This is a genomic window from Bacteroides sp. 519, assembly GCF_010500955.1.
In the GTDB taxonomy this organism is placed as follows: domain Bacteria; phylum Bacteroidota; class Bacteroidia; order Bacteroidales; family Bacteroidaceae; genus Bacteroides.
Map to the genome: position 1 here is coordinate 1 of NZ_QVMJ01000013.1, position 57,671 is coordinate 57,671.

40 protein-coding genes, 1 pseudogene and 1 riboswitch (1 of these 42 running past the window's edge) are annotated in these 57,671 nt (G+C 40.8%); of the genes and pseudogenes, 15 read left to right on the plus strand and 26 right to left on the minus strand.

Going from position 1 to position 57,671, the window contains the following annotated elements; genetic code table 11:
* Window positions 1-392: 392 nt before the first annotated feature.
* The 5 genes from tnpA to D0T85_RS12155 form a co-directional block, all read right to left on the minus strand.
* Window positions 393-848, minus strand: a complete 456-nt coding sequence (gene tnpA, locus D0T85_RS12135) for an IS200/IS605 family transposase (protein WP_163213563.1) — start codon at window positions 846-848, stop codon at window positions 393-395.
* A 115-nt stretch (window positions 849-963) separates the two neighbouring features.
* Window positions 964-2,076: an AAA family ATPase gene (locus D0T85_RS12140; RefSeq protein WP_239060707.1), complete on the minus strand. Its 1,113-nt coding sequence runs from the start codon at window positions 2,074-2,076 to the stop codon at window positions 964-966.
* Window positions 2,077-2,097: 21 nt separating this feature from the next.
* A complete protein-coding gene (locus D0T85_RS12145; protein WP_163213565.1) occupies window positions 2,098-2,934 on the minus strand; it encodes a hypothetical protein in 837 nt (278 codons plus the stop codon).
* Between the two features lie 11 nt (window positions 2,935-2,945).
* Window positions 2,946-4,361: a DUF4241 domain-containing protein gene (locus tag D0T85_RS12150; RefSeq protein WP_163213567.1), complete on the minus strand. Its 1,416-nt coding sequence runs from the start codon at window positions 4,359-4,361 to the stop codon at window positions 2,946-2,948.
* 4 nt (window positions 4,362-4,365) lie between these two features.
* Window positions 4,366-7,602, minus strand: coding sequence for a DUF4132 domain-containing protein (locus D0T85_RS12155; protein WP_163213570.1), 3,237 nt, complete (start codon window positions 7,600-7,602; stop codon window positions 4,366-4,368).
* Between the two features lie 101 nt (window positions 7,603-7,703).
* Here D0T85_RS12155 and D0T85_RS12160 point away from each other — a divergent pair, with 101 nt between their 5' ends.
* Window positions 7,704-8,867 (plus strand): metallophosphoesterase family protein, encoded by a 1,164-nt coding sequence (locus tag D0T85_RS12160; protein WP_163213572.1) that lies wholly within the window; start codon window positions 7,704-7,706, stop codon window positions 8,865-8,867.
* 88 nt (window positions 8,868-8,955) lie between these two features.
* On the opposite strand, the gene D0T85_RS12165 is transcribed toward D0T85_RS12160, so the two are convergent.
* Both D0T85_RS12165 and msrA read right to left on the minus strand, forming a co-directional pair.
* Complete coding sequence (locus tag D0T85_RS12165; RefSeq protein ID WP_163213574.1) at window positions 8,956-9,930, minus strand: site-specific integrase; 975 nt, start codon at window positions 9,928-9,930, stop codon at window positions 8,956-8,958.
* A 128-nt stretch (window positions 9,931-10,058) separates the two neighbouring features.
* Window positions 10,059-10,535 (minus strand): annotated as a pseudogene (gene msrA, locus D0T85_RS12170) (peptide-methionine (S)-S-oxide reductase MsrA); the annotation flags it as partial.
* Window positions 10,536-10,838: 303 nt separating this feature from the next.
* Window positions 10,839-10,934, plus strand: a riboswitch (TPP riboswitch).
* A gap of 31 nt (window positions 10,935-10,965) precedes the next feature.
* On the opposite strand from msrA, the gene D0T85_RS12175 reads away from it, so the two are divergent.
* Genes D0T85_RS12175 through D0T85_RS12185 form a run of 3 tightly spaced genes read left to right on the plus strand, consistent with a single transcriptional unit; the run spans window position 10,966 to window position 14,537 of the window.
* On the plus strand, window positions 10,966-13,215 hold the full coding sequence (locus tag D0T85_RS12175) for a TonB-dependent receptor (RefSeq protein WP_163213578.1): 2,250 nt from the start codon (window positions 10,966-10,968) through the stop codon (window positions 13,213-13,215).
* A gap of 3 nt (window positions 13,216-13,218) precedes the next feature.
* Entirely contained in the window at window positions 13,219-13,800 is a 582-nt protein-coding gene (gene pnuC, locus D0T85_RS12180; RefSeq protein WP_163213580.1) for a nicotinamide riboside transporter PnuC, read from the plus strand.
* The gene (locus D0T85_RS12185; RefSeq protein ID WP_163213582.1) at window positions 13,797-14,537 is read left to right on the plus strand and encodes a thiamine diphosphokinase; all 741 of its coding nucleotides are present in this window, start codon (window positions 13,797-13,799) and stop codon (window positions 14,535-14,537) included. The genes pnuC and D0T85_RS12185 overlap by 4 nt, the downstream gene beginning before the upstream one ends.
* A gap of 186 nt (window positions 14,538-14,723) precedes the next feature.
* On the opposite strand, the gene D0T85_RS12190 is transcribed toward D0T85_RS12185, so the two are convergent.
* A complete protein-coding gene (locus D0T85_RS12190) occupies window positions 14,724-16,808 on the minus strand; it encodes a pitrilysin family protein (protein WP_163213584.1) in 2,085 nt (694 codons plus the stop codon).
* Window positions 16,809-16,838: 30 nt separating this feature from the next.
* Entirely contained in the window at window positions 16,839-18,161 is a 1,323-nt protein-coding gene (locus D0T85_RS12195) for a pitrilysin family protein (RefSeq protein ID WP_163213587.1), read from the minus strand.
* Between the two features lie 101 nt (window positions 18,162-18,262).
* On the opposite strand from D0T85_RS12195, the gene D0T85_RS12200 reads away from it, so the two are divergent.
* A complete protein-coding gene (locus D0T85_RS12200) occupies window positions 18,263-19,906 on the plus strand; it encodes a fumarate hydratase (protein ID WP_163213589.1) in 1,644 nt (547 codons plus the stop codon).
* 98 nt (window positions 19,907-20,004) lie between these two features.
* Here D0T85_RS12200 and D0T85_RS12205 read toward each other — a convergent pair whose 3' ends face one another.
* Together D0T85_RS12205 and D0T85_RS12210 are read right to left on the minus strand one after the other, a co-directional pair.
* Entirely contained in the window at window positions 20,005-20,955 is a 951-nt protein-coding gene (locus tag D0T85_RS12205; protein ID WP_163213591.1) for a hypothetical protein, read from the minus strand.
* Between the two features lie 4 nt (window positions 20,956-20,959).
* Window positions 20,960-21,736 (minus strand): hypothetical protein, encoded by a 777-nt coding sequence (locus tag D0T85_RS12210; RefSeq protein WP_163213593.1) that lies wholly within the window; start codon window positions 21,734-21,736, stop codon window positions 20,960-20,962.
* 490 nt (window positions 21,737-22,226) lie between these two features.
* Between D0T85_RS12210 and D0T85_RS12215 the strand changes: the two genes are divergently transcribed.
* Entirely contained in the window at window positions 22,227-22,928 is a 702-nt protein-coding gene (locus tag D0T85_RS12215; RefSeq protein WP_163213595.1) for a response regulator transcription factor, read from the plus strand.
* On the opposite strand, the gene D0T85_RS12220 is transcribed toward D0T85_RS12215, so the two are convergent.
* A complete protein-coding gene (locus D0T85_RS12220) occupies window positions 22,909-25,089 on the minus strand; it encodes a tetratricopeptide repeat protein (RefSeq protein WP_163213597.1) in 2,181 nt (726 codons plus the stop codon). The genes D0T85_RS12215 and D0T85_RS12220 overlap by 20 nt on opposite strands.
* An 86-nt stretch (window positions 25,090-25,175) precedes the next feature.
* Between D0T85_RS12220 and D0T85_RS12225 the strand changes: the two genes are divergently transcribed.
* Complete coding sequence (locus tag D0T85_RS12225) at window positions 25,176-25,763, plus strand: hypothetical protein (protein ID WP_163213599.1); 588 nt, start codon at window positions 25,176-25,178, stop codon at window positions 25,761-25,763.
* Window positions 25,764-26,093: 330 nt separating this feature from the next.
* On the opposite strand, the gene D0T85_RS12230 is transcribed toward D0T85_RS12225, so the two are convergent.
* Genes D0T85_RS12230 through D0T85_RS12245 form a run of 4 tightly spaced genes read right to left on the minus strand, consistent with a single transcriptional unit; the run spans window position 26,094 to window position 29,851 of the window.
* Window positions 26,094-27,350: an MBL fold metallo-hydrolase gene (locus tag D0T85_RS12230; protein WP_163213601.1), complete on the minus strand. Its 1,257-nt coding sequence runs from the start codon at window positions 27,348-27,350 to the stop codon at window positions 26,094-26,096.
* The gene (locus tag D0T85_RS12235) at window positions 27,341-28,231 is read right to left on the minus strand and encodes a hypothetical protein (protein WP_163213603.1); all 891 of its coding nucleotides are present in this window, start codon (window positions 28,229-28,231) and stop codon (window positions 27,341-27,343) included. The genes D0T85_RS12230 and D0T85_RS12235 overlap by 10 nt, the downstream gene beginning before the upstream one ends.
* Window positions 28,232-28,240: 9 nt before the next feature.
* Window positions 28,241-28,954 carry a hypothetical protein gene (locus D0T85_RS12240; RefSeq protein ID WP_163213604.1) on the minus strand — a complete coding sequence of 238 codons (714 nt, stop codon included), beginning with the start codon at window positions 28,952-28,954 and terminating at the stop codon, window positions 28,241-28,243.
* Between the two features lie 3 nt (window positions 28,955-28,957).
* Complete coding sequence (locus D0T85_RS12245; protein ID WP_163213606.1) at window positions 28,958-29,851, minus strand: YafY family protein; 894 nt, start codon at window positions 29,849-29,851, stop codon at window positions 28,958-28,960.
* A 331-nt stretch (window positions 29,852-30,182) separates the two neighbouring features.
* On the opposite strand from D0T85_RS12245, the gene D0T85_RS12250 reads away from it, so the two are divergent.
* Entirely contained in the window at window positions 30,183-31,388 is a 1,206-nt protein-coding gene (locus D0T85_RS12250) for an MFS transporter (RefSeq protein ID WP_163213608.1), read from the plus strand.
* Window positions 31,389-31,403: 15 nt separating this feature from the next.
* Here the strand turns inward: D0T85_RS12250 and D0T85_RS22790 are convergent, their stop codons facing one another.
* The 7 genes from D0T85_RS22790 to D0T85_RS12285 form a co-directional block, all read right to left on the minus strand.
* Window positions 31,404-35,540: a glycoside hydrolase N-terminal domain-containing protein gene (locus D0T85_RS22790; RefSeq protein ID WP_239060708.1), complete on the minus strand. Its 4,137-nt coding sequence runs from the start codon at window positions 35,538-35,540 to the stop codon at window positions 31,404-31,406.
* A 26-nt stretch (window positions 35,541-35,566) separates the two neighbouring features.
* On the minus strand, window positions 35,567-36,643 hold the full coding sequence (locus tag D0T85_RS12260; RefSeq protein WP_163213610.1) for an acyltransferase family protein: 1,077 nt from the start codon (window positions 36,641-36,643) through the stop codon (window positions 35,567-35,569).
* Between the two features lie 81 nt (window positions 36,644-36,724).
* Window positions 36,725-37,201: a hypothetical protein gene (locus D0T85_RS12265; protein WP_163213612.1), complete on the minus strand. Its 477-nt coding sequence runs from the start codon at window positions 37,199-37,201 to the stop codon at window positions 36,725-36,727.
* 28 nt (window positions 37,202-37,229) lie between these two features.
* Entirely contained in the window at window positions 37,230-39,104 is a 1,875-nt protein-coding gene (locus tag D0T85_RS12270; RefSeq protein WP_163213614.1) for a RagB/SusD family nutrient uptake outer membrane protein, read from the minus strand.
* A 19-nt stretch (window positions 39,105-39,123) separates the two neighbouring features.
* Window positions 39,124-42,462 (minus strand): TonB-dependent receptor, encoded by a 3,339-nt coding sequence (locus D0T85_RS12275; RefSeq protein ID WP_239060709.1) that lies wholly within the window; start codon window positions 42,460-42,462, stop codon window positions 39,124-39,126.
* A 204-nt stretch (window positions 42,463-42,666) separates the two neighbouring features.
* Entirely contained in the window at window positions 42,667-43,668 is a 1,002-nt protein-coding gene (locus D0T85_RS12280) for a FecR family protein (protein WP_163213616.1), read from the minus strand.
* A 65-nt stretch (window positions 43,669-43,733) separates the two neighbouring features.
* Window positions 43,734-44,330 (minus strand): RNA polymerase sigma-70 factor, encoded by a 597-nt coding sequence (locus tag D0T85_RS12285; protein WP_163213618.1) that lies wholly within the window; start codon window positions 44,328-44,330, stop codon window positions 43,734-43,736.
* 321 nt (window positions 44,331-44,651) lie between these two features.
* Here D0T85_RS12285 and radA point away from each other — a divergent pair, with 321 nt between their 5' ends.
* From radA to D0T85_RS12315, 6 genes are all read left to right on the plus strand, one after another.
* Window positions 44,652-46,019, plus strand: a complete 1,368-nt coding sequence (radA, locus tag D0T85_RS12290) for a DNA repair protein RadA (RefSeq protein WP_163213620.1) — start codon at window positions 44,652-44,654, stop codon at window positions 46,017-46,019.
* A 60-nt stretch (window positions 46,020-46,079) separates the two neighbouring features.
* Complete coding sequence (locus D0T85_RS12295; RefSeq protein WP_163213622.1) at window positions 46,080-46,466, plus strand: GxxExxY protein; 387 nt, start codon at window positions 46,080-46,082, stop codon at window positions 46,464-46,466.
* Window positions 46,467-46,515: 49 nt separating this feature from the next.
* Entirely contained in the window at window positions 46,516-48,072 is a 1,557-nt protein-coding gene (locus D0T85_RS12300; protein WP_163213623.1) for an NAD(P)/FAD-dependent oxidoreductase, read from the plus strand.
* 111 nt (window positions 48,073-48,183) lie between these two features.
* Window positions 48,184-48,747 (plus strand): LuxR C-terminal-related transcriptional regulator, encoded by a 564-nt coding sequence (locus tag D0T85_RS12305; RefSeq protein ID WP_163213625.1) that lies wholly within the window; start codon window positions 48,184-48,186, stop codon window positions 48,745-48,747.
* Window positions 48,748-48,847: 100 nt separating this feature from the next.
* The gene (locus tag D0T85_RS12310) at window positions 48,848-50,041 is read left to right on the plus strand and encodes an ATP-binding protein (protein WP_163213627.1); all 1,194 of its coding nucleotides are present in this window, start codon (window positions 48,848-48,850) and stop codon (window positions 50,039-50,041) included.
* Between the two features lie 124 nt (window positions 50,042-50,165).
* Window positions 50,166-52,586, plus strand: a complete 2,421-nt coding sequence (locus D0T85_RS12315) for a TonB-dependent receptor (protein WP_163213629.1) — start codon at window positions 50,166-50,168, stop codon at window positions 52,584-52,586.
* A 73-nt stretch (window positions 52,587-52,659) separates the two neighbouring features.
* On the opposite strand, the gene D0T85_RS12320 is transcribed toward D0T85_RS12315, so the two are convergent.
* The 3 genes from D0T85_RS12320 to dnaE all read right to left on the minus strand — a co-directional run bounded on the left by D0T85_RS12320 (window position 52,660) and on the right by dnaE (window position 57,343).
* Complete coding sequence (locus tag D0T85_RS12320; RefSeq protein WP_163213631.1) at window positions 52,660-52,989, minus strand: hypothetical protein; 330 nt, start codon at window positions 52,987-52,989, stop codon at window positions 52,660-52,662.
* Window positions 52,990-53,090: 101 nt separating this feature from the next.
* Window positions 53,091-53,405, minus strand: coding sequence for a thioredoxin (trxA, locus tag D0T85_RS12325; RefSeq protein WP_163213633.1), 315 nt, complete (start codon window positions 53,403-53,405; stop codon window positions 53,091-53,093).
* Window positions 53,406-53,551: 146 nt separating this feature from the next.
* The gene (dnaE, locus tag D0T85_RS12330; protein WP_163213636.1) at window positions 53,552-57,343 is read right to left on the minus strand and encodes a DNA polymerase III subunit alpha; all 3,792 of its coding nucleotides are present in this window, start codon (window positions 57,341-57,343) and stop codon (window positions 53,552-53,554) included.
* Between the two features lie 249 nt (window positions 57,344-57,592).
* Here dnaE and D0T85_RS12335 point away from each other — a divergent pair, with 249 nt between their 5' ends.
* Window positions 57,593-57,671 carry the 5' portion of a phosphatidylserine decarboxylase family protein gene (locus D0T85_RS12335; protein ID WP_163213638.1) on the plus strand. The gene runs 611 nt beyond the window's last position, so only the first 79 of its 690 coding nucleotides appear in the window; the start codon lies at window positions 57,593-57,595; the stop codon falls past the right edge of the window.

Below are 57,671 nucleotides of genomic sequence, written 5' to 3' on the forward strand. Positions count from 1 at the left end.
CCATATCTTAACGAACCGCTGTATACGTGACCCGTACGTACAGTGGTGTGAGAGGCTCTCCCTGCCGGGCGACACCGGCAGGGCAGTCTACTCGATTGTGTAGAGGCCGTTGGCCTCGTTTACAAATACAATTCCTAAACTGGTAAAAACCAATAATGCAAGTAACTGACATTAGACCAAATTCGTTTTAATTTCTGTTTATTCATCTTTTCTGCATTAAGTAACAAACTTAACCTACATTATTCATACTATAGAATGGCAGGAGTTATCGCTTCGCTAGGAGTTAAAGGAGTTAAAGAGGCCAACGGCCTCTACACAATAGCGTAGGGCAAAGCCCTACGTAACATATACACAGACACTGTGACCCCAACGGGGTCAACGCAGCTATATTACTAATCCCAAACGTATTGTTCATCATATTTTACATTATATTTATGCAAAAACGCTCTATATTCATCTTGAAAAGTCCATTTGCGATGATGCTCTTTTTGATTTAAAATATAATTGATAACCTTATCTGTTTCCGTTGAGTTTACCGAAAAGGCTCCATAACCTTCTTGCCAATAGAATTTCTGATAGTTATTCCCAAAATCCTTTATCCAAAGTGATGAACGTTTTTTTAGATTTTCAACTAATTTTGCTATTGTTGTTTCTCGTCCCAAGAGACATAAGATATGAATATGATCTGTATGTCCGCCTATTTGTATGGGGTTACATTTCATCTCTTTACAGATTCCTCCAAGGAAATTGTAAAGAGATGCGTTTATTTCATCGTCTTTCAATAATGAAATACGATTTTTGGTGCTAAAGGTTATATGAACGTATATGCTTGATAATGATTGTGGCATTATTTTGATTTAATTGCGTTGACCCCATTGGGGTCACAGTGCTGTTTGTTCGTTACGTAGGGCTTTGCCCTACGCTATTGCGTAGAGGCCGTTGGCCTCATCTGTTTATGATAAATTACTTGATATAATTCCTGTTTTCATAAAACTCCTGCCACAATCCTCCGCTTCTTTCGGCTTTCAATTTGATAACTCCATTAAAATAATCCTTCAATTTGGGGAGATCATCTTTATTCTCTTTCATTACAGCGCCCAGCAGGTTTTGCACCAACGAACGCATACTTACATTGCCATCACCATAATAATACCCATCTAATGCCGATTGATAATAAACCGATACCGCCTCGGCGGTACTCATTACACCGGATAGTTTCTGGATTTTGGCTTTCTCGTAAGATGTTCCATTGCGGAGTTCGTTAAATGTTGATGCCAATACATCAATAACATCATCCTGAACCTCTATATCCAACCCATTGGCTGCAAACATGCCCGAACACTGTTCGCGTATAATTTTACTTTCAAGAGCTACACTACGCACCGGCTCAACTGTTTCGAAATTGAAACGGCGTTTAAGAGCGCTACTCATTTCGTTAATACCTTTATCGCGAGTATTGGCAGTGGCAATTACGTTAAATCCGCTTGAAGCAAAGAGAAAACCATCTTCACCCAATTCAGGGATATTCAATACCCGGTCGCTCATGATACTGATAAGACTATCCTGTATTTCAAGCGGACAACGGGTGATTTCCTCGAAACGGGTAATTATTCCTTTTTTCATTCCAATATAAACAGGAGAGGGAATCAATGCCTCTTTTACCGGACCTTTTGCCAGTAGTAATGCGTAATTCCAGGAATATTTAATATTATCTTCACTGGTTCCTGCTGTTCCCTGCACGGTGTTTGTACTGGTACCACAAATGGCTGCCGAAAGTAATTCGCTTAACATGGTTTTTGCCGTACCAGGTTCGCCAACCAACATTAAACCGCGATTCCCGGCAAGGGTAATGATAGAGCGTTCAACCAATGCATCATCGCCCAGGTATTTAGGAGTAATGGTAACTTCTTTTCCATCTAATTCCAAAGGATCTTTTTTACCCAGGATAAAATCGCGTACAGCACGTGGAGATAATTGCCAATTAGCCGGTTTGGCTCCGGTATCGTGTTTGCGGAGTGCAGCCAACTCGTTGGCGTAACGCATCTCCATTAATGGTTTTTGTACTTTGTTTTGCATGATTAAATTGTTGAATCTTATCTATTGTTTTTTCACTAGAACGCCATCTGTTTTTATATGTTTTGCTTTCGAGAACTCCATTTTAGCGATTAGGTCATCTACAAATTGCTTATCATTACTACCTAAAAAGATGTCAGAGCCAGCACATCCAGTACGAAACCATCCTAAAGTACAGTGCTCTTTATTGAAGAAAAGTGTATGGTCGTAATGCTCACAGTCTTTAAAACGTTCCATATAGCCTGCAAATTTCTGCTCGGCCTTTTCAGCAGCTTTATAACTATAAAGTCCTTTTACTTTAGTTGTAAATACATTCTGCATTTTAGAGATAACAATACAGGCAAGTGTTACAGGTAAATCCATGTAAAGTGGCATGTGATCTTTTTGCCAGTACCATTGTTTATAAAAGTACAGATACCAGTTCCTTTTTATATCAATTCCACCATACGCTTTCTTGCCATTCCGTGTGGTTGAGTAAATCAGAATATCTGTTTTATACCATTTCTCATCGCTATAATAATCGTGTATAACTACATCTTTTTCAATCTTCAACTGGTCAGGACTAACTAATTTATAGTCCATTTTATTCATTAATTCAGGAATAAACAGATCTGTGTTTTTCCCAATGTATGAATATAATAGCCGAAGTGTTGATGGCAAAGCTATTCCTAATGTGTTCTCTATTTGTTGCAATTCGGGGTCAGAGATGCCATAAACCATTTCCGGATATACAGATAGGATATTTTCCAACCATTGTTTCATTAATTCCAATTCATCGGGGGTGGCAGGATGGTTTAAGAAACTGTTAGGCGTTTTTTTGATTAAGTCCTCGTCTGTATTGTATTTTAGCTCTTCGTTCATATTTCCATGCACTAATTATTTAACCAGTCAATAACCTGAAAATCAGTTATTATACAGGTAATATTGTTTTCTTTGTCTCTACCAATATAACTTTGATAGAATCCATCTCCAAAGCCAGTAGAGAACATGGCTACGTTTTCATAAACAAGCCCGGTGTTACCGTTCTTGTCGAATTCGTCAACAATATAATCAGAAATATCTTCTGTTAGTTTCGTTTCGTATTCCTGGTATATCTCAAAATCGGCAAAGCAACCAGTACCAGTATCTACGCCATAGCCATAAATATGGTCTTTTTGAGGTTTTATATCCTCACACAAAGCAATATCCCAACTAACTACTTCATTATTGGCGAATAACAACTTAGCTAGTGCCACACGCTGATCGCCCGATTTCCGTGCAATGGCAATCTCTACAGGAAATTCACCTTTAGGAAAAGTTGTTATTAATGGCTGTGATGAGATAATTAAAGGATCGTCTAGTATAATCTTCCCCGATACAATTTTAATATTCCCCAATGTGCGTTTCTCAAAAATCCAACCCTCGCATACACATTGCTTGTCACCAAAAGCAGCCTCTAATAGTCCACTTATTTTAAAACCTTTATGGTTATTGCAAGGTTTCGATTTGGGCAAACGGGTATCTGCCGGCCCATCTTCGGGTAATCGTACATATCGGGCTTTCTGGAATATTTTAAATTGTTTTGCCATGTGGGCATCGTCACCAATTCCATAGAATTCGTGTAATACCATAGCATCAAAAGGAATAACTATAACTGTTTTACTATCAATAAAGTTTGTAGAGTACTCAGACCATCCTGTAATTGCTTCAACTGCTTTCTCTGTTTCACCAAACTTAACAAGACTATAAGCCATGGAACAATAATCCTGTTTGTAATAATCTTGTGTTTTGGCTTTTTCAAATATATTCAGTAACTCTTCTTTATTGTCATCAAGAAAAAACTTTTTGGATAAGAAGTACTCTTGTGGTGTTAGTATCTTGCTTTTAGAATACTTTGTTTCGTTATGCTGTTCCAGAATGGGCAGAAGCCTTTCGGCTTCTGCTATTCTGTTAGTTTTGATTGCTGCTATATCTACAAGAAGATAGTCGAACAGTTTTTCTTTTATCCAAAATGCTTTTATCAGGTTGTAATATGGTTCATTGCTTATTGCAAAGACAAGCAAATCCATTACTTTTTCCCAGTCTCTTTCAAAATAAGCTACCAGTTGGGCTAAAACATACGCTGTTAGTGGAGAATATTTTTCTCCTTCCGAAACAAGCACATTCAGCCCTTCCTCAATTCTTCCACGGCGTATTATTTCGCATCCTTCATGAAATCTCTTAGAGATACTTTTAGGCACTTTTGCCGAGTAGCTTTCCGGGATAGGAAAAGGATATGTTGCAATCAGTTGTTTGTTACTTTCAAACATATCACTATTCTTCCTTCAGTGTATCAAATATTCCAATTACCGAACTTACAAACCGTGCAGGTACTGCCGAAGGATCAAGTATCATGTTTGCTTTGGGTTCTTCCTCAACTTCTTGTTCTTCGCCCAAGCGATAGAAAATGAGATTGCCCAATGTTACATCGTCATTATACTCTTGCCCCATCCACATATACTCAAAATTGATTTGTGCGGCCAGATTCAAATATTTATCCACCCAGTGGAAACAAGTATAGCTTCCGCCATCCCACACTTCGCCACGTGCCATATTGTACTTTTTGGCTATTCCGGCTATCTTACCCGATTTTACCATACAGCCTATGTATTTGATAACCTTTTTATCGTCAATATCTTTAGGATCTATGGTCACCATTGGGGCAGATAATTGTGGAAGTGGTTGTACTACTTCATAATCATCGAGCTGTTCTTTCCATTGAGCAACTAACTCGGCCGACATTTCAATAGGGTGTACCAATGTGATTGAAGCATTCTCAGGAAGAGTGAATTCGTCTTCGTCAACAGTGTTGAATGTTCCATCGTCCATATAGCGGAATGTTTCTATCAGCTTATCACCCTCATAAACTCCCCAGATTAAACCGGTAGCAAAGCGGTGCATAATGGGGTTCTCTACAAAGAGGGTACTCCAGGCATTTACTGTCCAGCGACGGCCATTCATCAAAACCTTTTCCAAGCGGTTGGTTTGTGTTTGAACGGCAACTTTCATTTGTTTTTTAAGTTCGGAGAATTCTTTTTTAGCTGCTGTGGCTTTTACTGTATCATCGTTGGCACCAGGAGCAGGCATCGATTTTATGTTCTTTTGCTTATCGTTATCGTAAATGGTAAGAGTAAAGTCGGGCATCAATGTTATTTTAAAGGTACGTGCCCCATAATCAAGTTCTTTTTCTCCTTCTTTATTAAACCCAAGTGTAGGTACAATCTTATCCGATAATTCGTCTTCGGGAATTTCCAGTGCTTTGGCAGCAAATACAAAGGCTGTTTTGGCTGCATTCTTTACCTGGTTATTAGGGAATTTTACAGAAATGCCGTCAATCATCATCAGGGCAACACTTCCTCCGTTCATGGCAATGGCATTTACTACGAAGGCAGCAACAGCTCCACGTGATGCTTCGGCCCAGTCTTTCAATTGGGTTTTAAGTCGGAGAATCTGCGAATCCGATACATACAAACAGTAAGGCACCATAAACATTTTCTTTTTGGCTTCGGCACCATTATCTTTCCAAAGCTGATAAATGTTTTCGAGTGTGGCTTGAAAATCCTGTGGGTTGAGGCGTTCTACAATTTTATCGCAGGCTTTAATTCTGTATGCTTCTTCCAATGCCATGTATTCGGCCAGGATGTGCTTAATTACAATAACAGGAGCTTTTTCGGTAAGGTCGATAAAACGTACTTCGGTAAGCATATCTTCAGGAATCCAGGAGATAAATTTATCATTTCCCTTATCGTGGTTATCATTACAGTATTCAATAACAGCAGCATTATCTTTGAACGAGAAGTTTGCACCAAATTTACGTTCATTGTCCCAACACTTAATTAATCGTTTGGCAGCATCCTGTGCATTGCCTCTCAATTTCCCCATCTTTTCTTCCATTATGGGGCGAATGGTTGCTTCATTCTCTTTGATAATTTCTTCGGCCTTTTTGCGTATCAGCTTCGATTTATTTGTGAGCATTGCAAATAGCGGATCGGTAGCATCGAGTTTAAATTCCTGATAAAGCAATTCGGCCCATACCAGATTCTCGGCAACACTCATATCGTTTTTGCTTAATGTATCAAGAGCCGCTTCCTTGTTTTCAAGAATAAAGTCGCAGGTAATTGCTTCGGATATAGCCTGCCGGATTTGACCTCCCCATATTTGTGTATAACAGTATGCCCGGAAAGCTTTATCAATAGTAATGCATCCGCTATCGAAAAGCACTTTCAAGCTATCTTTGGGCTCAATGGATAGCCATTTCTTCCGGTCGCGCAGAAAATATCCGGTTGCAAATATATCGTTCTCGTAACTATTCGATGTTTTGGGCTGCTTGGTTAGCAATACATGCATTAAACGGCGGGCGCGTGATGAATAGTCGTACAGAACACAATATACACCAACTATTTTATACCATGTTCCCCAACCTAAAGATAGCGTGGTAGGAAGTGGTGGTACATCTTTCAAATCAACCTCTTCATCATAGTATATCTTTTCTATACTTTTTTGATTGAGATCGTTAAATAATGCCAACTGAACTATATTGTAATTTTCCAATTCCTCCTGACCTTCGCCATTCTGCAATAAAATGGCTAGCAGATAGGCTGCCTCAATAAGATTTTTATGATCTTTTGATGTAGCCATACGCCCAAACAAATCCATAAATATATCTTTGTTTTCCTTGTATAGCTGTTTCAATATGGAAGCTTTATCAAGGTCGATAAAATTATCGGTAGCTAACAGATAGTAATACGACCAAAGTGGGGCACCTACTTTCTCTAAGAAAGGAATATATTCTTCCTTAGTCATTTGTTTATATAGAATAAATGCGGCTTTGAAGTTGGTATCTAACTGATCGAGAAGCAGTTCTCTCAATTCGGGCGAAGACTCGTAGGTGTGATACAACATTACAGTTGTTATATCGTTTTTAATTCGTTTGGCAACAAGAGCTAATACATGTATGTATTGGGCATACGCCGATGCATCTTTATTTAAGAGTTGAGCGGCTATGTAGAGGGCGAGGTATAATTCACGATTCATTTTTCGTTTATCCAGCAGTTCACCCAGTTTATCGGTAAGCAACTGGTTGGCAAAAGCAATAGATTCTTCGGGGTGATATTGCAATAATGCTCCTGCAAGCCAGTACAGCGTATCTTCGGAAATATCATTAAACTTATGAATGGTTTGCTTTATTATAGAATCGAAATCATAACCGATGCGTAAGCATATATTTGCTTCTTCCCGTATCCGGTAACTTCCACTGATAAGTCCTCCATTACGCATTTTTGATATTGCTACCAGCATGCGGCGAGCCAGTTCATGGTTTTCTCCATCCAACTCTTTTATCATCCAATCATGGTAATACGTATAGTATTTTCTTTGCCCACTGGTTAACGGGCCGTTAAGTTCGTCCGTTTTTTCTTCAAGATAATCATATACCAAAGATGTTAATCCCCATTGATAGTAGCTGTTTTCGAACTCTTTGCGCCAGAGTTCCATCATTTTTTCTTGTTTCATTTTTTATTGGTGTTTTGTATTAGTCGCTCTCTCTGAAAAAGCAAATATAGTTGTTTTTTATAAATGATTTGATACATTTGCAAAACCTTAAAGTAAAAATCATGAGAAAACTATTACTTTTATTATCATTGCTATACTCGGCAATGTTATTTGCGCAAGATTTTAAGATTTTGCATGGACCTTATTTACAAGGAGTAACCGAGAATGAGGTAACTGTGGTATGGGTTACTAATAAAGAAGCGGTTTCGTGGGTTGAACTGGCACCCGATGACGAAAGCCACTTCTATGCAGAAGAAAGACAACGGTTTTATCAAACAAATTTCGGAAAAAAAGAGATTGGTACTTTGCATAAGATTAAAATATCCGGACTAGAAAAAGCCACCAGATATCGGTATCGCATTTACTCTAAAGAAGTAACAGCCAAAGAACATTACTACATTGGTTATGGTAAAACAGTGGCAACAAATGTATATAGGCAAAAGCCGCTTACGTTTCGTACTTTAGATACCTCGCAGGCCAATATGAAATTTGCCGTGGTAAATGATATTCATGAAAACAGCGAACTGTTGGAGAAACTAATTAGCCAGACTAACATAAGCGAGCAAGACTTTGTTCTTTTTAATGGTGACATGGCAAGCAATATGTTTTCGGAGGAACAAGTGCTGGGAGGATTTGTTGATCAGGCAGTGCGGTCGTTTGCGCGCGAAACGCCTTTCTTTATGGCAAGGGGAAATCATGAAACACGTGGATTGTTCTCTACAGAATATATCAATTATTTTCCAACTTCAACCGGACAACCGTATTACGCATTCAGGCAAGGGCCTGCGTTTTTTATTGTATTAGATGGTGGAGAGGATAAACCCGATAGCGATATAGAATATCACAGCTTGGCCGATTTTGATAATTATCGCGAAAGCCAGATTAAATGGCTAACCGATGTTCTACAGAGTGAAGACTTTAAACAAGCGCCTGTTAAAGTGGTTGTTATGCATGTTCCGCCCATTCGTTCAACCTGGCATGGCCCAATTCAGATAAAGAAGCATTTTATTCCGTTATTAAATAAGGCAGGAATCCATTTAATGCTAAGTGCACATTTGCATAAGCATTTTTACATAGAGGCTGGTAATGATGATTGCAACTTCCCTGTACTGATTAACTCAAATAATCATGTTGCTATGTTTAGTATAGCTAAACAGGAAATTAGTATTAAGGTGTTGAGCGAAGACGGTAAATCAATACTTACCAAAACTATTCCGGTATACTAAATACTGATTCAACATAACCCGGGTGTATTGAGGAAATACATGTTAGGTATCGGGATGATACATCCGGGTGTATTCAATAAAACAAGTTTTACCTTGAAGTTTCGCGCAGCCTATATTCCGGTTGTGCCCTGGTTACTCGTTGAACTTGCGAGTAGGCCAGCTTACCAAATATAGCTTTGATTACTGTGTCGTTAGCTTTTAGGAGAGTGGTGTTATCGAATGATTTAAGATAAACATGAGTCACTTTCTCCGATTGGTGTCCCATAGCCTGACTGATTACAGAAGTAGCTACCCCTTCATGATATGCAACTGTAGCCCAACTGTGACGCGACACATACGAGGTAAGATTGTCTTTTATACCCAAATAACGTGCTACTTTCTTCAAACGCCTGTTCTGGGCACGCAAAGCTGTTTCGTACTGTTTCCTTTCGTCTCTTCCGGGATTTTTAATAATAGGAAGAAGATAAGGCGAACGTGCGGTTTGCTCTTTGTATTTTTCAATAATACGCCAAGCCAGATTATCTACAGCAACTGTTACCGTTGAACGGGTTTTATGACGCTGATAAATAATGCTTCCATCTCCCTTAATATTTGTTTTCCGGAGATATGCCAGGTCGATGAAAGAAATGCCTTGCAAATACAAACTAAGCATAAACATATCGCGGGCAAAGTCAAGACAAGGGTATTTGCTGAAATCGGCTTGGCAAATAAACTTCAATGTCTTTGCCCGGATTGCCCGTTTGTAAGTAGGCTCGCTTCTGGTTTGAACGCCTTCAAACAATCCGGGCTGATAGTTTATTAACTCTTTTTGTACTGCCTTGTTGTACAATGACCGGATGCGAGCCAGGTAGAAAACAATAGAATTTCGACTTAGTCCGGTAGAGACTAGATAGTCCTGATAACCTGTTAACCATGTCCGATTGAAGATATCCTTAATAGGTGCATCTTCCTGATGGTAGTAAAGCATACTGCGTAAGGTGCTCAGGTAGGTTTCTGCTGTTCTTGTGCAGCCAAGCCGGCGATAACTCTCGACGACCTCTAAAACATAATCAGTTAAATTCATGGTTGATTTTTTTTATATTAACATTGTGAAAAACTATTGCAAAATAACCATGTTTTTAACAAATTCAAAGCAAAAAAGGATTAGTTTTCTAACAAAATTTAAAGGATAAGCGTAAAATTATTAATAAATTAGAACCTTTTAATATATCCGTGGCAGTAGGGTAGGGTGCCTTTTCTGTTGTAATAATTTTGATGGTAATCTTCGGCAACCCAAAACATAGTGCTCGGTGTAACGGATGTTACTACATTGAGCCCTTTTTCTTGTAATTCTTTAATCAATCTTTCGGCTACTGTTTTCTGGTGGTTGTTGATGTAAAAAATCTCTGACCTATATTGTTCGCCAATATCTGGGCCTTGACCATCAATTTGTGTAGGATCGTGTATCTCGAAAAACATTTTTGCCAAGGTTTCATAGTCTGTTTGGGTGGTATCGTAAGTTATGCGCACAGCTTCGGCATGGCCTGTATTTTTTTTGCATACCTGTTCGTACGATGGGTTTTCTACTTCGCCTCCAATATATCCGGATTCTACGGAAACAACTCCGGGTATTTTCTTCATGTAATATTCAACTCCCCAGAAACATCCGCCTGCAAAAATAGCAGTGTCCATTTTTAATTCATTGTTTTGATTCATAGTAATGATTTAGGAATAAATAATAATAGACATAGATATATGGGAAGCCTGAAATGCAGAAGGAACGTCGACAGTTTCGACATACCAACATTTCGCGGTAGGAAACTACTAGTTTTCTACGTATGAAACTGTTGGTTTCCTATATAGGAAACAACTTGTTTCACTGTGCAAAACAAAAATGAAACTACTTGTTTCATGCGCATCTCGTTTGCTTATCCATTAATAATACCTATTTTTGCAGTGTTTTCGGAAGGAAAGTGTTCCTTTAGTAAACTATCACTAATAGGGGGGTGCCTTAATATTACGGGCTGAGATCATACCCATTGACCTGATCCGGGTAATACCGGCGGAGGGAAAATAGAGAAAAGAACCCCTTTTCTTGTTTAACTAAAAGAGTTTTAAAATGAAAAGAAGAGCAGCAATGCTGGCCGGTGTATTGTGTACCGGAATGAGTATGTATTCGCAGAGTGCACCTGTGGATAGTGTAAAAACCGTCAACCTGGATGAAGTACAAATAATATCCACTCGTGCTACATCTAAAACTCCGGTTGCCTTTACCGATGTTGATAAAGAACAGATACGGAAACAGAATTTCGGTCTGGATATTCCATTCCTTCTCACCTCTACTCCGTCGGTTCTTACTACTTCCGATGCCGGGGCAGGTATTGGTTATACCAGTATCCGCGTTCGCGGTACAGATGCTACACGTATCAATATTACAGCCAACGGTATTCCGATGAATGATGCTGAGAGTCATTCTATATTCTGGGTAAACACTCCGGATATGGCTTCTTCGCTCGAAGATATGCAGATACAGCGTGGTGCCGGAACATCAACCAATGGCGCGGGTGCTTTTGGTGCAAGTATCAATATGCGTACCCAAGGCATATCTTCAAAACCTTATGCCGAGGTTTCGGGTTCGTATGGTTCATTTAATACGCATAAAGAAACACTCAAAGTTGGTACCGGTATTTTAAATAATCACTGGGCTTTCGATGCACGGATATCTAACATTTCAACAGATGGTTATCGCGACAGGGCAACGGCCGATATGACTTCTTACTTTCTGCAAGGTGGTTATTACGGCGAGAGTACCAGTATTAAGTTTATAACCTTCGGCGGTAACGAAGAAACATATCATGCGTGGGACGGTATCAGCAAAGATGATTTAAAGAACAACCGCAAGTATAACCCCAACGGTAAGATTGAAGATGCTAACGGCAATGTGATAGGCTTTTATGATAACCAGATCGACAAGTATAAACAAACACATTACCAACTACTGCTCGATCATACATTTACACCGGCATGGAAATTAAACGTTGCTTTGCATTATACCGATGGCGATGGTTATTACGAAGAATACAAAAACACCCGCAAGCTGATAGAGTATGGATTAGAACCTTTCACGGTAGATGGAAAAACGATAAAGAAGGTAGACCTTGTACGGCGTAAGTCGGTCGAAAGCGGCTTTGGCGGCGGCATCTTCTCTTTAAACTATACCAACGAACGTTTACAGGCTGCTATTGGTGGAGGCATTAACTATTACGAAAACGATCATTATGGTAATGTTATCTGGATTAAAAACTACATTGGTAATCTTGCTCCGGATCATGAGTATTACCGGAACACGGGTAAAAAAACCGATGGTAACATCTATGCAAAAGCCAATTACGAACTGGGTAACGGTTTCAATCTCTATGCCGATTTGCAGTACCGGCATATTAATTATAAGATAAACGGTAACAACGATAAATGGGATGATACCAAAGAACCTGAACATTTGCAACGTTTGGATATCGACGAAAAGTTCAGCTTCTTCAATCCCAAAGCCGGGATATTCTGGCAAATCAACCCCAATCATTCGGCTTATGCTTCTTTCTCGGTAGCTCAAAAAGAACCCACCCGTAACAATTATACCGATGGGTTATTCACAGAATTACCCAAAGCAGAAAAGTTATTCGATTACGAACTGGGATATACCTACCGAAACAGCCGTTTTACTGCCGGAGTGAATCTCTATTATATGGATTACACCGATCAGCTGGTATTGAATGGTAAAGTAAACGAGATTGGCGAAGCAATGGCTGAAAACGTAAAGGACAGCTACCGCATGGGTATTGAACTTACTGCAGGTGCTAAATTGTTAGAATGGCTACGTTGGGATGTAAATGCCACATGGAGCAAGAACCGCATTAAAAATTATACAGCTTACTACAGCACTTGGGATAGTAATTGGAATGAGTATGATCAAACCGCGGTTGCTATGGGTACTACACCGATTGCTTTTTCTCCTTCGTTTATGGCAGGAAGTCTTTTCAGTTTCGACTATAAGGGCTGGGGAGCTACATTTCAATCGCAATACGTGAGTCGTCAGTATCTGGATAATACAGGTAATGAAGTAAACTCTATTGATCCTTATTTTGTTAATAACCTTCATGTAGGATACACTTTCAAACTAAAGGGATTTAAAAGTATTAATGTGGGTGCTACGGTATATAACCTGTTTAATGAGAAGTATGAAACGAATGGGTATTCAGCATCATCGGCAACATATGATCCGGAAAGTGAAACAACAACAATTAATCATAATCCGATGTATTATCCTATGGCAGGTACAAATATATTGTGTAATGTAACGTTGAGATTTTAAATAATGAACTATCTCGAAATCTTAGGAACCATTGTCGGTCTGGTGTATTTATGGCTGGAATACAAGGCTAGTATCTGGTTGTGGATTACCGGGGTTATAATGCCTGCCATCTATATCTTTATATATTATGATGCGGGATTATATGCCGACATGGGTATAAACGTATATTATCTGGGTGCAGCCATATACGGACTTGCTGTTTGGGCAGCAGGAAGCAAAAAGAATAAAGGTGAATTACCTATTACCCATACTCCTGTAAATACTATACTACCAATGATGGTTATCTGTATAGTATCTTTTCTGGGTATCGCCTGGTTATTAATAAACTATACAAATAGTGATGTTCCATGGATTGATAGTTTCACTACTGCTTTAAGCATTATTGGTATGTGGATGCTGGCACGCAAATATCTGGAACAATGGCTTGTTTGGCTTGTAGTGGATGTTGTTAGTGCGGGCTTGTATATTTATAAGGAACTTTATTTTACTTCGGGGTTGTATGCGGTTTATGCGGTTATTGCTATCTTTGGGTATTGTAAATGGAAAAAGATGATGATTAACAACCGGTTCAATATCACGATATGAATTACTACCCCCTACTTAACCCCACATCCCTGCCCGATGCAGTAATACTGGCCAACGGAGAGTTCCCAACCCACCCGTTACCTTTATACTTTCTGCATAATTCCCCTTTCGTTGTATGCTGTGATGGAGCCGCAAACCAATTCATTGCCCAAGGCTATACCCCAAATGCTATTGTAGGAGACGGGGATTCTATCTCCCCAGAGAACAGAAAGAAGTTTGCTGATATTCTATTTATCAATAACGATCAGGAAACAAACGATCAGACTAAAGCAGTGAACTATTGCGTATCGCAAGGAAAGAAACATATAATTATAGTTGGTGCAACCGGTAAACGAGAAGACCATACATTAGGCAATATTAGTTTGTTGATGGATTATATGGAATACGCCAATGTAGAGATGGTTACAGATTATGGTGTATTTACACCAGTAAAAGATAGCGGAAATTTTGAATGCATGCCTTCCGAACAAATATCAATTATAAACTTCGGAGCTACAGGGGTGAGGGGAGAGAATCTGGTTTATCCTTTAAGTGATTTTACAAACTGGTGGCAAGGTACGCTTAATGAATGTACAGGGAATAATTTTATTATTCATGCTACGGGGAGGTATCTTGTGTTTCGGGGTTCTGAATTATTTTCGGTTTTTGAACTTAATCAAAGAGCAAACAAAGCCATTGAAAACTGTAAAGCAGGAAAAGGAACACCACATGAACAGATTCAACGGAAAGTTTTATGAAATAATTCTTTGTTTAGTAAAGTTTTCTTTGCTCTGAAAGAGCATCCTTTCGATAACCCCGGACAAGCCTGCGTGCGCAGTCCGGGGTAGATAAACATCAAAAGCATTAAAACTCTGAAAGAGTTTCCCTCTTTATTCAGGGACAACTCCTTCAGAGTTGAACTCACTTTGGTATGTCGCCCCGGACTACTTAAAATCAGCATCCTTCAAACCAATATTCATTTCTATTGAAGTAATGATAATGTTAATGTTTTGACCCATTACAGACTGTTTGCTGGCATAAGGCACTTTTACACCACTCATTTCACGGTAGTCGCTATAATCAGTAATGGCTTGCATTTCGCCGTTAGGAGTTTTAGTGGTTTGTACCTTGCGTAGTTTCAATCCGCTTTGTACGCTGTAGTACTCAACTGCAAATGCACCGTTCTTTTCTATTTTCAGCGCATACGCATCTTCTTCGTTAATGGCTTCAATACCTTCAACAGTTAAGGTACTACCGTTAGTAAGGTAATTCAGTTCAGGTGCTATTCCGGTTGCATATTTAATCTCTTCCACTTTCGGACCTTCGGTTGTCTCACTGTTGCCCTGCATACCCGATATTCTTAACACCTTTCCATCGAAAGCCATTTTCTGAATAAGCATACCTTGCATCGACATAGAGTTTGTTGACAAGTTAGGCTTTTTAAAGGTTTGCTCAACAGCACCGGATTTTCCCATGATTTGCATTTCGCCTACTATCTTGAAGTCGTTAATCTTATCAATAGCTTCTTTTCCACCAATGGCTTTAATATAGTTTTGTATAACCTCTTCGGCCGATACATTTACTTCTTTGGTAGTAGGTGCTTCAATAGGATTAGCATCGTAATCGTACCATTGTACTTTGCCATCGCTGGCAAAACGTGCCAGTTTATCGGCATGTTGCTTATCGCCGGTTACAACAATCCAAGCATTTTCTGGTTTGATGTATTTTGCAGCAGCTGCCTGAATATCGGCAGGAGTTAATGCTTCCAAACGTTTGAGGTAGTTACGGTAATAATCTTTAGGCAGATTATACTTATCAATATTTACAGCAAACTGGGCAATGTTTGTTGATTGAGCCAACGAACGCGAGAAATTTCCGGCACGGTAAGTAACAGCATCTTTCAGTTCTTGTGCAGTAACAGGCTCTTTAATAATCCGGTCAAACTCTTTGAGGATTTCGTAAACAGCACTGTCGGTAGCCAAAGCTTTAACAGAGGCAGCCCCTCTACCGCTGGTTAACGACATAGAACCAATTTGCTCTCCTGCCGATAGACTGGTGTAAATACCATAAGTCCAGCTCTTATCTTCGCGGAGGTTCATAAATAAATGTCCGGTTCCGCTACCACCAAGAATCTGGTTCATAACAGCAGCAGCATCGTAGTCCGACTCTTTCAGGTTGAATTTTACCGGATAACAAACATCAATAGCCGATTGTACAGAACCTGGTTTGTTAGCAAAAGCAACCTTGTTTTGTGCAGGAGCAGTAGGAATAACATAATCTGTTACCGGAACATCTTTCTTTGCCCATTTACCGAAATATTTTTCGGCCTGCTTTTGTGCTTCTTTCTTCGATATGTCGCCAACAATAACAAGACGTGCTACGTTGGGTGCAAAGTATGTATTATAATATGCTTCCAGATCGGCTAATGTAACACTTTCAAGGGTTTTCAGCGTCATAATTTCTCCTCCGGGATAGCCTTTACCGTACACAAGTGTATTTGCAATGCGGTTGGTAATGTTACCGGCATCATCGCCAATAGCCGAAAGGTCTGTTTTATACTTACCTAAGCCCAACTCAAACTCTTCTTGCGAAAATACCGGGTTAAATAACATGTCTGTCATTATCTCCAGTGCTTTATCGTGATGCTTTTTCAGGAAGTATGCATATCCTCCATTACGGTGTACACCCCCTTGCATAGCAATCATGTCGATGTCTTTGTTAAGTTGTTCTTTGCTTCTGTTTTTGGTAATTGTACCAAATACTTCATTAAACAAACTGTTACGTCCTACTTTATCGGCTTCGAGTGTTGGTTTAACATCCAACTGAAGCGAGTATAATACCAATGGGGTTGAATTGTCTTCAACCAGAAAAACCTTCAATCCGTTTTTAAGGGTAAATACCTGTGCGTCTTTTATATTAACTTCTTTAGCCGGGGCAGCCAACGGACGGATACTCCTGTCGATTGTTTGGGCATTTGCTGATAGAGAACTGATAAGAATAATCAGCAGAATATTTATATGTCTTTTCATTTCAATTTTCATTAATAAATTATCACTCCGTTATTCTTTCTCTTTTTTGGGTAGGTAGTGTAATACCACGCGCGAGTTGTTTTGCAGATATTTCTTAGCTACATCCATTACATCCTGACGTGTTACCTGTTCGTAGTTCTCAAGTTCTTTGTTAACCCGTTCGGCATCTTTAAAGTATGTATAATTGTTTGCTAAGGCTTGTGCTTTACCCTCAAGCGATTGCAGTTTGGCAGCTACTTCAAACTCTTTTGCTGCCATAGCCATCTGGAATTCTTCTTCCGATACCAGCTCGGTAGATAATTTATTGATTTCGGCAGTAACAGCATTTTCTACATCATCGGGTGTATTACCCATATTGGGGATGGCAATTACATACATTAATCCGGGATCTTCTAACGAGAAGATGATTGCTTGTGTTTGCAGTGTTAAACCTTTATCGTCCAGATTGGTTTTAAACCGTGAAGCAGCTCCACCATGTAGTATTTGTGAAGCAATATCCATTGCATACGCCTCTTTGGTTCCCATTGCGGGGGCATGATAGGCCATAAATACAGCCGGAAGCTGAATATTGTCGTACACAATGTCTTTGATTTCTTCTGTCTGGGCAGGTTCAACAATGTCCGGACGGTATATTGGAAGTGTTCCGCGCGGAATGTTTGCGAAGTATGTGTTAATCCACTCGCGTGTTTGTTTCTCGTCGAAGTCGCCGGCAATAATCAACACACAGTTGTTGGGCACATAAAATGTATCGTAGAAGTTTTTGATATCATTGAATGTAGCTTCTCTGATGTGTTCTTCGTTACCAATAGTTTGCCATCTGTAAGGATGCTTTTTGAATGCTCTTCTTCCGACTTCGTACATAAAGGTGCCATAAGGGCGGTTGTCGTACGATTGTTTCTTTTCTTCAATAACCACACCTTTTTGTGTGTTAACGCCAATAGTGTCTATCTTGGCATGAAGCATTCTTTCCGATTCCATCCACAATGCCAGCTCTAACTGGTTCGATGGCATGTTTTCGTAGTAGTAGGTTCTGTCGGGGCTGGTGTTAGCGTTTAACGAACCGCCGGCAGCTTGTACTATTTTAAAGTACTCTCCTCTTTCTATGTTTTCGGAACCTTCAAACATCAGATGCTCAAAGAAGTGGGCAAATCCCGTGCGCGACGGATCTTCGTTTTTAGCACCAACATGATACATAAGCGATACCATAACGTTGGGTGTTCTGTCATCGTGATGAAGTATCACATGCAATCCGTTATCCAGGTCGTACTCGGTAAACCTGATTTTCTCAGTCTGTGCATTAACCGTTAATATACCGGTTAACAAGACTACAGCTAAAATGAATAGTTTTTTCATATTACTCAATTAATATTTTGATGCAAAAGTAGCAAAATTCTTCTCAATTATATTATTACCTTTGCATCAACTAATAACATTACGTAATAATAATTATTAATATGGCAACACCTCCGTTCAAGTATCAGGAACCTTTCCCAATGGGAAAAGATACAACCGAGTATTATCTGCTTACCAAAGATTATGTTTCGGTAAGCGAGTTTGAAGGAAAAGAAATTCTTAAAGTTGACGAAGAAGGGCTTACTGCAATGGCTAATGCTGCTTTCCGCGATGTGGCTTTTATGCTTCGTCCGGAGCATCAACAGCAGGTAGCTAAGATTCTTTCTGATCCCGAAGCCAGTGAAAACGACAAATATGTTGCTTTGACATTTCTACGCAATGCCGAAGTATCAGCAAAAGGCAAACTTCCTTTCTGCCAGGATACTGGTACTGCTATTATTATGGGAAAGAAAGGGCAACAGGTTTGGACAAACGGTAACGACGAAGAAGCCCTTTCGAAAGGGGTTTATAAAACCTATACCGAAGAAAACCTTCGTTATTCGCAGAATGTGCCTTTGAATATGTACGATGAGAAGAATACAGGATGCAATCTTCCGGCACAAATCGACTTGTATGCTATTCAAGGTGCTGAATATAAATTCCTTTGTATTGCTAAAGGGGGCGGATCGGCCAACAAAACTTATTTGTATCAGGAAACTAAAGCTTTGCTGACTCCCGAAAAGCTTGTTCCTTTCTTGGTTGAGAAGATGAAGTCGTTGGGTACAGCTGCTTGTCCTCCTTATCATATTGCTTTTGCTATTGGTGGAACTTCTGCCGAGGCTAACCTGAAAACCGTAAAGCTTGCTTCTGCTAAGTATTACGATAATCTTCCTACCGAAGGAAACGAAGGCGGTCAGGCTTTCCGCGATATTGAACTTGAAAAGCAGGTATTGTGCGAAGCCCAAAGAATGGGACTGGGTGCTCAGTTCGGTGGAAAATATTTTGCGCATGATATCCGTATCATCCGTTTGCCTCGTCACGGTGCTTCTTGTCCGGTGGGTATGGGCGTATCTTGTTCGGCCGACCGTAATATCAAAGCAAAGATCAATAAAGATGGTATCTGGATTGAGAAGATGGAAGATAATCCGGGCAAATACATTCCGGAAGAGTTGCGTAACGCCGGCGAAGGTGATGCTGTGAAAATAGACCTGAATCAGCCAATGGCAGATATATTGAAGGAGCTTACCAAATATCCTGTTTCTACCCGTTTATCGCTGAATGGTACAATCATCGTAGGCCGTGATATTGCCCACGCTAAACTGAAAGAACGTTTGGACCGTGGCGAAGGCTTGCCTCAATACATCAAAGATCATCCTATTTATTATGCCGGCCCTGCTAAAACTCCGAAAGGAATGCCTTCAGGTTCGTTCGGACCTACAACTGCCGGCCGTATGGACTCGTATGTTGATCTGTTCCAACAGAATGGTGGTAGCATGATTATGATTGCCAAAGGTAACCGCTCGCAACAAGTAACCGATGCTTGCCAAAAGTATGGTGGTTTCTACTTGGGTAGCATTGGTGGTCCGGCTGCAATCTTGGCTCAGAATAACATAAAGAAAGTAGAATGTTTGGAATATCCTGAACTAGGAATGGAAGCCATCTGGAAGATTGAAGTGGTAGACTTCCCTGCATTCATTTTGGTTGATGATAAAGGAAACGACTTCTTTAAACAGTTAAAACCGCTGGATATTAATTGTAAGTTATAAAGTTAATAGAATGGAAGGAGTTATCGCTTCGCTAGGAGCTATAACTCCTAAGGAGCGAAGCTCCTGATAACTCCCTTTAACTCCTTCCATTCTTGTTTTTATTTATTCTCTTCTTGTTTTTGAAGCTCCCATTTATCTGTAGATTCATTATGCACCCATTTTTTATTAGTAGGTGTATACTCGCCTGTACGCCAATCGCGATCGAAATTCCATCCCCACCAGTTGAAATAGGATGATCCTGAATTCTTTGAACATTTTACAACATTTCCTCCTTCGTGCGACATGAAAGTATATTCGTACGGAATGGTCATTACATTTTCGACCACTTTTTTACCATCCTTATAATACATTGAAATACCATAAACAGCATACCTCTGATAATGATCTCCTCGGGTAGTTATAAAAAACCAGCAATTAGATTTTTTATATTCTTCGGCAGTAGATATGAGGGTGAATGATCTTGCATTAAAAAGAACTTTATTGTCGACTACCAAATCAAGACCTTTTGTGCTATTTTGTCTTACTTCAAACCAACCAATGGGCTCTACTTCGGCAAGTGCTTTTTCAATGAGTTCAATATCTTTTCGTTGACCTGCTAGTTTAGGGCTAAAACCACCTTTCTTTTCAAGTTCTTTTTCAAAATGATCCGGATCGGCTTTTTGTACTTGCAGTTCAACAGAAGGATCGTTTTCGGAATAATATTTGGGTTTACTGTCCTTATGCTCCTGCACAACAATGGTTCCGTTTATCATTGATGCTTTATACTGAAATGTTGGATAATTATCCCCTAATTTAACTTCTTCTCCGGTACGATCAATAATGATGAATTCGCCATCTTCGTTCTCTGCTGCAAAATAATTGCCGGTTGAGGTTTTATAATCAATAAAAAAGTTCTCATGTTCCACAACTATTTTTCCGTCTACTTCCAGCGAAGCGTATTTTCCTTCTTTAATTATGTATGAATTGCCATGGAGAGCAACTCTTACTGTTTGCGCATAGCAACAAAGGTTGCCAAGTATTAAAAATGAAATTAAAATAATCTTTTTCATCTGGTTAATCTTTAAGTTCGTATTTGATTACTTTATTCTCAGCATCAACAACACAATCAATGGTTTTGTCAATCAGTTTTGCCGGATTCAGGTCGGTACCCTTAAAAGGTATATTTACCACAGCTCCACAATCTAAATAAACAGAGCGAAAATTTTCCGGTTTGAGTTCGTTCTGCCCGATATAAGTAACAACTTTGCCAATTACGGCTTTATACGTTTTCACTCCACCTTCTTCTTTTGCATTATATTTACTTTGCTGGTTGGGTTGTTTATTTAGGTTTTCGATCCACGATTTGGCTTCTGCAAGTTCATTGTCTTTGACGAAATAATAGCTGTCGCAGTAGGCATTTTCCAATGGAGTAAAATTCCGTCCGAGCATTGCCGACTCACTTTGCATGGCTGCATTATGCGGGTTGTTGGTATTAAAATCATGCCAGATAAGATGTACCGAATACTCATCTTGATCTTCGAATAAATATTTTGTGAGTGATAAATTAGATTTGGTTTGAAGCATAACAAATTGCTCTTCATTCATCTCAATAAGCATTCCAGAAAGTAATCCGCCATCTGTGTACCTGCCAAATTTTTTTGTACCGTCGTTTATATCTGCCTTGCCGTACCATGCATGGCTACTCTTTGTTGCATGGTTCGCAAAATACGATTCTTTACCAAACGCATAAGATGGAATATCTACCGATTTGCTACTGCCTGAATTATTGCAACCAATAAAAAACACGCATGTGGTTAAGGCAAACATTACATTGATGATTTCTTTTCTCATATAAACTCTTTGTTTTAATTACAAAATCTTTAACCATGCAAAGGTTATAAATCTAAAGAAGTGAAACTACCCCACTGGTGGGGTGACATAAGTCTTATTTAGTATCTATCCTTTTTATCTGTCTGTTTTTATTTATTCGCAAATGGTTACTTTTTTGTTATGCAGCAAACCGTGATTTCGAAATGCAGCATTTCACACTTTCGAAATGCAGCATTTTGATTGAACGAAATGCAGCATTTCATCAACGCAAAATGCAGCATTTTGAAAAAGTACCATAAAATCGGCTCTACAGCGCATAAAACAAGGGGTGAGGGGACAAGATTTTTTATTTTTGTTGTTTTTAAGAGGTGCGAAATAGATAAACAGTAAGTAGGCTATTGGCAAGATTTTTCGAATAAATCCAGCCTTAACCTTCTTTACCCTACTAATGGGGTATACATAATTAATAGTCTTTACTATATTTGCCAACGAAAGAAACAACAAGCTTTTTATGGACATAAAAAACATCTTGATAACAGATGATCACGCCTTAATGGTGGATGGAATTATAGCTACACTGAAAGAAAAAATAAATATCGGCCACATACAAGTTTGCTATTCGCCCGAAGAAGCAATAGAGGCAGTATCCAAACAAACATACGATTTGTATATTCTTGACCTGGGTTTCCGTACAAGCTCTAATATTGATATAAGGTGTTTTAATTACATAAAGCAGATAGCCACACAAGATGCAGCAGCAAAAATAATAGTGTATACCATGCGCGAAGACTTTGCTGTGGTGAGTATATTAAGTAAAATGAAACAGGTTAAGGGCATTGTGTTGAAAGGACCCGAAAAGAGATATCTACAGGAAGCAGCCGGAACTGTACTTGAAGGTGGAACCTACTTGTGCCCACGCTTCAGGGATATTCATCAGCGTAGCGACGAATACAGAAAACGGTTAGAAAGGCGGAAGATTGTTAACGGAGCACTTACCGAAAAGGAGATTTCCATAATAAAACTGCTGGCTGCCGGATTAAATTCGGAGCAGATTGCCCAGAAACTGGGGCATACAACTTCTACAATCGAATCTTACCGGCGTGACCTTAAACTTAAACTGAATGTTTCTAACACCCTCGATATGGTGATTACCACCATTTTACTTAACCACATAACGTTAGATGATGTTGCCATCAATCTATTGAAAGACTAACTTTTATTTCTGTTCCCTTTCCGGGTGATGAATTTATCGACAATGTGGCCCCTATATCGAAACAGCGGTCTTTCATTGTGCGCAAGCCAATACCGTTATGCCGGGTTGCGGTATCAACCCCTTTCCCGTTATCCTTTATAGTAAGTGTAATACCTTCATTTAAACTCAGCGTGATATCTGCGTTTACAGCCTCGGCGTGTTTAAGAATATTTCCAATGGCTTCTTGCGATATGCAATACAGCTCTTTAGATATCCGGTCGGCTAGCTCTTCGGTTTTCTTTCTGTCGGCTTGGGTTATGATAAATTCAAAGTGAGTGGTGGTAGTTTTATTCAGAACAGAAATATAGTCTTCAATCATTTCGGGCAAGGAGATGTAGTTGAAGTCGGGTGGCATTAGCTGATGCGATATTTGCCTGATGTGGTTGTATGTTTTCTCAAGCAGCTTGCCTATACTTTCGGGTTCGGCATTGGTTTGTATTTGCATAATAATAGAAACTACCTCGTTGGCAACAGAGTCGTGAAGCTCTTTTGCCAGATTCTTCCTTTCCGATTCTCTACCATCCAGGTAACGTCTAACCAATCGTTGTTCCGTTTGGTTTAACAACAACTGATATTCGTTTTCTTTCTGTTCAACACGGGCTGATAGCCATGCTGCTTCTTTTTCCTTTTTCAGTCGCTTAATTCTGTTATACAACAAAGCAATGAGTATAATCACAATACACAATATGGCAATAGAAATAATCACCGCCATCTGGAAACGCATAGCTTGTTCCTTTTCATTCAGTTTGCTGATTTCCAATTCCTTCTCAGCAGTTTTGTATTTCACATAGAAGTTGCTGATGGCTGTATTGTGTGCCTCGGACAATAACGAATCTCTGAGGTTATACGCTATTTCTTTATTGAGATATGAATGGCGATAATCTTGCTTTGCCCTGTAATATGCATCGGCCAACATATTGTATATTAAATAATCGTTATTGGTATGTACCACCTTGTTATCTTTCAGCAGTTCACTGTATTTTTCCAGGTAGCCGATGGCCTCACTGTATTGCTCCACCTTATATAAATAGCTACCCATTGCTTTATAGAACCTGTAAGCCGGCAGTTGCTTGTTGTTCAACAGAATTGACTCGGCATTATTGAGGTACGTTTTGCACGAATCCATTTCATTTAATTGCGAGTAACAACTGGATATGGTTATGGAGTTTATGTACATCTGGTATGTATTGTTGGTAATGTAGTTCCGGGCCAACAGAGTTGTGTCGAGCGCTTCCCGGTAGAGGCCGTTTGCTAATAACGAACCTCCATGATTGTTCAATATCATTCCGGTTTCACTATTGTCGTACGGGTATTTGAGTGAATTTATGGCAGCTGTGCGCGAAAACTCAAGCGCTTTTTCGGGCCTTTGGGAATCATTGTACAGTGTGGCAATGTTCATCCATACAATGCTCATATTCCTGAAATCATTTACCGACCGGTGTAAGTCCAACGTGTTATTGTAGTATTCAATTGCTTTATCGAACTGTCCCTGCCTTTTGTAAAGTACCCCCAGTGTGTTGTTGGCACTTATCATTCTGAGGGTATCGTGCGTTTGTTTGGCAACAGTTGCACCTTTGTGCACATAATGCAAAGCCGAATCTATTTTACCCAGATGGGCAAAGTTGGTTGCTATGCTATTTAACTCAATAGCAGTTTCAGGCTTTTCGCTGAGCTTCGATTTATAAAAGATCGTCTTTTTGTAATGCTCAATAGCCCTACTGAATTCTCCTGTAATACCATACGTATAGGCCAGATTATTATAGATGACAGCTTTTAGTTCATACTCTTCCAGACTATTCAGATAAGATAAAGCCTCTTTGCATTTTGCAATAGTAGCATCAAAATTACCTTCGTTATAGTCAACTTCCGACCGGAACAACAATGCTCGTGCTGTTTCGATGGAATTATTTGTTTTTAAAGCCAGTTCGTAAGCATTGTTTGCACTTTCTACAAACAATGTGGTATCTGTTTCCTGAATTTCGAACAAGTGGTTAGCCACATTATTCCAATCGGTTGCGGTGTTTGTACTTTGAGCGGTTTTTACTAAATCGTTCAAGTGTTGAGCCACAACAACCTGTGGTAGTGACAATAGTAATATGAGTAGGAATGTATGTGTTTTCATGGTACAAAAATAAGTATTTTACTCTTCTAACAATATATTTTCTTACTTTTGCCCATAAATACTAATGTAAGCTAAAATCACATTCAATGAAAGTTATTGGCTTTTTCCTTTTTCTAGGTATAATACTATCTCAGGTATTTTGCTGGTATAACTGGTATAATTTACCAATGATAAAATTAGTCAGGGAAATAATATATAAAAGGAAGAGAAAGGAATATTCTATTATATATATTAAAGACAACAATAGTAAACGTTGGGAAAGAATCGTAATTTACGCGCTAACACTATTCATTATCTATCTGGGGATTGTATGTATGACTTTAACAAAATATACTTTTGTTTCGCAGATTCTACCGGGAATAGGTGGTGGGCTTTCTATGTTTCTATGGTTTAGTTTTCTTACAACACTCTACATAACACCAAGTCCGGGGTGTATTGTTTTTAAAGATAAATTCTGGGTAATGGCAGTTAATGGAGAAGAAGTATATTATAAGTCTTACGATTGGGAAATAATCAGGAGTATCCAAATTCAGACTGAAGACTCAGAAAAGTGTATTCTTACAATAGTTACAATGGGGATACAAGATTATGCTATTGCGGATATAAAAGGTAAAGCGGAAAAGATAAAACAAAAGATAATAAAATATTATCCTGTTGATGTTGAAGTCTCATAAAGAAAAGAATTCTTCAGCTTCTTTACCTGTACGTTTCTTATATGTCTCTTTCTCAGAAATAGGCCAACGGCCTTATAGCTTCTAGCGTAGGTCAACGGCCTACGTAATGATGTTACATGAAAACACGAGGCTGTAGGCCTCGAAGCGTGTTGTATGCAAGAAAGCTCCGAGGCTTACAGCCTCGCATTCCATGCGGTATCCTTCATCGTAGGCCGTTGGCCTATTTTGAGTTTTTGAGTATTGTACGACAAAAGCGAAGCCTCCGTGTTCAGCACAAGGAAAAACTCTGTGTTTCTGTGACTCTGTGTTTTTTTTCAATTCCAATCTGATTTATAGGTGAATGGTTCCATTGTAAGCAACTATTTTGTTTCGCAAATCTTCAATTATAGGTAGTTCTCTAAATTTCTCTGAATCCTCACTATGGATAGGGATAATTGCAGTAGTGGGATTAACTAAACTGCAAACTGCGGCCAATGTCTCAGGGGTAGCATGTCCACTCGTATGTAGTCTTTTAACTCTGTCGTTAAACAATCCCTCTATTTTTACATACTCTTCTTTCTGGTTTTCTCCCTCATTGAGATAACCACTCCACATAGAGTAGATAAATAGTATTTGTTTTTCCGGCAATTGAGTTAGGAGTTCTTTGATCTGATTATAATGCTTAGGCCGAACCAACATACAGAAACCTTTTCCCTTTAATATGTCTAACTGCTTTTTATGACCATGTTTATAGTAATGTCCATTATCGAACCTAAACAACTCATGGATAGTTCCTTTTGTTTCAGTGAATATATTCAGTACATTTTTCTGATAGTTGTCATACAGAAAACTACGACCTGTTTCTTGTGCTGCTTGATAAAAAGAAACTAACCGATCTACATCTGTTGATGAACACAGAACAAAAACGTATTTATACTGGCGCATCAGTTCTATAGCATTTAACTTTATATCATTTTCGTGCAACACCTTCTCGGTCGACCTTGACAGCATAGTGCCTTCTGTAATAAGTACATTTATCGCACCTTTAGGCAATATAATTTTTTCTAGGACTTGCATTAAGCCTTTACCCAAGTAGCCATGATCCCGAAAATCTCCTGTGTGCAGGATACGCTTCCCATCAGCTTCAATCAAGAACATATAGGCATCACAAGCAGAATGACTCACAAAATAGGGAGTAACCTTTATATCGTTATTAACTGGTATCTCTTGCTTTTCCCGGAAAGTCTTAAACGATTCAAGCAATTGAATATCTTCTGCCTTAACAGGAGCATTCTCTGGAATATGTATCAAAGCTTCATATTTGCAAAGCATAACTCGTTTCGCAACCTCTCCAATGTATTGGGCGATGCCTTTAGGTACATATTTAAATAATTCAACATGATCTCCGTGATAATGGGTATAGAAGATAGCATTCACTCCTATTATCAGATCTTCAATATTCTCTCTGTTTGCCATATTGTCGTCCGAAGGAATATTCCCTTTAGGAAGATTTTGTCCTAAATCAATAATAATCCTTGTTTTATTGGTGGCGATCTCAGTGATGCAGCCACCGATTTGGTTGATGCCTCTGTGGATGGTTACTCGCATATAAAACGTTTTATAAACTCATCACCTCCAACAATGTTTCTAGCAAATAACCCATACCCCATAGAATTAGCATAAATAAATTTAGGTTCTACGTCAAACCCTCCATGTTTAATGCGTTCAAGCTCATTCTTTACCTGTATACTTTTGGGTTTATAGTTTGCCAGTAAAAAAATAAAGTCTACTTTAGAGTCTGTTATTTTTATTTCTTTGTATTTCTCCATTTCAATGATAAGACCTAACTCCCTTTTTTGTTTGAATACTTCTATCATATCCATTCTGAAAGCTTCCACTTTATTTGCATTTTTGGTAAAAGATACAAAATCATTGAAATGTTCATATAGCCCAGATTCACCACTGCAAGTACTATAACCCTGTTTTACTTCAAAGACCGTAATTATAGGCAAAAACTTGCTTGATGACTTATGTGCATCTTTTGAAGAATCCCAACGTAATGCAACAATATCAAATCTGCCTAAATCCTGATATTCTGTGTCAATTATAAAATAATCAGTATCAAAAGAATTAGGAGAATAATTGTTTTCTTTTGCTATTTGCTGTTGAATGTCTTTTTCCCAAAGATGGTTTCTTGTCTTCTTAACATAAATATCGATAGCGTGTTTTGCTTTGGGTATATAATCATCTAAAGTGGATATTGTTGGAGGTGAAATGCGAATCATCTTATGATAATTCTCATCCATGCCCGTAAAAATATAAGTATCTTCTTTTATTGTAAACAAAGCCCCTCCACGATAATAAACGGTAATACGATCTCCTCTTAACTCCATATTAAGAGTATCGTCATTTACAACATATTCTAACACATCCCTTAAAGTTCCTTTTTTAAGTTCTTCAATGAATTCTTTTTTTATTTTTCTTGCCATAATTATGTTTTAATAATATAAACTATTCAATATCAAATCCGTTTGTTCCTTCTTCTCTTCAAACGACAAAGGCTTTTCTGCCATTTCCTGGATCGATTTCTGCATTTCCTGCCTTTGTTGCATATAGTATTCGTTATGACTAACAGACTCTGATCTCCTCATCGAGCAAAACGATAAAAGAGAAGGGATTGCATCAATGACAAATACATTACTATGTTTATCTTTTAGCACATTTCCCTGATGTAGATCTTCTACGATGCAATTATTGTTGATAAACTGATATTTATCATTCACAAACCCTCGTTTGTTCATTTCAACTTCAATTTCTGATAGTTCCATTCGTGTACCTTCAATAAAAGGTTGCTCCACAACAAAGCAAAAATCACCATAATATCTCGCAAAGCCAACTAACTCATAAGCTGTTTCCGGATACAACAGATTAAACAAAGTAATACGGATGTCTATGAACTCTTTTGGACTACAACAAGTCATCGTGTAATTTACTACTTTAAGCACTTTGGTGATATCTTTAGATTCATAGACTCGTGCTTCACATCCACAACCAATAAAATTCCTCATATCTAAACTTTGCTCATCTCCATACCAATACTTTTCTCTACGAGCGAACCTTTCAAGTTGTTGTTCTTGTTTACAGGGAGTTGTATTCAAAAGATCAATATCATCAATCTTAATTCTTTTTGTATATAGTTGTGATTCCCGCATCTTCTATAGTTTATAATATAACACCAACTGTTCCACCGTCTCCCTCATCTTCTTCCTCACATATCCGGGCGAAAGAACCTTCACATACTTTCCTTTCGACAGAATATCCCCAAAGAACTTCGTGGTTGGTCGTAACCTGTATGTAAACTCAGACTTCCCCTCCTCCGTCTTTGTCTCCTTTTGTGAAGGATGTAAAGGCTGTGTTCGTAGATAATCCACTTGTTTACCATATGCACGTATGACAACATCCATGATTGGGATGTTCTCATACTCTCCAACACCATGTTCTGAAAGGTATTCTTCTGCATTGAACTCTTCAGGGAATTTAAAAGTGTCTTTCTTTACAACAATGCTTTTCATCCGATCAAGCGCATAAGCCTTCACCTTATCCTCTCCTTCTCTTATCCCAAACACATACCACCGTTGATTGGTAAACTGGGCAAAGTATGGATAGCATATTGCACTGAACTCTTCTCCGCCAAATCGCTGATAAATAAATTCGATAACATTATTACCACGAATAGCATCCAATATCTTTTGAAGATATAACTGCGCTGAAGGATTTTCTTCTGTAATGATACGGCCTTTTATCCTGGTATTTTGTGAAATGGCAGATTGCAAAGACATCATATTCCACATCCAGTTGGCGGTTGCATTTTCTTTCCTATCATCTGATTCCAAGAAGTAAGTATGATCTGATGGGTTATAATTGATTTGTATTCCAATATCTAAACTGTTGATAGCATTCTTGTGTTCCTGAAATGTACGGCGGGATAGACTTATATGGTTCATGTTATATACACTACGATCCCATTTATCACTTAGCTCTTCAAGTGTGTGTTCACCTTTTCCAAGAGTGTCTATAAGCCAAAAATATCGTCTCAATTTTGTAGTCATATGAAATAGATTTGCTACAAAGATAGACGTTTGGTGTGCAAAATACATGTGCAGGTGTAGGTTTTTTGGTTACGCTTTGATCTTTTAAAGGACTTATCAAAAAAATGAAGTTTGCTAATTCAAAATACTTTGTTACTTTTGCACAAAACTAATTCCTTTTTTATGTGCGGAATTGCTAAACAAGTCGTCTACTATCGGTTGAGGTAACAACAACCTCTTTCTTTATTCATTGGGCATTTCAAACCGGAATGTCTGCTTATCCGTTTTATTTATTCATTTTGTCTGGGCATTGTCTGTGAAGGCATAGCTTGCTGGCACCAACCACTTCATTATGAACAACTGGAAAAAAGTTTTTGCCATTATATGGACAGGACAGTTCCTATCCATCCTTAGTAGTACAATTGTTAACTTTGCTGTTATCCTGTGGATTAGTATTGAAACCAATTCGGCCGAGATGCTGGCTTGGGCTGCACTTGCTGCACTCTTGCCACAAGCACTACTTGGTCCGTTCAGCGGTGTATTAATTGATCGGCTGAGCCGTAAACGGGTTATGATGCTGTCCGATGGTTTTATTGCTTTCTGTACCCTTATTCTTGCTTACATGTTTTGGATAGGTGTGGCCCAAATGTGGCACATCTTTATTGCGCTTGCGTTACGTTCCGCCGGATCGGCATTTCACATGCCGGCCATGCAGGCATCTGTGCCCTTACTTGCTCCTAAAGAGCAGTTGACGCGCATTGCCGGAATCAATCAGATTATTAACTCAATAGCTAATATTGCCGGACCAGCGTTGGGTGCCTTGTGTATCACCATCTGGGATATAGAATATGTGTTATTGCTTGATGTTGCCGGTGCTGCCTTAGCTGTTACCTCTTTGTTCTTTGTGTATATTCCAGACCCGGAAAACACAGAAGCCACCATAAGCCGGAATGTGTGGCAGGAAATGAAAGAGGGTGTTATGGTGGTATTGCGAAGCCGTGGGTTAAGTTGGGTATTCCTATTCTCGACCATAGTGGGTTTCTTTATAATGCCGGTTAGTATTATGTTTCCATTAATGACGCTTCAACACTTTTTAGGTGATGCCTTTCAGGTAAGTCTCATCGAAGTGGCTTGGGGCGTAGGCGCATTGTTGGGAGGCGCTGTAATGGGAGCGAAGGTTTACAAGGTGAACCGCGTAATTATTATCAATTTTACATACATAACGCTTGGTGTTGCGTTTCTGGTTTCGGGACTTCTTCCACCAAACGGTTTTGTTGTATTTGCCATTTTAACTGCTCTGGGCGGGGTAGCAGGTGCTGTGTATCAATCGGCCTTTGTGTCTCTGGTTCAAAGCATTATTGAACCGGGTGCATTGGGTCGGGTATTTTCTATGTTCTCAACATTGAACCTGATACCCACATTGATAGGACTTGTAGCTATAGGTTTCTTTGCCGAAAGTTTAGGCATTATACCCACATTTCTTGTTTGTGGAATTATAATGATACTTACGGGGCTGGTGGCGTTTACTGCATCTTCGGCAATGAAGATTGATAAATAGTTATGAGTTGTATAGTCAGGTTATCAAAGATAGTTCTCCCTCTTTATACACTATCTTATAACTTTTCCCTTTCACTGTTTTAAAAAACAGGGTTTCATTTTTATATTTTATGGTGCAGGGTTCGCCGGATTTAGAAAATATTTCAACCTTAACTAGTTCGGCGTTTGCCCACTCCATATCTACAACAAAATTTCCTTTTGCACAAAGACCACTGACAGAACCTGTCTTCCACTGATCGGGTAAAGCCGGCAGAAGATGAATAAATCCGATATGGCTTTGCAATAACATCTCAGTTACTCCGGCAGTACCACCAAAGTTTCCATCAATTTGAAAAGGAGGATGAGTATCCCACAAGTTATCTAAAGTTCCGTTTTTCAATAGGTTGCCAAAAAGAGTATAAGCATGATTGCCATCGTGCAGACGTGCCCACTGATTTAGTTTCCATCCCATGCTCCAACCAGTAGCTCCATCACCACGGTGTTTTAATACTACTTTAGATGCTTCTGCTAACTCTGGGGTAGTTATCGGAGAAATTGTATGCCCCGGATGAAGCCCAAACAAGTGGTTAACATGCCGGTGGTTATCTTTAGGGTCATCAATGTCTTTAGACCATTCCATTAACTGTCCGTAGCGTCCTGTTTTGTATGGAACAAGGTTTTTTAATGTGTTTTCCCACTGTTTGCGTTCCTTGCTGTCTACTCCCAGTTCGCGACTGGCATTGATGGCGCTAAGCAGAATTTCGCGTATCACTGCATGAACAAAGGTTGTTCCTTCGTCTACCGGACCATGTTCGGGTGAGGTAGAAGGTGCTGCTGTGTATGTGCCATCCGGTTTGTGCCACAGGTAGTCGACAGCAAATAGTGCACTACTTTTAATAAGATCGTATCCAATCTCTTTCAGAAATTGTTTGTTGCGCGTGTATTCATAATACTCCCATACATGGGTAGCAAGCCAGGGACCGGCCATCGGATTGAAGTTCCACGACATATCTTGGCTGGCTAGCGGAGCAGTAAACCCAAAAATGTTACCCGATATGGAGGCTGTCCATCCCCGGGCGCCGAAATAGGCCTGTGCTGTTTTCTCGCCCGGCTTTACCAGTGTGCGTATGAAATCAATTAATGGAAGCATGCACTCATCAAGTTGTGTAGAGCAGGCAGGCCAGTAATTCATTTGTATATTGATGTTATTGTGGTAGTCTACTCGCCACGGACCATCTACATTGTTGTGCCAGATTCCCTGAAGATTAGCAGGTAAATTGCCGGGACGCGAACTGGCAATAAGTAAATAGCGGCCAAACTGATAGTAAAGCTCTTCCAGATAGAAGTCCGGTTGACCTTTGCGGTAATTTTGCAGTCGCACTGGTGTGGGCAATTGTTTGTGCACTACATCCGGATTCAACTTCAATGTTACCCGGTTAAATAATGCAGCGTAATCTTCGTAATGATTCTGAAACAATTGCTCGTATCCTGCATTCCAGGCTTTTTGCATCCACTGCCGGGTTGTTTCTGCCGGGTTTGTGCCCACGTATGCTTTCGGATTGGTGAAGTCCGGATCAAAGTTTATTTTATAATCAGTATCGGCTGTTACCAGAAATACTACTTCATCGGCATTCCGGATATTTAGCTTTCCTTCTTGGTTTGATAACGTTCCTCCTTTTGTTATGGCATGGATACGTACTGTATATTCCATTTGGTTGTTGTCTAACCGGGCTGTATATACCAACCCGTTAGTGCCATCGGGGGCCATTTTGCCAGTAGAAACAGGATTGGGCGAATAGTTAAAAATTAAATTCTGTTTACCTTGCTTGCTGGCTTTGAAACGCATAACCATTACATTGTCCGGGTAAGAAACAAAGTAATTGCGTTTATATGTTATGTTGTCTTTATTAAATTGTACCACAGCTAAAGCCGAGTCTAACGACAGTTCCCGTTTATAATCACTTATATCCGTAGCATTTAATCCTGTTTCAATATAGAATTCGCCCATGGTAGTGAAGTTACCAAAACGAAAAGGTTTTTCACTGTGAGATTCGTAACCTACTTCGCTATTGAAGTTCTTACGTGTTAATAAGGCTGCTTTCTTCTCGTCTCCTTCGGTAAATGCTTGTCTTATTTCGTTTAGGATATGTGCCGATTGTTTATTTACGTTCCAATAATAGTTGGCACCACCAGATGTATTGGGGCCACCCCGCCACAATGTTTTTTCGTTGAAGGTGATTCGTTCAACCTCTACCGATCCCATAATATTAGCTCCGATGCTTCCGTTGCCAATGGGTAACGACTGTGATTCCCATTCAGGGTCGGGGTTCCGGCTTGTATCACCTGCTGTTTCCGGTTTGTTTTCTCCATCCCATTGATCGGGTCGGCCATTGTACCAGATAGCCTGTCCTTGTAGGGTGTTTGGAGTATCGAACCAGATGCTTAATCCGGAAACAGTTTCGTTTTTAATCACTGCATCCTTACAAGCATTCAGTATAAACAACTCCTTGGTGTTATTGGATGGAGTTATATTGTTTTTTTTAAACACCAATCCCTTTGTGCTTTTGGCATAGAGCACCGGATTGCCCGATGTTTCGAACCGGTTTTCTACAATGCGCACATTCTCGTGTACCGGATAATCTTCGTTTACAATGCTGTTGTGCGGATTGAGGGCAATAGTGGCATTGCCTGGTCCGCCATTGTAGGCGCAATCTATAAATGTATTATTTTGTATCAGTACATCTTTTACCGGGCCCGATTCGTACCAGCCTTCGGCATCGCCTTCGATAAGGATGGCACTCATGCCGGTTTTGTAATATGTATTATCTTCAATAACTACCTTCCGCGGAGTAGTGACTAAGGTTCCGCGTGTACTGGTGCGAGTGAAGTAGCAGTTGCGGATTTCTACCTCGGGTGTGCAAGTGAGGTTCTCTACACAGTCGTGGTTTAATGTTAAGTCTTTAGGAATATCCCGGTCGAAGCTGACTTCTACCAGGCGGTCTGTCAGGCGGTTAACAGCAACTACCTTTGCGCAGGCAAATCGTTGCATGGTCGATGCTTTGACAAAAGCCACTGTGTCTCCTTTGTAAAAAGCATTGAAGCCGTAGCTTTGTCCGTGCATAAAACGGAGTTGCAATGTTTGCGAATTGGTTTGTGCTACTGCTCTAAGATTGGTTCCGTGAATATTTACCGGATCGTCTTGCGCCCCGGCAAAACGACATTCTGTAATGCTTACCTTACCGCTGCAACCCGAAAAGTGCATAAAATCGGCTGATGAGGCTAGTATCCGTCCGCTCCCTTCGCGTGGCATGCAATGTACATTTTGCATGGTAATGTTCCGTGTGTATTGACTTACAATGCCCAAGCCATGCATGTAGTGAACTTGCAAGTTCTGAAAAGTGATGTCGCAGCTCTCTTTAATAAACATACCTACCTGATCTCTGATAATATCTCGTACAGTAAGTGTATTGCCTACTTTGGGGCAGAACCCGGCAGGAGTACGAAAGCGAACTACACCAGGTGCTACCTCTGTAGCCGGTGCCGAGGCCAGTGTTTGCCAGCCTTTACTGTAGAAAAAATGTTCACTATCCGGGTCGTACTCAATACAATGGTTCTTGTTCGACCGCCACCCTTCGCCAAACAAATGAATGCGGTGATTTTCTACTTCGTAGCGCGAATCGCGGTGCAAGGTTACTTCTACTCCCTGATCATCGACTTTGCTGTATGTAAGTTCCGATCCTCCGGGACGTTCGAAGTCGAATTGCAGGTTGCGCATTTTAATTTGCCGGCAATGATCAAAAGCAATCATGGTCATTTTACCATGAAACATCAGGGTGGCTCCATTTCCTTCAATGGTTAGTTCTTCTATATTTTCGAACAATAAGCCGATTGTTTTTATTTTCGAAGGGCATTCTTCCTCGGTTGAAGTGTTGCTGATAAAGTACTCTTTGCGTGTGGCTCCTTCGGGCCAGAAGTCGTAACGGCCTTTGTCGAAAACAAGTACCTTGGCACGCAATTGCTTGCAGGCTTCAATAGCGGCCTGTAATTGCTCTATGCTGTTGGTGTACGAATAGGGTTTAGCACCAAAGGCTGATACATATATAGTGTCTTGTTGTTGAGCCAGTAGGCTAACGCATGACAAGAGAGAAAGAATAAGGGTAGAATAACGTTTCATTGTGTCGGGGTTCAAAATACTATAAATCAAATCTTTAAAAAGCATTGTTTCTTATACATCATTCTGAGAATAAAGAACAGAATAAGGAAGTTGGCAAAGGTTAACCATACCGAATAATAATTGCCCAGATAGGGTTTCAATCCATAACTAACCGATGCGGCTATGCAACGGAAGTTAATCACTTCGCCAAGCATATAGGCAGTAATAGAATTCATTCCATACACTTTCAACCAGTTCATGCCGCGGCTATATCCTTTATAATCTATCAGATAATAAAACAGGGCCATTAACAAGAAACAGTATCCACCGGATAGCAGTGTCATGCTGCCTGTCCATATTCGTTTAATGATTGGCATTTGTAAACTCCACAACAATCCGGCACCTACCAGTACAAGCCCTGCAATGAATAGTTTTTGCACCACTTGTTTGCGTTTGTTTTTTCCTTCTTTCATAATGTGGCCGGCAAAGGTTCCTAACATAACCGTAACTCCAAAGGTGAGGCTACTCCATATCCATGTATAGGTGGGGTCGCCCCGGAAACGTCCTAATAAATAGGCATCCACTTTGTAGGCAAAGTTTCCTTCGAGACTAAAGTCGCCGGCAAAGGTCATGGGTATCCAATAAATCAGTAATAGCAATGCTGTAGATATGAGTTGTGTTTTTAATGAGCAGTGCAACAATAAGATGGCAGCTATCAGGTAACCTGTTGCAATGGCTTGCAGGGTGTTATTGTATATATAAATGTGGTGTAAGTCGAAACCCAACAGGTTGCCTTGTACTATCATTCCGAATAGAAAGAGCAACAGAAATCGCTTAGCAATCTTTATTAGTTGAGAGTTGTTTTTGGGGTTGAGTTTTTTGTATTTAGCAAAAGAAAAAGGCATAGACACCCCTGTCATGAATAGAAACAACGGCATAATAAGGTCCCAGAAACGGAAACCCACCCAAACTTCATGGTCGAACTGATAAAGTATGCTGTTGAGCCACGGCAGGTTTAACTGTTGTCCTAAAGCAATGAAAACAGGTTGAAAAAACACTAGAAGAAAGAGATCGAAGCCTCTTAGGATGTCGAGAGAAGCTAAACGGGTAGAGGAAGGGGTCATATTGATAAACTCTGTAAATGATGCCGTTGGACATCCCCCCTAGGGGTTAAGGAGGGTTTCCAACGGCAGGGTTGATATGCACTAGTGATTAAACGCAGTAATCCGTATGGTCCATGTTTTCTTGGTACCGTCGGCTGCTGTTACTATGTACTTGTTAGCGTGTGTCCAATCGCCAGGTGTACCCAGTTCGGGTGCTCCGTCGGTTGGGGCAATGCGTGCTGCTGTTGATATACGTGCAGTTCCCCACAGTAGTTTTTGTGTAACCTGATTACGTATAGCTTCGGTGAAAGTAGCATCGGCTGCGGGTATTTTCACGGTTACGTTTACTACTGCTTGCTCGCTATCTACCTCGCTGCTGCAACTCAACTGCTTTTCGGCTACAATGGGTTCGCCGGTAATGGCATCTTTCTTACCACTATCCCAACGGTAATAGAATACAGCTTGCGATATTTCGGCTTCTTCGTAGGCAGGCATATCTTCCCAGCCACAGGCCATTAACAACGGCATGCACAATAAAATGGTTAGCCAACTGAATTGTTTTGAGTTTATTCTTTTCATGTTTTTCTTATTTTATTTGTTCATTAAATTACCAACCCGGATTTTGATCACTGTCGGATATAGCCGAGTTTGCATTAATAATTGTTTGAGTAATGGGGAACAAATAGGCCCGGTTTTCATTGAATGTGCGTTGATCGTTCTGAAACTGTACATTGCCAATGTATGCAGCTGTACGGTCGGTGGCTATTTCAATAAATGTGGCAGGCTCATCTAATTCGAGAATGGTGCTTCCCGGTGCTAAACCGTGATTGGCTTCGTATCCGTATTTACCCCAGCGCAACAAGCTCCAGTAATAATCGGCTTCGAAAACAAATTCTACCCGGCGTTCGCGCTTGTAGTCGGTCCATGCCTCCTGAAGCGTAGTAGCTGTTGATGCCGGAAGCCCTCCATGAATGGTACGGGTTTGGTTGAAGGTTTCTATTGCTGCTGTTAGCATGCTTGCATCTGTTTTAGCCAAACAGAGTTGCGCTTCGGCTTTATTTAACACTGCGCGGCCGTAGCGGAACACCACTTTATGATAGTCGGTTGGGGTATTGTAGAATACACGGGGCGACACATTGGTATAGATAGACTTGCGCATGCCATAGTTGGTTAACGGAACATGGTCGGCACCGTATGCTTCGCTTGCCCAACGGCTGAAGTTACCCAACCGGCAAGTGGCCAGTGTTTCGCCATAGAAAGAAGAACCATCGTGCAGAATAGTGGCATCGAACCGTTTATCCCGGTATTGATACATTAAGTCGCTGATGGAAACATCGGCCGTAGTAACTGCATAAGCCAATGATGTTTGGTCTACCAATTCGGCAGGGTCTTTAGGAGTAATGCGTCCTGCTGCATCGGTAAGGCTGATGGGCGAGGTGTTTTCGACGAACTGTGAACTTTCGTTCCAACGTACGGCCTGACCTGTTTTCTGATCAATAACCAGGTAGTTGTCTACCAAATTCTGGCTGGGTGTATAGTCTAACCAACCCTCAAAGATATCGGCTTGTTTAAAGAGCGGACCGCAGTCGTTCTTGGCCAGATTATCGTTCAACAGGTTGGGCATCAGGTTAATCATGGTGTTCATACAGTTGTTGTTGGTTTTGCTGTAGTAGGTTGCCATGATAATCTCGGGCGAGTTGTACGCTCCTTTTTCGTTGAATATGCTTTCGTAATCGGCATCTAGCGACACCCCTTCTATAGCATCTACAGCGGCAATGGCCTCTCTGTACAGGTCTGTGCCTGTAGCTTTATGTAATGAAGCATCGTTATTGGTATAAGCTGCTGCTGTAAGACAAACCTCGGATAATAATGCCAAACCCGCGTTCTTGGTTAAGCGTCCGCTAACGGCTGTTTGCGGCAAGCCTTCAATAGCCTCTCTGAGGTCGGTCAATACTTTACTGTAACTTTCAACTATATTGGCTGTTAGGGGCAGGTTGAATTCGTCGGTAGTGTTAAGTACACGGTCAACCCAGATAAACCGGCCACTGTGACGGGCCAAATCGTAGTATATCATGGCCCGCATCATCTTGGCTTCGGCTGTATACTGTGTTTTATATTTCTCGTCCAACACATCAGAACCGGCAACCTTTTCGATAATCAGGTTACAGTTGCGAATGGCTGTAAAGCGGTTAAATCCCCAGTTCCAGGTACGGTCTCTTAGCCCGCGTGCTTCCGAAGGGCAAGAGCTTCGGCAGGGAACAAGGTTGGTAGTAAAGGCATTATCAATAGTAGCAAAGTCGGTATATGGGCTCGAAGCAGAGCCGTAGTTAGTAATAACAAAAGCATCTACCGTACTGGGACTGCTCCATACCAGATTGTCACTATAGGTTTCTGTAGGTTTTGTATCCAGAAAATCGTTGCAGCTTTGCAATGCCATGGTTCCGGCAAGGCAAGCAAATACTATATATTGATTTAGTTTCATAAGTAATTTGTTGTTAAAGTTAGAATCCTAAACTCAGGCTGATGGTATATACTCTCGAAATGGGATAAGCATACATGCTTCCACTTCCTACCTCAGGGTCCATACCGTATTTCTTGGCTGGGCTGAACGTAAGTAAGTTGTAACCACCCAGCGACAGGGCACACTTCGACAGCCAACTCACATTTTTCAGTAACTTATGCTTGAAGTCGTAGCCAACAGAAGCGTTCTTTAAACGGATGTAAGCTGCATTAACCAACCAAAAATCCGAAGTGCTGAAGTTGTTATTGCCATTGTAACCGGCGCTTGAGTGTTGGCGCGGATAGCGTGCATTGGTGTTGCCCGGCTCCCAGATGTCGGTTTGGAATTCGTAAATAACCGGTAGGTAATTGCTGTTTCCGCCTTGCAGAATGTTTCCCATCACAATATCATACGAAGTAGCTCCCTGCCACAACATGTTCAGGAACCAACCTTTATAGTGTAAATCGGCAGTAATACCGTAGTTGGCACGGGGCGACGATCCGCTTCCGATGCGTACTTGGTCCTCACCATCAATAATACCATCACCGTTAAAGTCTTTATACTTAATGTCTCCTGCTACCAGGTTGGTAGAGCTGGTTAGCTTGGGCGAATTGTACACATCGTAATAGTCTTTGTACAGTCCATCGGTAATATAACCAATGGTGGTATAACTGCCCTCTTGTGTAACCCGCTTGTAAGGGTTCTTTTGATTTACTTCCGATTCGTAGGGATTAATATTATAACGATCGTCGTACAACGTCATGTTGGCCGATAGTGCATATTCCAACTCATTGATTTTGTCTTTCCATTGCACAACAAATTCAAAACCTTGCCTGATGCGTTCGCCATTGGTTTTAATGGTTGGAAGGTCTTTACCCAATGGTGCGGTATAAGCTACTCCCGAAGGTGTGTGCAGATAACCGGTGGTAGCCTTTCTGAAATAGTCTACCGAACCCGATAGACGACTGTTGAGCGAAGCAAAGTCGAACCCGATATTGAAATCCTTAACGGTGTACCAACTGATGTCGGGGCTAACCAGATTGCCTTCACTGAATCCGGGAACAAACTGCCCACCGAAGTAACCTCCGCGTTCCGAAAGGTTATATGAAGGCAGATACGCATACCTGCCTACACCGCTATCCTGTCCAATCTCACCATAAGAAACCCGTATTTTAAACTGATCGAAGATGTGATTTTCGCGTAGTTTGGTCCAGAAACGTTCTTCCGAAATAGCCCAGGCCAATGATCCGGAGAAGAAAGTCCCCCAACGATTACCATCCGGAAACTGGTCGCTTCCATCGTAGCGCATATTGACTTCGGCCATATATCTGGCTGCATAATCGTATTTTAAGCGTGCAATAAGGCCGGCATTGCGGCTTCCAACTCCCTCCGATGAACTGTTCTTTGCCGTATTTACCGGGCCCGCTCCAATCTGATCTACATCTAGTATGTATTGTTCGCGCGAGAGGCTGTTTGTATCAAAGTCTCTACCATTGGCCTCGATACCCAATGTAGCACCTACCGTATGCACTTCTTTAAAAGTGTTGCTGTAATCGGCAAAAAATTGTGTAGCAAAGTTGCGGTAGTAGTAGGTGTTTTTTGATAAACTGGATTTAGCCGGTGTGTTGGGGTTTCCCTCCCAGTCGTAAGCTGTAGCAGTTTTATTCCACGATTTGTTTTTATCGTTCATAATGGTGTAGTTACCCAATGCTTTCAGCTTCAGTCCGGGTACCCATGGAAGGCTCCATTCTAATGACAGATTACCTTTTACAGTGCTTCTTTGTTGCTTAAAGTATCCGCCGTTTTCGCTGATGTCCAGCAACGGATTATCTGTGGTGCCACTGTAAATCTGCCCGTACGGGTTGTAGGCTGGTTCAAAAGGTTTTTTGTTTTGAATGTGCGACCATATTGTAAAATAGCCACTACCACCAGCTGTTGCCGGTTCGTTGAGGTCAAGAATGTAGGCATCGATACCGGTTGTTACCTTCAACCCAATTTCTTTGAGATTGGCTACCAGATTGGTACGTACATTATAGCGTTGCATGCTGTGTGTATTGCTGCGATAAATTGATTCCTGATCGTAGTAGCCTAGCCCAGTATAAATCCTTATGTTTTCGCTTCCTCCTCTAACCGAGAGGTTGTGGCTTTGTTCGGGTGCAAACGTACGCATGGTAACATCTTGCCAGTCGGTATTGGCATGGCCAAAAGGGTCACTCCCGTCTTTGTACTTTTGCAAGTCTTCGGGCAAATACAAATCGGGTAGTCCGTCCGATTGTTGACCTCTGTTCAGGTAATAAGCCGCGTGGTAAGCATCCAGTTTCTCGGGCAGATAAGCCGGCTGACTTAGTGTGTAGTTGAAGTTATAGTCTACATTCAGTTTGCCGCTTTTGCCTTGTTTGGTTGTTACCATAATAATGCCATTACCTGCGCGGGCACCGTATACGGCTGTTGCCGAGGCATCTTTTAAAATAGAAATCTGGTCGATATCGTTTGGATTGAGGTTCTGGAAGTCTCGTGCTTCCGATATAACATCATCAATAACATACAGTGGACTTCCACCACCACGTATGCTGATACTCGATGTTTGATTAATACCTCCGCCCGACGTGGTAACAATAAGCCCTGCCGCCCGGCCTGCCAAACTTTGTGTAACATTGGGCACGGGTGTTTGTGCAATTTCATCAGCCTTTACGCTGGATATGGCCGATGTTGTTTTGCGTTTTGAGGTAGTTCCATATCCCACAACCACAACTTCGTCGAGCGTCTTGGCATCTTCTTTCATTGTAATGGTGTAGGTGGTTTCGGCCCCTATGGTTATCTCCTGTGTTAGATATCCCAGGAATTTCACCACCAATACATCGCCTATATTAGCAGCAATGGTAAAAAGCCCATCTATATCGGTAATGGTTCCGGTCGATGTGTTTTTAACCATAATGTTCACCCCTATAACAGGGTCGCCAAACTCATCTTTTACACTCCCCTTTATTTGTCTTTTGTTTTGGGCAATCATTTGGCGCAGGTCGTTTTCGGTTCCTTTGCCCCGGTTCTTTAGTATCACAATGTGGTTTCCCGTCATGGTATATTCCAGTTCCTGATCGCTCAGTACAGCTTTCAGTACATCTTTAACCGGCATGTTCTCTACCTGTATAGATACTTGGCGGTGTATATCTACATCACTTACTTCAAACCAGAACGAGTAATCGGTTTGCTCTTTGATCGATGCAAAAACATCATTCAATGTTTTGTTTTGCAAGTTAATGGATACTTTGGTGTTTTGCGAATACGTATTCGCCGAGATAGATAGTATCCCCGTAATCAGAAGAATAAATGTAGCTTTCATGATATTTACAATTCTCCCGCTATATAAAACCGGGCATAGAATTCCTTTGCATAAAGTTTTTTTATACATTTGTATTAGTTTTAGAGTTAATAATCAGATTCGATGATTTTTAATCCGGAACAAGAGCCGGTGGATGTGGCCGCATCCTCCGGCTCGCTTTTTAATTAAACGTTTTTTTCATACTGACTTAATTACTGGTTATTGTTAATAGATATCTATTTGGTTCTCTTTTATTGTATACGTAAAATTTTGATTGGTCGATACTACTTTCATTATCTCTTCAATGCTGTTATTGTAGAAATCGCCTCCAAATTTTCGTTGCTTCAATGCTTCGTTGTGAATCTGTATGGTTACTCCATAAGTGCGTTCCAGTACACAAACAATCTGTTCAAACGTTTCTGCCTCGAATGTCAGCTTGTTTTTTTGCCACCCAAAAGCATTCTGAACTCCGCTTTGGTGTATGTTTATCTGGCCCGAGGCCCGATTATATATTGCCAGTTGGCCTGCTTCCATATCATAAGCATCGCCCAATTTGGGCAGTAGTTTTACTGCACCCTCAAGCAAGGCCACCTTAGTATCCCCCGTTTCGGGGTATGCATGAACGTTGAAGGTGGTACCCAGTACTTTAACAGCCATCTCGGAAGTTTCTACAATAAAGGGGCATTGGGCATTGGGGGCTACTTTAAACGAGGCTTCGCCCAGCAGGCTTACCCTTCTTTCGGTCTTGCCAAACTTGGGTGGAAAAACAAGACTGGAGCCTGCGTTAAGCCATACCACAGTTCCATCTGCCAATGTAGCTTGTGTTTTTGAACCGTTGGGAGCCTCAATACGCGATACCATAACCGGATTGTTGAACAAACCGGCATATTGCAAAGCAAAGAATCCTAAAACTAAAAAAGGAAGCAACACGGCTGCAACAAACAAAGCACGACGCATGGTAGTGTTTTTTTGCACTACGGGCGATGGCTCCATGTGTACACGGCTTCTGAACAGTTGGTATGCCTTATCATTGTTAAACCGGTTCATGTTGCGGGTAATTTCCATTGATTTCCAAACTTTTTCGAGCGATTTAAAATAGGCATAGTTGGCATCTGATGCCGCTATCCACTCCTCTAACTCCCTGCGCGAATCGTCGGACAAGTTATTGGTGAAGTAATCTATAATCAGATTAAGCCAGTATTCTTCCTGTTGATTGATTGTACTCATAATTTGCTTATACATTTAATAGACAAGTGATACGAAAAAAAGGGTAAACTAAAACTCGGTTTTTTTTAAAGAAAAAGAGAAAATAGCACCAAGATGGTAATCAGATACTCTTTTAATTCATCGCGTAAACGCGCCAGGGCCGACTTTATGTGGTATTTAACAACATCGACCGAGGTACCGGTTTGCTGTGCAATTTCTTGGTATTTTAAGTTCGAAAAGCGACTCAACAAAAAGATATGCCGGGTTTGTTGGGGTAGTTTGTTTAATGCCCGGGTAATCTTCACGTCCAATTCTTTTTCGAGCAAAGCGGTGAGGGGATACTCTGTTTGCGCTTCGTAATTTAATTGGCGTTCGTTTAGTTTTTCGGTAGTATGATTGATAAGCGCTTGCTGCCTGTGTTGAAACTCCAGGTAATTGAGGCACCTGTTTTTTACAGCCGTTAAAAGATAGTTTCGCAAAGATTGCGTTATTGTAAGCGTTTGGCGGTTTTGCCAGATGTGAAAAATAACATCGCCAACAATTGTTTCTGCCATAAAATCATCTGGTACATACTGTGCCGCAAACATACACAACGCTTGGTAGTGGGTGTTGTAAATGTATTTATAGGCTTCTTCGCAACCTGCCGCAAGGCCTTCAATGATTGCTTTTTCAGTGTCAGTCATAGCTTATGTAGAATTTAGAAACAGGTTATTGATGGCGTAAAGATAGTATCTTTATTGAAAATGAACTATGTTTTGTTTGCAATTGCACCAGCATATGTTTGTTATTGCACTAGTATATGTTTACTTTTGTACTGGAATAAGCTTTGGAACACCCGGGTGTACAGTCTCTGAACACCCGGGTGTAAACAACCTGTACACCCGGGTGTAAAGGGACTGTACATCCGGGTGTACAAAGGGTGAAGACCCGGGTGTTCCAAAGCTTATTCTTATAGCTTTTCGAAGGTATTCAATAAGGATATCACAAAAAACAAATAAGAGTTTATGGCAAAAGAAAGAACAGTTTATGTTTGTTCCAATTGCGGTCAGGACTCTCCCAAATGGGTAGGGAAATGTCAGGCTTGTGGACAGTGGAATACATACGTTGAGGAAATTGTGCGGAAAGAACCAGCAAACAGGCGCGTGGTGTCGGGGATTGAAACGGCAAAAGCCCGTCCGGTTACCCTGAGCGAGATTGAAGCAGGCGACGAAACCCGCATAGATATGAACGATGAAGAGTTGAACCGCGTATTGGGTGGCGGACTTGTTCCGGGTTCGCTTGTATTGATTGGAGGCGAACCGGGCATTGGTAAATCTACACTGGTACTGCAAACGGTTCTTCGGATGCCCGATAAACGGATTCTATATGTATCGGGTGAGGAGAGTGCGCGACAGCTAAAACTCCGTGCCGACCGTTTGAGCAAGGCATCGAGCAACTGTTTGATTGTGTGCGAAACATCGCTGGAACAGATTTATGTGCATATAAAAAATACAAATCCGGAGTTGGTTATCATCGACTCTATTCAAACTATTTCTACCGAAAGTATCGAATCTTCGCCGGGAAGCATATCGCAGGTGCGCGAATGTTCGGCTTCAATCCTAAGGTTTGCCAAAGAAACGCATATTCCGGTGTTGCTTATCGGCCATATAAATAAGGAGGGTAGCATTGCCGGTCCTAAGGTGCTGGAGCATATTGTGGATACGGTTTTGCAGTTCGAAGGCGATCAACATTATATGTACCGTATATTGCGAAGCATCAAAAACCGCTTTGGTAGCACAGCCGAGTTGGGTATTTACGAGATGCGGCAGGATGGCTTGCGACAGGTAAGTAACCCATCGGAACTGCTTCTTTCGCAAGATCATGAGGGGATGAGTGGTGTGGCCATTGCGTCGGCCATTGAGGGTGTTCGCCCGTTCCTTATTGAAACGCAAGCGCTGGTAAGCTCGGCAGTGTATGGTAATCCGCAGCGGTCGGCCACGGGATTCGATATCAGGAGGATGAATATGTTGTTGGCGGTGTTGGAAAAACGTGTGGGTTTCAAGCTGGCACAAAAGGATGTTTTCTTGAATATAGCAGGTGGTTTGCGGGTAAACGACCCAGCAATAGACCTGGCGGTGATAAGTGCGATTCTTTCTTCGAATATGGATGTAGGGATTGAATCGGGCGTTTGTATGGCCGGGGAGATAGGTTTATCGGGTGAGATTCGTCCGGTTGGGCGTATTGAACAACGGATTGGCGAGGCGGAGAAGCTAGGGTTCAGGCGGTTTATCTTGCCTAAGTCGAATTTGCAAGGGATAGATAAGAAGAGGTTGAAAATAGAATTGGTGCCGGTGAAGAAGGTGGAGGAGGCGTTTAGGGTGCTCTTCGGGTGATTTTTTTGAAACGCTGAGTTTCGCTAAGTTTCGCGGAGTTTTTAATTTTAATTATTAGTTATGGTTGAAGTAGATAAAGATACGAACGATTTAGGATATAAGGTGATGGGATTGGCTTATAAAGTGCATACAACTTTGGGACCAGGATTATTGGAAAGTGCATATGAAGCATGCCTTTGTCATGAATTGGAGAAAGAAAAGATACCGTTTGAAAGACAAAAAGAACTGCCTATTGTTTATGATGGTAAGAAACTGGATTGTGGATATAGAATTGATATATTAGTGGCAAATAAAATTATTTTAGAACTCAAAACAGTAGAAATACTACAGCCAATTCATACTGCTCAACTCATGACTTATCTTAGATTAAGCAAATTACATATAGGCTATTTAATAAACTTTTATTCAACTAGCCTTAAGTATGGCATAAAAAGATATATACTATAAAATAATAAACTCCGCGTAACTCCGCGTAACTTAGCGTTTCAAAAAAAATATGATACAAGAAATCCAACTACGCCTACTCCCCCAGCAAGCAGCAAGCGAGCGGGACATCAAACAATACCTAATAGAAGAAAACGGTTTAAACAACAAAGACATCACCGCCATTCGCATACTAAAGCGGAGCATAGATGCCCGGCAACGAACCATCTTCATAAACCTGAAAGTACGCATCTATATCAACGAGATGCCCGATAAAGAAGAGTACATCCGTACCGAGTACCCCAATGTAGAAGGCAAGCCTCAGGTAATTATTGTTGGTGCAGGTCCCGGCGGACTCTTTGCCGCCCTGCGACTCATTGAAGCAGGCATCCGCCCAATCATTGTAGAACGGGGAAAAGATGTGCACGAGCGCCGGAAAGATATTGCCCTCATCAGCACAGAACATACAGTAAACCCCGAATCGAACTACTCCTTTGGAGAGGGTGGGGCAGGAGCCTTCTCCGATGGAAAACTGTACACCCGTAGCAAAAAGCGAGGCAATGTAGATAAAATACTCAATGTGTTTTGCCAACACGGAGCATCATCTAATATCCTTGTTGATGCACATCCGCATATCGGAACCGATAAACTTCCCCGCGTGATTGAGAATATGCGCAACACCATTATAGCATGTGGTGGCGAAGTACACTTCAATACCCGCATGGATAGCCTTATCATCCGGAACGGAAAAGTAGAAGGCATTGAAACAAATACCGGAAACACCTTTATGGGACCCGTTATTCTGGCTACCGGACATTCTGCCCGCGATGTTTACAACTGGCTGTTCAATAACAATGTAACCATGGAAGCTAAAGGTATTGCCGTAGGTGTACGTCTTGAACACCCGGCACACCTTATCGACCAGATACAATACCACAACAAAGAAGGACGCGGCAAATATCTGCCCGCTGCCGAGTATAGCTTTGTGACTCAGGCAGAAGGCCGTGGCGTTTATAGTTTCTGTATGTGTCCCGGTGGATTTGTGGTTCCCGCCGCCAGTGGGCCCGAGCAGGTTGTGGTAAACGGTATGTCGCCCTCGAACCGCGGGTCGAAGTGGAGCAATTCGGGCATGGTGGTAGAGGTTCATCCGGAAGATATAACTTCCTATGGTACCGGTATACTGGCAATGATGCAGTTTCAGCAAGAAATAGAAAGACAAAGTTGGTTGCAGGGAGGAATGAAACAAACAGCCCCGGCACAACGCATGGTAGACTTTACCAAGAAGAAACTAAGTTTCGATTTACCCGAAAGCTCGTACAGTCCGGGATTGATATCGTCGCCCCTCCATTTCTGGTTACCCGAGTTTGTTACTAAACGGTTAGCAGCCGGCTTTAATCAGTTTGGCCGTAACGCTCGTGGCTTTTTGACCAACGAAGCCGTTATGATTGGAGTTGAGAGCCGTACTTCGTCGCCCGTTCGTATTGTACGAGATAAAGATAGCTTGCAACATGTCACCATCAACGGATTGTTTCCGTGCGGCGAAGGTGCCGGATATGCAGGTGGAATCGTATCTGCCGGCATTGATGGAGAACGGTGTGCGGAGGCAGCAGTAGAATATATACAGATTTGAAACGCAGATTAACGCGGATTAACGCAGATTATATAATCTCAATTCACTACGATCTTAGAATAAAAATCTGCGTTAATCCGCGTTAATCCGCGTTTCAAAAAAAGAATTAACATGGAAATAGCCATTATCACCCCCGATACCCTTTCCGCCGTCGGACTACGGGAATTAATCAAATCCATTTGTGGGCAATGCATTGTTCGCACCTTCCCCGATTTCGGCACCTTTGCCGACGACACCCCCGATATGTACACCTGGTATTTTGTTTCATCGCAAACCTATGTACTATACAATGCCTTTTTTCAACCCCGGAAAGCCAAAACCGTTATTCTGATGCATGGGGTAGGAGGTACCGCTATGCCCCCGGGACATCATATCCTTAATATCTTCCTCCCGGAAATCCGCTTGAAAGCCGAACTGGAGAAATTTATTTCGGGTAGCGCACGCCCCATCCGGCACGAGAACGGCGATAAAGACCTGTCCGACCGGGAAATTGAAGTGCTGGTACTGGTAAGCAAAGGATATATAAATAAGGAAATAGCCGAAAAGCTGAATATATCACTAACAACAGTAATTACCCACCGCAAAAACATCACCGAAAAACTTGGAATAAAGTCGGTTTCCGGCTTAACAATGTATGCCGTGATGAATGGTTATGTAGAGGCAGATAGCATATAAGCAGGTTATAATTACCAGATTGTACTTTTGAAAGAACAATTTTAGGGGAAAAACGTTCTTTTGAAAGTACAATTTAGTATATTTGTAGAAAGCATTTATTATGGACTCATTAATTGGACATTACAATCGTTTACTGAATGCAGTAAACACAACTTATCATCGTTATTTATATAATGAAATAAACTGGAACAATCGTCTTATCGCTATTACTGGTGCCAGAGGAACGGGGAAAACAACCATGCTATTACAATATATAAAGAAAAACTTCCCCGATCGTAGTAAGGCAATCTATATCAGTCTTGATAACATTTGGTTTACAAAGAACTCTTTATCCGATTTGGTTAATCAGTTTCAAGCCTATGGTGGCACACATCTATTTCTGGACGAGGTACATCGTTATCCAACTTGGTCTATCGAAATAAAGAACATATACGATAGTTATCCCGATTTACATGTTGTTTTTACTGGTTCCTCTATTTTGGAAATCTATAAATCGAATGCCGATTTATCGCGCAGAGCCATTAGCTATCATCTGTGTGGGCTATCTTTCCGCGAATTCTTGGCTTTCGAAAACATACTAAATATAGAACCGTTGCCGCTAAACGATATTCTTCAAAAGCATCAAACCATTGCCGGCGATATTACTTCAAAGATTAAAATACTTCCTGAGTATAAGAAATATATTCAATATGGATATTACCCATTCTATAAAGAAGGAGTGAAAGATTATCCATTACGTTTGCAAAATATCATCAATACAATTCTGGAGAATGACCTTCCCGCAGTAGAAAAGGTGGAATATGTAACCATTCAGAAAATAAAGAAGATGCTAATGATAGTTTCTTCATTGGTTCCTTTCTCGCCTAACATAACTAAGTTGAGTACAGAAATAGAGGCGAACCGGGCAAATACACTTCGTTATTTGGGCTATTTAGAAAAAGCAGGTTTAATAATTTCATATCTTTCCCCTCAAAAGGGAATGAGTTCAATGAACAAACCAAATAAAATATATCTGGATAATACAAACTTGCTTTATGCTTTATCCGAATCGAATGTAAATCAGGGTAATATTCGTGAGACTTTCTTTGCAAACCAAATGCGCGTTTTACACAAACTAAATACATCTAATCAAGGCGATTTTGTAGCAGATGATATATTTACTTTCGAAATTGGTGGTGTAAATAAGAACTTTAATCAGATAAAGGATTTGAGCAATAGTTTTGTGGCTATAGATGATATTGAAACCGGATTTGGTAACCGAATCCCTTTGTGGATGTTCGGACTTCTTTATTAAATATTCATCATATATCCTAATAAATTAGGATTGCGCAGGTAATGGAATTGCCGTTACTTTGCAGGCGAAAATTAAACAATGTAGGGATACCCCTTGTGGGTATCCTTGTGATATTAAGAAACAAATGAAAAAATTAGCACTCTTACTCCTTTCGTCACTATTTGTAGTACATAACATTGTAGCCGAAGACATCCCACGCGATACCTTGCGTGTAGTTGATGTGGAAGAAATTGTAGTCATAGCCACACCCAAAGAAAACAAGAAGTTGCGCGAATTGCCTAACGCTGTTACATTACTTTCGCAACAAGATATGCAAGCCAATCAGGTAAACAGCATCAAAAATCTTACTGCATTAGTACCCAACATCTTTATTCCCGATTATGGTTCCCGATTAACATCAGCCATTTACATTCGTGGTATCGGTTCCAGAATCAATACCCCATCCGTGGGATTGTATGTGGACAATGTACCTTATATAGATAAATCGGCATTCGATTTTAATTATGCCGATGTAGAACGGATTGATGTTCTTCGTGGTCCGCAAGGAACATTGTATGGGCGTAATACAATGGGAGGGTTGATCCGGGTTTATACCAAATCGCCCTTTACTTATCAAGGAACCGATGTACGTTTAAGCGCAGGTACCTATAATAATTACAACGCATCAGTTACCAAATACCACAGAATAAATGAGAAGTTTGCATTCTCGGCCGGTGGATTCTATGAACATGCCGGTGGATTCTTCAAGAACAGCTATAACAACAAGCGGGTAGATAAACTTGATGCCGGTGGAGGCCGTATCCGTGCCATCTGGTTACCCTCTGATAATTTGAAACTAGACTTTACTGTAGGTTACGAGTACAACGATCAGGGAGGATACCCCTATTATTATACAGGTGCCATTGGAAAAGAAGAAGATAGAAAAGAGTATATAGATAAAATAGCCTATAATGATGAGGCTAGCTATCGTCGCGGTTTGTTTAATACTGGTTTAAATGTTGAATATCAGGCAAAACACTTTGTGTTGAGTGCAGTAACCGGATTTCAGAATATGAAAGACCGCATGTTTCTGGATCAGGATTTTACTACAGATGATATCTTTAACATTACCCAGAAACAGAAACTAAGTACACTATCGGAGGAGGTTGTATTAAAATCCAAACCAGGCAGTAACTGGCAGTGGACTACCGGTGTTTTCGGGTTCTATCAATGGCTCAATACCGACGGCCCCGTTTTGTTTAAAGAAGACGGTGTAAACCAAATGATAGAAGGTAATGTAAACAAGATTTTTGCAGGATTGCCAACAGGAGCACCCGCTATGAACCTTGATATTAAAGAAGGAAGCCTTCTTACAACAACAGGTAACTTCGATACGCCCAACCTGAATCTGGCTGTATACCATCAATCAACCTATGATAACTTGTTTATCGAAGGACTATCGTTTACCGCCGGACTTCGTTTGGATTATGAGAAGAATAGTATGAAATACAATTCCGGTAGCACCAACCTTGATTACAACTTCTCGCTGACAATACCTATGATGCCCCGACCAATAACGTTGCCAATAGAAACAACAGGTCCTAGCCTAAAAGGTAAAGAAACAAATGATTATCTGCAATTATTGCCAAAGTTTGCCTTGAAATACGACATTAACAGCCGTAATAACATCTATGCATCGGTATCAAAAGGATATCGCTCGGGAGGGTATAATGTGCAAATGTTCTCGGATATTATACAAAGTGAATTGGCCGGCAGTATGGTGAACGATGTAAAAGGGAATCTTAAAGAGTATATGCTAAATATGGGTATGACCGAACCTGCTGTAAATGGAATGTTAAGTATGATTCCTGAAACAAAGAACGACTTTACCATCAGCGAGAGCACAGTATATAAACCCGAATATAGTTGGAACTACGAAATAGGTGCCCACCTTAATTTATTTGATAACCATCTCTTTGCCGATCTGGCAGCATTCTATATGGATACGCACGATCAGCAAATAGCACGCTTCTCGGATAATGGTTTCGGACGTATGACTGAAAATGCAGGAACAAGCCGCAGTTATGGGGTAGAAGCAGCATTGCGCTCGCAAATAACAAATGCATTGATGGTGAACGTGAACTATGGTTATACCCATGCAACTTTCCGTAAATACGAATCCAATCATAAACCAAACGGAAAAGTAGAAGCTGTGGATTACAGTGGCAACTATGTTCCATTCGTTCCTCAACACACTTTCTCTGCTAACGGTCAGTACACCTGGCGCTTTGGCGAAAACAAAACCATCAGTGAGTTAACTGCTAATCTGGGATATAGTGGCGCCGGTAAAATCTATTGGACAGAGGCTAACGATGTAACCCAATCTTTCTATGGTACAGTGAATGCACGCATCAGTGCAGTAGCCGGTCCTGTTCAGGTAGATGTTTGGGGAAGAAATATCTTTGATAAAGAATATGCCTCTTTCTATTTCGAGAGTATGCAGAAAGGATTTATGCAGAAAGGACGTCCTGCACAGTTTGGTGTGGATGTACGATTTAAGTTTTAAGTTTTGAGTAATGAGTAATGAGTTTTGAGTTACCATGCGGCATCGTAACTCAAAACTCATTACTCACAACTCATTACTCTACTTGCCCAATACTGTTGCCATACTCCATTTCGCCTTGTACAACAAATAAGATCTCTTCGGGATCGTATTCCCCTATTTTATCTTTCTTTGCTTCGGCTGCGATGAATTTGGCCACTTCTTCAAGGTCAATGTTTACATACCCTTCTTCGTCGGGTTCAGCATCAAGTATACCGCTTTCGGCATAGAACTCGTCCATAACATCCATGAAATAGTAAAGTTCATCATCAGTGAACTTTTCCTTTAATTCCTGTGGAAGATAGTTTTTGATGAATTCGATTGTTTGTTCATCATCGGTTTCATCGAGTAAGAAATCGTCTTTCATATTAGTTGAGAGTTGAGAGTTGAGAGTTGAGAGTTGAGAGTTGAGAATTAAGAGTTAAGATACCGCATGGTAACTTTCAACTCTCAACTCTCAACTTTCAACTATAATAATGCCTTTATCTTAGCTTCTATTTTATCCTTTGGAACTGCGCTAACCAGTTTATCAACAACATTACCATTCTCTATAAATAAGATAGTTGGAATATTACGAATGTTGTATCGTGCAGCAAGTTCAGTATTCTCATCTACATCACATTTCCCAATAATAACCTGGTCCTGATATTCTGATGCCAGTTCATCAATAATAGGAGATACAACTTTGCATGGTCCGCACCATTCTGCTCCAAAGTCAATAACTACTGGCAATCCTTTTGCCATGATTTCATCTACATTGTTGTCTGTAATCTCTAATGCCATTTTATTTTAGTTTATTTGTTTGTTGTATTAACAAATGTAATACTTCTTTGTTGTTGCAAAGATAGTATATTTAGTTGAGAGTTGAGAATTGAGAGTTGAGAGTTTCCATGCAGCATTCATTATAACTCTCAACTCTCAATTCTCAACTAATTAATGTGGAATTTCAGTTCAGGATGTTCTTCTAAGTAAGACATCAGGCCTTTGCCTACCGATATTTTAACGGGTCGTGCAACAAAGTCCAACGTTTGCGATGCGTCATCGGAATCTATCACTTTAAAATAGAGTTCGGTTTTGCCAGGTTGTTCCTTCGTATGAATGGCTAACTCGGTAATCAAGGCAGAATTCAAAGCTGCCAAAGGGATTGTGATGGTGAATTTCTCAATCAGTTTATCTTTTACATCGGATAAGAGTTCTATCTTATTGACTTTGATTTCCAATTCGTTTTCTCTCCACTTTTTGGGTTGGCATTTAGCCTTAATATATAAGAATGTTCCTTCATAAAGGTATCCTTGGAAATTCACCCAATCTGCTCCAAAGAAAGCTAGTTCGTGCGAACCAGAGAAGTCTTCTATCTTCACAAAGCCATATGGGTTACCTGTTTTGCCAATGCCTTTACGTGTGGCAACCACCATTCCACCCATTGTAAGTTCTTGGTTAGAAAGGGCTTCCAGATTCTCCAGATCAACCATCTTTGTAGGACATAAATAATTCAACACAATACTATACTCATCCAATGGGTGAGCCGATAAGTAGATTCCTACTAACTCGCGCTCGCGGTTCAACCGTTCCAAGTCGTTCCAGCGTTCAGCCGGTGGAATCTCGGGGGTGGCAATGTCTATAATGTTATCACCACCAAATAAGGAGTTGGTGGCCATTGCCTTATCTGTTTGATATTTATTTCCGTACCGAACCAAGGTTTCAAGAAATACTTCGCCTTTAGCGTTTGCTGCAAAGAATTGCTCGCGTTTTATTTCCGAGAAGTTATCGAATCCGCCAGCCAAAGCAATGTTTTCAATGTTCCTCCTGTTGCAGGTATTCAGATTAACACGCTGAACAAAGTCGAATATCCCATTGAATGGTCCATTCTTTGCACGTTCTTCCATGATAGCCTGAACAGCCCCTTCGCCTACACCTCTAATAGCTCCTAGCCCGAAACGAATATCTCCTTTGGGGTTAACGGTAAATTTCAAGTTACTTTCATTCACATCCGGTCCAAGTACTTCCATGCCCATGGCTTTACATTCGTCCATGAACTTGGTGATTTCCGTAATGTTCGAAATGTTTCGGCTCATTACGGCAGCCATATATTCGGCTGGGTAATGTGCTTTAAGATAGGCTGTTTGATAAGCTACCCACGAGTAACATGTAGCATGCGATTTATTGAAAGCGTATGATGCAAACTTCTCCCAGTCTCCCCATATCTTTTCCAATATCTTTGGGTCGTGTCCATTCTTCTTTCCACCTTCAACAAATTTGGGTTTCATCTGATCCAGTTTGTCGCGCAACTTCTTACCCATTGCTTTACGAAGAGCGTCAGATTCACCACGGGTAAAGTCGGCCAACAGACGAGACAGGAGCATGACCTGTTCCTGATATACCGTAATACCATAGGTGTCGCTCAGGTATTGTTCCATCACTGGGATGTCATACTCAATAGGCTTGCGTCCATGCTTACGGTCGATGAAATCGGGGATGTAATCCATAGGACCTGGGCGATAAAGAGCATTCATCGCAATAAGGTCTTCAAAAGTAGTTGGTTGAAGCTCTCGAAGATATTTCTGCATACCGCCAGACTCGAACTGGAATGTACCAATTGTTTTCCCTTCACTATATAGTTGATAGGTCAGCGAGTCTTCAATATCAATGGTGTCAATATCAAGTTCTATTCCATGACGCAGGCGAATGTTTTCAACGGCTTCCTTAATAATAGAAAGGGTTTTCAGTCCCAGGAAGTCCATTTTGATGAGTCCGGTTTCTTCAATTACCGAACCCTCAAACTGGGTAACCAGCATCTTTTCGCCGGTTTCCTTATCATCGGCAGTGCTTACGGGTACCCAATCGGTTATATCATCACGGCAGATAATAATACCACAAGCGTGTACACCTGTGTTGCGCACATTACCTTCGAGTATCTTAGCATATTTAATGGTATCGCGTACCATTGGGTCGGGCGAGGCCTCGGCCATTTGTAGCTCAGGTACAAATTCAATGGCATTCCGTAGATTTATCTTCTTATCCGGTATTCGGTCAGGAACCAACTTACATAATCTGTCCGATTCCGACAAAGGTAGTTTCTGCACGCGGGCTACATCTTTGATGGAACTCTTTGTAGCCATTGTACCATATGTAATGATGTGCGCTACCTTTTCGTATCCATACTTTTCGGTTACCCATTGCAGTACTTCGCCACGGCCATCATCGTCGAAGTCGATATCAATATCGGGGAGTGATATACGGTCGGGGTTAAGGAAACGTTCAAACAGCAGGTCGTATTTAATAGGGTCTATACGGGTAATCTCCAAACAATAAGCTACAGCCGATCCGGCAGCCGATCCACGTCCCGGACCTACCGATACACCCATTCCACGGGCAGCGGCAATAAAGTCTTGCACAATAAGGAAGTATCCCGGGAAACCCATCGTTTTCATGATGTGCAGCTCAAAGTCGAGTCGTTCTTTCACCTCCTTCGGTATCGGGTCGCCGTAATATTTAGGAGCTTTATCGTAGGTAAGCTTTTTCAGGTAATCACCTTCCAATTTAATACGGTATAGCTTTTCATAACCACCAAGACTATCTATTTTGGCTTTGGCTTCTTTCTCGTTAAGCACCACATTGCCGTTTTCATCTTGGGTGAATTCATCGAACAAATCTTTTTCGGTGAGCCTTTGCCTGTATTCTTCTTCGGTTCCAAACTCTACAGGAATTTCGAAGGTTGGCATGATAGGTGGGTTGTCGATGGTATAGAACTCCACTTTATCACATATTTCTACAGTATTAGTAAGTGCCTCGGGAATATGGCCAAAGAGTTCGTTCATTTCCTCGCGTGTCTTCATCCATTCCTGCTTGGTGTAGTACATACGGTTCGGATCGTCCAGGTCCTTACCAGTACTTAAGCAGATAAGACGGTCGTGAGCTTCGGCATGCTCTTCGTTAACAAAGTGAACGTCGTTTGTACAAATCAGCTTAACATTGAATTTCTTGCTAAGTTCTATAATCTTTTCATTAACATTAACTTGCAAGGGGTATGCTTCATGATTTGCATTTGGAACAGTTGCTTTGTGCATTTGCATTTCAAGATAGTAGTCGTCTCCAAAGAGGTTTTTGTACCATTGTACAGCTTCTTCTGCCTCTTCCATCTGTCCGGCAGTGATTCTTTTGGGTACTTCACCCCCCAGACATGCCGAACAAACAATCAGGCCTTCGTGGTATTTCTCCAGCTCGTTCCGGTCGGTACGCGGGCGCATATAATACCCATTGGTCCAGGCCTTTGAAACCAGCTTTATAAGGTTATGGTATCCTGTTTCGTTTTTGGCAAGTAAAACAAGGTGATAACCGCTTTGGTCGGGCTTACCTTCTTTTTTATCCATTGTGCGGCGTGCCACATACATCTCGCAACCGATGATGGGTTTGAACAGTCGTTTATTAGCAGCTTCCAGTTGTTCATTCAGCTTAGCCAATTCTTCTTCTTTGTTTTCGGCATCGCTTTTTTCCAGTTCAGCAATGCTTTTCTTCAGGTCTTTAATTTCACCTTTTACTTTGCCGTTTTTCTTGGAGACGTAGTTGTAGAACTCTTTGACTCCGAACATGTTTCCATGATCGGTAATAGAAATGCCCCGCATTCCATCGGCTATAGCTTTATCGACTAATGCGCTTACGCTTGCCTGACCATCTAAGAGCGAATATTGGGTGTGGACGTGTAAATGAACAAAATCGTGCATAATGAGTAATGAGTTTTGAGTAATGAGTTATGAGTAGTGAGTTATGAACTATGATTTTAATTCCGCATGGTACTCATAACTCACTACTCACTACTCAAAACTGATGACCAAAGTTACAATGACTATGTGTTTCAGCAAAGTTTTTCTCCAAAAAGTTATCAAATCATCTATTTCTCTCTCAATTACTTGTTTGATTTTTAAAATAAGTCTATTTTTGCAGCTAATAATGTATCAACTTAAAACTAATTTATGGGCCGACGTTTACAGAAGCTAAAGAAAATCAGAATACACCACGAAGGTACGAACATCTTGATTGGAGGCTTTTTGA

Excerpts from the sequence above, each read along its gene's own strand:
- D0T85_RS12230 (WP_163213601.1), bottom strand. The coding sequence starts at position 27,350 with ATGCGAGTAACCATCCACAGAGGCATCAACCAAATCGGTGGCTGCATC.
- D0T85_RS12320 (WP_163213631.1), bottom strand. The coding sequence starts at position 52,989 with ATGAAAGACGATTTCTTACTCGATGAAACCGATGATGAACAAACAATC.
- D0T85_RS12145 (WP_163213565.1), bottom strand. The coding sequence starts at position 2,934 with ATGAACGAAGAGCTAAAATACAATACAGACGAGGACTTAATCAAAAAA.
- D0T85_RS12210 (WP_163213593.1), bottom strand. The coding sequence starts at position 21,736 with ATGAGAAAAGAAATCATCAATGTAATGTTTGCCTTAACCACATGCGTG.
- D0T85_RS12235 (WP_163213603.1), bottom strand. The coding sequence starts at position 28,231 with ATGGCAAGAAAAATAAAAAAAGAATTCATTGAAGAACTTAAAAAAGGA.
- radA (WP_163213620.1), top strand. The coding sequence starts at position 44,652 with ATGGCAAAAGAAAGAACAGTTTATGTTTGTTCCAATTGCGGTCAGGAC.
- D0T85_RS12155 (WP_163213570.1), bottom strand. The coding sequence starts at position 7,602 with ATGAAACAAGAAAAAATGATGGAACTCTGGCGCAAAGAGTTCGAAAAC.
- D0T85_RS12250 (WP_163213608.1), top strand. The coding sequence starts at position 30,183 with ATGAACAACTGGAAAAAAGTTTTTGCCATTATATGGACAGGACAGTTC.
- D0T85_RS12305 (WP_163213625.1), top strand. The coding sequence starts at position 48,184 with ATGGAAATAGCCATTATCACCCCCGATACCCTTTCCGCCGTCGGACTA.
- D0T85_RS12285 (WP_163213618.1), bottom strand. The coding sequence starts at position 44,330 with ATGACTGACACTGAAAAAGCAATCATTGAAGGCCTTGCGGCAGGTTGC.
- D0T85_RS12140 (WP_239060707.1), bottom strand. The coding sequence starts at position 2,076 with ATGCAAAACAAAGTACAAAAACCATTAATGGAGATGCGTTACGCCAAC.
- D0T85_RS12200 (WP_163213589.1), top strand. The coding sequence starts at position 18,263 with ATGGCAACACCTCCGTTCAAGTATCAGGAACCTTTCCCAATGGGAAAA.
- tnpA (WP_163213563.1), bottom strand. The coding sequence starts at position 848 with ATGCCACAATCATTATCAAGCATATACGTTCATATAACCTTTAGCACC.
- pnuC (WP_163213580.1), top strand. The coding sequence starts at position 13,219 with ATGAACTATCTCGAAATCTTAGGAACCATTGTCGGTCTGGTGTATTTA.
- D0T85_RS12165 (WP_163213574.1), bottom strand. The coding sequence starts at position 9,930 with ATGAATTTAACTGATTATGTTTTAGAGGTCGTCGAGAGTTATCGCCGG.
- D0T85_RS12195 (WP_163213587.1), bottom strand. The coding sequence starts at position 18,161 with ATGAAAAAACTATTCATTTTAGCTGTAGTCTTGTTAACCGGTATATTA.
- D0T85_RS12225 (WP_163213599.1), top strand. The coding sequence starts at position 25,176 with ATGAAAGTTATTGGCTTTTTCCTTTTTCTAGGTATAATACTATCTCAG.
- dnaE (WP_163213636.1), bottom strand. The coding sequence starts at position 57,343 with ATGCACGATTTTGTTCATTTACACGTCCACACCCAATATTCGCTCTTA.
- D0T85_RS12270 (WP_163213614.1), bottom strand. The coding sequence starts at position 39,104 with ATGAAACTAAATCAATATATAGTATTTGCTTGCCTTGCCGGAACCATG.
- D0T85_RS12175 (WP_163213578.1), top strand. The coding sequence starts at position 10,966 with ATGAAAAGAAGAGCAGCAATGCTGGCCGGTGTATTGTGTACCGGAATG.
- D0T85_RS12205 (WP_163213591.1), bottom strand. The coding sequence starts at position 20,955 with ATGAAAAAGATTATTTTAATTTCATTTTTAATACTTGGCAACCTTTGT.
- D0T85_RS12190 (WP_163213584.1), bottom strand. The coding sequence starts at position 16,808 with ATGAAAAGACATATAAATATTCTGCTGATTATTCTTATCAGTTCTCTA.
- D0T85_RS12280 (WP_163213616.1), bottom strand. The coding sequence starts at position 43,668 with ATGAGTACAATCAATCAACAGGAAGAATACTGGCTTAATCTGATTATA.
- D0T85_RS12150 (WP_163213567.1), bottom strand. The coding sequence starts at position 4,361 with ATGTTTGAAAGTAACAAACAACTGATTGCAACATATCCTTTTCCTATC.
- D0T85_RS12315 (WP_163213629.1), top strand. The coding sequence starts at position 50,166 with ATGAAAAAATTAGCACTCTTACTCCTTTCGTCACTATTTGTAGTACAT.
- D0T85_RS22790 (WP_239060708.1), bottom strand. The coding sequence starts at position 35,540 with ATGAAACGTTATTCTACCCTTATTCTTTCTCTCTTGTCATGCGTTAGC.
- D0T85_RS12300 (WP_163213623.1), top strand. The coding sequence starts at position 46,516 with ATGATACAAGAAATCCAACTACGCCTACTCCCCCAGCAAGCAGCAAGC.
- D0T85_RS12160 (WP_163213572.1), top strand. The coding sequence starts at position 7,704 with ATGAGAAAACTATTACTTTTATTATCATTGCTATACTCGGCAATGTTA.
- D0T85_RS12215 (WP_163213595.1), top strand. The coding sequence starts at position 22,227 with ATGGACATAAAAAACATCTTGATAACAGATGATCACGCCTTAATGGTG.
- D0T85_RS12275 (WP_239060709.1), bottom strand. The coding sequence starts at position 42,462 with ATGAAAGCTACATTTATTCTTCTGATTACGGGGATACTATCTATCTCG.
- D0T85_RS12240 (WP_163213604.1), bottom strand. The coding sequence starts at position 28,954 with ATGCGGGAATCACAACTATATACAAAAAGAATTAAGATTGATGATATT.
- D0T85_RS12185 (WP_163213582.1), top strand. The coding sequence starts at position 13,797 with ATGAATTACTACCCCCTACTTAACCCCACATCCCTGCCCGATGCAGTA.
- D0T85_RS12310 (WP_163213627.1), top strand. The coding sequence starts at position 48,848 with ATGGACTCATTAATTGGACATTACAATCGTTTACTGAATGCAGTAAAC.
- D0T85_RS12295 (WP_163213622.1), top strand. The coding sequence starts at position 46,080 with ATGGTTGAAGTAGATAAAGATACGAACGATTTAGGATATAAGGTGATG.
- D0T85_RS12245 (WP_163213606.1), bottom strand. The coding sequence starts at position 29,851 with ATGACTACAAAATTGAGACGATATTTTTGGCTTATAGACACTCTTGGA.
- trxA (WP_163213633.1), bottom strand. The coding sequence starts at position 53,405 with ATGGCATTAGAGATTACAGACAACAATGTAGATGAAATCATGGCAAAA.
- D0T85_RS12260 (WP_163213610.1), bottom strand. The coding sequence starts at position 36,643 with ATGACCCCTTCCTCTACCCGTTTAGCTTCTCTCGACATCCTAAGAGGC.
- D0T85_RS12220 (WP_163213597.1), bottom strand. The coding sequence starts at position 25,089 with ATGAAAACACATACATTCCTACTCATATTACTATTGTCACTACCACAG.
- D0T85_RS12265 (WP_163213612.1), bottom strand. The coding sequence starts at position 37,201 with ATGAAAAGAATAAACTCAAAACAATTCAGTTGGCTAACCATTTTATTG.